The 57,671-nt window shown below is 34.4% G+C and carries 46 protein-coding genes (2 of these 46 running past the window's edge); 24 read left to right on the forward strand and 22 right to left on the reverse strand.

The genetic code is table 11. The features are described 5' to 3' along the window. Positions 1-3,395: the 3' portion of a molybdopterin-dependent oxidoreductase gene (locus WN975_RS11195; RefSeq protein WP_337966603.1), read on the forward strand. It extends 124 nt beyond the left edge of the window; 3,395 of the gene's 3,519 nt are visible here — the last part of the coding sequence; the start codon falls outside the window, past its left edge; its stop codon occupies positions 3,393-3,395. A gap of 268 nt (positions 3,396-3,663) precedes the next feature. Then, positions 3,664-5,094: a rubredoxin gene (locus tag WN975_RS11200; protein WP_337966604.1), complete on the forward strand. Its 1,431-nt coding sequence runs from the start codon at positions 3,664-3,666 to the stop codon at positions 5,092-5,094. Positions 5,095-5,142: 48 nt separating this feature from the next. Here the strand turns inward: WN975_RS11200 and WN975_RS11205 are convergent, their stop codons facing one another. Genes WN975_RS11205 through WN975_RS11215 form a run of 3 tightly spaced genes read right to left on the reverse strand, consistent with a single transcriptional unit; the run spans position 5,143 to position 6,478 of the window. Next, the gene (locus WN975_RS11205; protein ID WP_337966605.1) at positions 5,143-5,601 is read right to left on the reverse strand and encodes a MarR family transcriptional regulator; all 459 of its coding nucleotides are present in this window, start codon (positions 5,599-5,601) and stop codon (positions 5,143-5,145) included. A 14-nt stretch (positions 5,602-5,615) separates the two neighbouring features. Further along, positions 5,616-6,062: an EVE domain-containing protein gene (locus tag WN975_RS11210; protein ID WP_337966606.1), complete on the reverse strand. Its 447-nt coding sequence runs from the start codon at positions 6,060-6,062 to the stop codon at positions 5,616-5,618. Continuing rightward, positions 6,059-6,478 (reverse strand): SRPBCC family protein, encoded by a 420-nt coding sequence (locus WN975_RS11215; protein ID WP_337966607.1) that lies wholly within the window; start codon positions 6,476-6,478, stop codon positions 6,059-6,061. Before WN975_RS11215 ends, WN975_RS11210 begins: the two co-directional genes overlap by 4 nt. A gap of 361 nt (positions 6,479-6,839) precedes the next feature. On the opposite strand from WN975_RS11215, the gene WN975_RS11220 reads away from it, so the two are divergent. Then, complete coding sequence (locus WN975_RS11220) at positions 6,840-7,454, forward strand: hypothetical protein (RefSeq protein WP_337966608.1); 615 nt, start codon at positions 6,840-6,842, stop codon at positions 7,452-7,454. A gap of 171 nt (positions 7,455-7,625) precedes the next feature. Here the strand turns inward: WN975_RS11220 and moaA are convergent, their stop codons facing one another. The 16 genes from moaA to WN975_RS11300 all read right to left on the reverse strand — a co-directional run bounded on the left by moaA (position 7,626) and on the right by WN975_RS11300 (position 23,093). Beyond that, on the reverse strand, positions 7,626-8,633 hold the full coding sequence (gene moaA / locus WN975_RS11225; protein ID WP_337966609.1) for a GTP 3',8-cyclase MoaA: 1,008 nt from the start codon (positions 8,631-8,633) through the stop codon (positions 7,626-7,628). Further along, positions 8,620-9,534 carry a bifunctional molybdenum cofactor biosynthesis protein MoaC/MoaB gene (moaCB, locus tag WN975_RS11230; protein WP_337968985.1) on the reverse strand — a complete coding sequence of 305 codons (915 nt, stop codon included), beginning with the start codon at positions 9,532-9,534 and terminating at the stop codon, positions 8,620-8,622. Before moaCB ends, moaA begins: the two co-directional genes overlap by 14 nt. Beyond that, positions 9,527-9,964 carry a molybdenum cofactor biosynthesis protein MoaE gene (locus WN975_RS11235; RefSeq protein WP_099708760.1) on the reverse strand — a complete coding sequence of 146 codons (438 nt, stop codon included), beginning with the start codon at positions 9,962-9,964 and terminating at the stop codon, positions 9,527-9,529. Before WN975_RS11235 ends, moaCB begins: the two co-directional genes overlap by 8 nt. A gap of 152 nt (positions 9,965-10,116) precedes the next feature. Continuing rightward, positions 10,117-11,193 (reverse strand): HesA/MoeB/ThiF family protein, encoded by a 1,077-nt coding sequence (locus WN975_RS11240; protein ID WP_337966610.1) that lies wholly within the window; start codon positions 11,191-11,193, stop codon positions 10,117-10,119. A gap of 10 nt (positions 11,194-11,203) precedes the next feature. Continuing rightward, on the reverse strand, positions 11,204-11,440 hold the full coding sequence (locus WN975_RS11245) for a MoaD/ThiS family protein (protein WP_337966611.1): 237 nt from the start codon (positions 11,438-11,440) through the stop codon (positions 11,204-11,206). Continuing rightward, on the reverse strand, positions 11,440-12,231 hold the full coding sequence (cobA, locus tag WN975_RS11250) for a uroporphyrinogen-III C-methyltransferase (RefSeq protein WP_337966612.1): 792 nt from the start codon (positions 12,229-12,231) through the stop codon (positions 11,440-11,442). The genes WN975_RS11245 and cobA overlap by 1 nt, the downstream gene beginning before the upstream one ends. A 5-nt stretch (positions 12,232-12,236) precedes the next feature. After that, positions 12,237-12,809, reverse strand: coding sequence for a molybdenum cofactor guanylyltransferase (locus WN975_RS11255; RefSeq protein ID WP_337966613.1), 573 nt, complete (start codon positions 12,807-12,809; stop codon positions 12,237-12,239). Positions 12,810-13,002: 193 nt separating this feature from the next. Continuing rightward, the gene (locus tag WN975_RS11260; RefSeq protein WP_337966614.1) at positions 13,003-13,749 is read right to left on the reverse strand and encodes a sulfite exporter TauE/SafE family protein; all 747 of its coding nucleotides are present in this window, start codon (positions 13,747-13,749) and stop codon (positions 13,003-13,005) included. Positions 13,750-13,879: 130 nt separating this feature from the next. Beyond that, on the reverse strand, positions 13,880-15,052 hold the full coding sequence (gene glp / locus WN975_RS11265; RefSeq protein ID WP_337966615.1) for a molybdopterin molybdotransferase MoeA: 1,173 nt from the start codon (positions 15,050-15,052) through the stop codon (positions 13,880-13,882). A gap of 180 nt (positions 15,053-15,232) precedes the next feature. Continuing rightward, positions 15,233-15,481 carry a hypothetical protein gene (locus WN975_RS11270; protein ID WP_337966616.1) on the reverse strand — a complete coding sequence of 83 codons (249 nt, stop codon included), beginning with the start codon at positions 15,479-15,481 and terminating at the stop codon, positions 15,233-15,235. A gap of 22 nt (positions 15,482-15,503) precedes the next feature. After that, positions 15,504-16,016, reverse strand: coding sequence for a ubiquinol-cytochrome c reductase iron-sulfur subunit (locus tag WN975_RS11275; protein ID WP_337966617.1), 513 nt, complete (start codon positions 16,014-16,016; stop codon positions 15,504-15,506). A gap of 10 nt (positions 16,017-16,026) precedes the next feature. Further along, positions 16,027-16,596, reverse strand: a complete 570-nt coding sequence (locus tag WN975_RS11280; RefSeq protein ID WP_154784274.1) for a 4Fe-4S dicluster domain-containing protein — start codon at positions 16,594-16,596, stop codon at positions 16,027-16,029. 17 nt (positions 16,597-16,613) lie between these two features. Continuing rightward, entirely contained in the window at positions 16,614-18,830 is a 2,217-nt protein-coding gene (locus tag WN975_RS11285) for a molybdopterin oxidoreductase family protein (RefSeq protein WP_337966618.1), read from the reverse strand. 96 nt (positions 18,831-18,926) lie between these two features. Then, positions 18,927-19,979 carry an MFS transporter gene (locus tag WN975_RS11290; protein WP_337966619.1) on the reverse strand — a complete coding sequence of 351 codons (1,053 nt, stop codon included), beginning with the start codon at positions 19,977-19,979 and terminating at the stop codon, positions 18,927-18,929. A 27-nt stretch (positions 19,980-20,006) separates the two neighbouring features. Continuing rightward, positions 20,007-21,599: an MFS transporter gene (locus WN975_RS11295; protein WP_337966620.1), complete on the reverse strand. Its 1,593-nt coding sequence runs from the start codon at positions 21,597-21,599 to the stop codon at positions 20,007-20,009. Between the two features lie 18 nt (positions 21,600-21,617). Further along, the gene (locus tag WN975_RS11300; RefSeq protein WP_337966621.1) at positions 21,618-23,093 is read right to left on the reverse strand and encodes an MFS transporter; all 1,476 of its coding nucleotides are present in this window, start codon (positions 23,091-23,093) and stop codon (positions 21,618-21,620) included. A 331-nt stretch (positions 23,094-23,424) separates the two neighbouring features. On the opposite strand from WN975_RS11300, the gene WN975_RS11305 reads away from it, so the two are divergent. The 17 genes from WN975_RS11305 (at position 23,425) to WN975_RS11385 (ending at position 48,906) form a co-directional block, all read left to right on the forward strand. Then, on the forward strand, positions 23,425-23,613 hold the full coding sequence (locus tag WN975_RS11305) for a hypothetical protein (protein WP_337966622.1): 189 nt from the start codon (positions 23,425-23,427) through the stop codon (positions 23,611-23,613). 772 nt (positions 23,614-24,385) lie between these two features. After that, complete coding sequence (locus tag WN975_RS11310) at positions 24,386-27,517, forward strand: TonB-dependent receptor (protein ID WP_337966623.1); 3,132 nt, start codon at positions 24,386-24,388, stop codon at positions 27,515-27,517. 17 nt (positions 27,518-27,534) lie between these two features. Beyond that, positions 27,535-29,007, forward strand: a complete 1,473-nt coding sequence (locus tag WN975_RS11315) for a RagB/SusD family nutrient uptake outer membrane protein (RefSeq protein WP_337966624.1) — start codon at positions 27,535-27,537, stop codon at positions 29,005-29,007. A gap of 4 nt (positions 29,008-29,011) precedes the next feature. Further along, positions 29,012-30,580 carry an arylsulfatase gene (locus tag WN975_RS11320; protein ID WP_337966625.1) on the forward strand — a complete coding sequence of 523 codons (1,569 nt, stop codon included), beginning with the start codon at positions 29,012-29,014 and terminating at the stop codon, positions 30,578-30,580. 228 nt (positions 30,581-30,808) lie between these two features. Next, positions 30,809-32,704 carry an arylsulfatase gene (locus WN975_RS11325; RefSeq protein ID WP_337966626.1) on the forward strand — a complete coding sequence of 632 codons (1,896 nt, stop codon included), beginning with the start codon at positions 30,809-30,811 and terminating at the stop codon, positions 32,702-32,704. 60 nt (positions 32,705-32,764) lie between these two features. Continuing rightward, complete coding sequence (locus WN975_RS11330) at positions 32,765-34,708, forward strand: arylsulfatase (protein WP_337966627.1); 1,944 nt, start codon at positions 32,765-32,767, stop codon at positions 34,706-34,708. A 130-nt stretch (positions 34,709-34,838) separates the two neighbouring features. Then, positions 34,839-35,390 (forward strand): DUF1254 domain-containing protein, encoded by a 552-nt coding sequence (locus WN975_RS11335; RefSeq protein ID WP_337966628.1) that lies wholly within the window; start codon positions 34,839-34,841, stop codon positions 35,388-35,390. Positions 35,391-35,735: 345 nt separating this feature from the next. Beyond that, a complete protein-coding gene (locus WN975_RS11340) occupies positions 35,736-36,329 on the forward strand; it encodes a DUF1214 domain-containing protein (RefSeq protein WP_337966629.1) in 594 nt (197 codons plus the stop codon). A gap of 290 nt (positions 36,330-36,619) precedes the next feature. Continuing rightward, positions 36,620-37,675, forward strand: a complete 1,056-nt coding sequence (locus tag WN975_RS11345) for a sterol desaturase family protein (RefSeq protein ID WP_337966630.1) — start codon at positions 36,620-36,622, stop codon at positions 37,673-37,675. A 12-nt stretch (positions 37,676-37,687) separates the two neighbouring features. Then, positions 37,688-38,407, forward strand: a complete 720-nt coding sequence (locus WN975_RS11350) for a thioredoxin domain-containing protein (RefSeq protein ID WP_337966631.1) — start codon at positions 37,688-37,690, stop codon at positions 38,405-38,407. A gap of 167 nt (positions 38,408-38,574) precedes the next feature. Then, positions 38,575-40,191 (forward strand): sulfatase-like hydrolase/transferase, encoded by a 1,617-nt coding sequence (locus WN975_RS11355; RefSeq protein ID WP_337966632.1) that lies wholly within the window; start codon positions 38,575-38,577, stop codon positions 40,189-40,191. A 228-nt stretch (positions 40,192-40,419) separates the two neighbouring features. Beyond that, entirely contained in the window at positions 40,420-41,682 is a 1,263-nt protein-coding gene (locus WN975_RS11360; protein WP_337966633.1) for a putative sulfate exporter family transporter, read from the forward strand. A gap of 759 nt (positions 41,683-42,441) precedes the next feature. Continuing rightward, complete coding sequence (locus WN975_RS11365) at positions 42,442-44,088, forward strand: arylsulfatase (protein ID WP_337966634.1); 1,647 nt, start codon at positions 42,442-42,444, stop codon at positions 44,086-44,088. Between the two features lie 29 nt (positions 44,089-44,117). Beyond that, on the forward strand, positions 44,118-44,942 hold the full coding sequence (gene epsC, locus WN975_RS11370; protein WP_337966635.1) for a serine O-acetyltransferase EpsC: 825 nt from the start codon (positions 44,118-44,120) through the stop codon (positions 44,940-44,942). Positions 44,943-44,977: 35 nt separating this feature from the next. Further along, positions 44,978-45,898 carry a cysteine synthase A gene (gene cysK, locus WN975_RS11375; RefSeq protein WP_337966636.1) on the forward strand — a complete coding sequence of 307 codons (921 nt, stop codon included), beginning with the start codon at positions 44,978-44,980 and terminating at the stop codon, positions 45,896-45,898. A 166-nt stretch (positions 45,899-46,064) separates the two neighbouring features. After that, a complete protein-coding gene (locus WN975_RS11380; protein WP_337966637.1) occupies positions 46,065-46,985 on the forward strand; it encodes a family 2A encapsulin nanocompartment shell protein in 921 nt (306 codons plus the stop codon). Beyond that, positions 46,969-48,906, forward strand: coding sequence for a family 2A encapsulin nanocompartment cargo protein cysteine desulfurase (locus WN975_RS11385; RefSeq protein WP_337966638.1), 1,938 nt, complete (start codon positions 46,969-46,971; stop codon positions 48,904-48,906). The genes WN975_RS11380 and WN975_RS11385 overlap by 17 nt, the downstream gene beginning before the upstream one ends. 157 nt (positions 48,907-49,063) lie before the next feature. Here the strand turns inward: WN975_RS11385 and WN975_RS11390 are convergent, their stop codons facing one another. Both WN975_RS11390 and rocD read right to left on the reverse strand, forming a co-directional pair. After that, positions 49,064-50,170, reverse strand: a complete 1,107-nt coding sequence (locus WN975_RS11390; RefSeq protein WP_337966639.1) for a glycosyltransferase family 2 protein — start codon at positions 50,168-50,170, stop codon at positions 49,064-49,066. A gap of 205 nt (positions 50,171-50,375) precedes the next feature. After that, complete coding sequence (gene rocD / locus WN975_RS11395; protein ID WP_099708790.1) at positions 50,376-51,629, reverse strand: ornithine--oxo-acid transaminase; 1,254 nt, start codon at positions 51,627-51,629, stop codon at positions 50,376-50,378. 194 nt (positions 51,630-51,823) lie between these two features. On the opposite strand from rocD, the gene WN975_RS11400 reads away from it, so the two are divergent. Continuing rightward, positions 51,824-52,276 (forward strand): Lrp/AsnC family transcriptional regulator, encoded by a 453-nt coding sequence (locus WN975_RS11400; RefSeq protein ID WP_337966640.1) that lies wholly within the window; start codon positions 51,824-51,826, stop codon positions 52,274-52,276. 321 nt (positions 52,277-52,597) lie between these two features. Here WN975_RS11400 and WN975_RS11405 read toward each other — a convergent pair whose 3' ends face one another. Then, a complete protein-coding gene (locus WN975_RS11405; RefSeq protein WP_337966641.1) occupies positions 52,598-53,170 on the reverse strand; it encodes a S24 family peptidase in 573 nt (190 codons plus the stop codon). Positions 53,171-53,398: 228 nt separating this feature from the next. Here WN975_RS11405 and WN975_RS11410 point away from each other — a divergent pair, with 228 nt between their 5' ends. The 3 genes from WN975_RS11410 to WN975_RS11420 form a co-directional block, all read left to right on the forward strand. Further along, a complete protein-coding gene (locus WN975_RS11410) occupies positions 53,399-53,626 on the forward strand; it encodes a hypothetical protein (protein WP_337966642.1) in 228 nt (75 codons plus the stop codon). A 367-nt stretch (positions 53,627-53,993) separates the two neighbouring features. Then, entirely contained in the window at positions 53,994-57,152 is a 3,159-nt protein-coding gene (locus WN975_RS11415; RefSeq protein ID WP_337966643.1) for a hypothetical protein, read from the forward strand. 115 nt (positions 57,153-57,267) lie between these two features. Beyond that, a protein-coding gene (locus WN975_RS11420; RefSeq protein ID WP_337966644.1) for a redoxin domain-containing protein crosses the window boundary here: on the forward strand, positions 57,268-57,671 show its 5' portion. It continues 310 nt past the right edge of the window; only the first 404 of its 714 coding nucleotides appear in the window; it begins with the start codon at positions 57,268-57,270; its stop codon lies off the right edge, out of view.

Consider the following 57,671-nt stretch of genomic DNA (forward strand, 5'->3'; position numbering starts at 1 on the left):
GAATGTTATGTTCGAAAGGAATGAATTTGCATTATGTAGTCAATGATACTTCTGACCGAATTTTATATCCTGAAATGCGTGGTAGTAAATCCTATCCGCTGGAACGCGTAAGTTGGGATACGGCTCTTGATCGTGCCGCTGCGGTTTTTACTTCAATTATAAAAAAACATGGTCCCGATAGCGTTGGTTTTTATATTTCAGGGCAATGTTTAACCGAAGAATATTATTTGGTTAACAAACTAGTAAAAGGCTTTTTGAAAACCAATAATATCGATACCAATTCCAGACTTTGCATGAGTTCAGCCGTTGTGGGCTATAAAAAAACTTTTGGAGAAGATTCTGTTCCAATTGCTTATGATGATATCGAATTGGCCGATACTTTCCTGATTACAGGCGCAAATCCGGCTTGGTGTCATCCTATTTTATTTCGAAGAATTGAAAAACACAAAGAGAAAAATCCGAAAGTAAAAATCATTGTTGTAGATCCAAGACGAACAGATACAGCAGCTTTCGCCGATTTGCATTTGCAGATTCTTCCCGGATCTGATATTATTTTATATCACGCAATCGCCAAACGCATTATCGAAAAAGGATATGTAGATCACGATTTTGTAAAAAATAATGCCGAAAATTTCAAACAATATAAAGACCTTGTTTTAAATACTTCTTTCGAAAAAGCTTCTAAACTTTGTGGTATTTCGGTAAACGATATCAAACTTGCCGCAGACATTATCGGGAAAGCAAAAGGATTTATTTCGCTTTGGGCAATGGGATTAAATCAAAGTGCCGTTGGCGTTGATAAAAATACCGCTTTATTAAATTTATCTTTATTAACGGGACAAATTGGAAAACCGGGTTCTGGTCCGTTTTCATTAACGGGACAACCCAACGCAATGGGCGGACGAGAAGTTGGCGGAATGTCAACCTTACTCGCTGCACACAAAGACATTGCAAATCCGGAACATCGCAAAGAAGTTGCTGATTTTTGGGGCGTTAATGAAATCTCAGATAAACCGGGTTTAACGGCAACAGAAATGTTTGAAGCTTTAGAATCTGGAAAAATGAAAGCCGTTTGGATTATTTGTACCAATCCTATGGTGAGTTTACCGGATTCCCGCAGAATCGAAAAAGCTTTGCAAAATGCCAAATTTGTTGTTGTTCAGGATATTTCGCATAATGCGGATACTTCAAAATATGCCGATTTATTATTGCCCGCAGCAGGTTGGTTAGAAAAAGAAGGAACTATGACCAACTCTGAACGTCGAATTTCTTATTTGCCTAAAGGAATTAATGCGCCCGGAGAAGCTTTATCGGACATTGAAATTTTAATTCGCTTTGCTAAAAAAATGAATTTTCATGGTTTTAATTTCAATAGTGCCGAGGAAATTTACAAAGAACATTGTGCGTTAACCAAAAATACAAATATTGATATTTCATTTTTAAATTATCATCGACTAAAAACCGAAGGCACTTTTCAATGGCCAGTTCCGGATTATGGACATCCGGGAACTCCTCGCCTTTTTACTGATAAAAAATTCTATACGCCTTCGCAAAAAGCGATTTTCAATTTACCAACAGCAATTGAAAATACATCAGAACAACCAAGTCCGCAATTTCCGTTTATACTAACAACAGGAAGGGTTCGCGATCAATGGCATACAATGACCAAAACCGGAAAAGTATCCCGATTAATGACGCATACTCCAAGTCCGGTTTTAGAAATAAACCCAATTGATGCTTATAAAAATGATATCAAAAACGGTGATATAATTGTTGTTTCAAGCAAAAACGGAGAAGTTCGTGTTAAAGCAAAAGTGACTGATTCTATCAAAGAGAAAGTAGTTTTTCTGCCAATGCATTGGGGAAAACAACTGGAAAATGACTTGAACCGAACTAATAATTTAACCAATACAGTTGTTGATCCGGTTTCTAAAGAACCTGATTTTAAATACACTACAGTTGCGATTAGCAAATACGTAAAACCTTTTCAGAAAATTGCAATTATTGGTGCCGGAGCAGCTTCTTTTAGATTTATTCAGAACTATCGGGAATTTAATTGGACAGATGAAATTATTGTTTTTTCGAATGAAATAAATCCGTTTTACAATCGCGTATTGCTTCCGGAATATATGACGGGCGAATTTACGTGGGAACAATTATTAAAAGTTAAAGATGGTGAAGCTTTAAATAAGCTGAACATTACCATGAAAGCGGGCGTTGCAATTGATAAAATAAATGCCAAAGAAAAAACAATAATCGATAGTCTTGGCGAAATCCATACTTATGATTCTCTGATAATGGCAACCGGAAGTCGTCCTTTTATTCCTGAAAATGCACAACTTCATCTTCCGGGACGATTTACGGTAAGAAGAAAAGAAGATGCCGATCGTTTAAAAAAACATCTTGACAGCACCAATTTGCCTCCTGAAGAACAACATGTTGTAATTATTGGCGGAGGATTATTAGGTTTAGAATTAGCCGCAGCTTTAAAACATAAAAAAGTAAAAACAACCATTATTCAAAGAGCTTCACGTTTGATGGAACGCCAATTAGATTTAATTTCGAGTAAATTATTGGCCGAGGAAGTTCAGCTTCGTGATATTCAGATTTATTTTGATAATGAAGTAAGTACAGTTTTTGAAACCGAGAATCCAAATGAGATAGAAATCGCCCTTAAAAGCGGTAGAATCATAACCGCAAATGCGATTGTTTATACTATTGGAACAATTCCGAATATTGAAATTGCGCGCGAAACCGGACTTGCATGTGGTCGCGGCGTAAAAGTAAATCAGTATTTACAATCTTCAAATCCTGATATTTATGCTATTGGAGAAATAGCTGAATTTGATAATAAATTATTCGGAATCACTTCTGCCGCTGAAGAACAGGCAAATATTCTCGCTAATTTTATGGCGGGCGATATTAGTAGTTTCTACAAAGGCTCGATTTTGATGAATATTCTAAAATTAGAAGATATTAATTTATGTAGTATCGGAGATCTTACGATTCCAGAAAACGACGATTCTTACGAAGAAATTGTCTTTGCCGATCTAAAGAAACGTTATTACAAAAAATGCATCGTAAAAGACGATTTGCTTGTTGGAGCGATTTTAATGGGCGATAAAAATGAATTTGCCGAATTTAAAACGATGATCGAAAGTAAAATCGAATTATCGGATAAAAGGAATTCATTATTAAGAGGAAGTTCAAACGCAAAACCTGTTTTAGGAAAATTAGTTTGTTCCTGCAGTCAGGTTGGAGCAGGAAATATCGAAGACGCAATTAAAAGTGGTGTAAACGATTTCACTGATTTATGTAAAAATACCGGCGCCGGATTGGGTTGCGGAAGCTGTAAAACAGAGGTTAAAGAGATTCTAGCGAAATGTAAAGTTTAAAAATTTGTTTCAGGTTTCAGGTTTCTTGTTGACTTACTTTGAGCATAAATTTTACCGCAAAGTTCGCTAAGGTTTTTCGCAAAGTTTATAAAGTTTATATGCTGTATGTTAATTGTTTTCTATCGAAAAAGTTCACAAAGCTTTACTTTTAAATCTTTGCCCAAAGCTTTGCGAAACTTTGCGAAAAACCTTAGCGAACTTTGCGGTTAAATCAACACAATCCAAAAACCTAAAACCTGAAACAAAATAAACTTGAAACAAACAAAAAATGGAACTAACAAGATTAATAGTAAAAGGAGGCGTTATTTCGCCTGGAGAATTACGAGAAGTAGTTAATATCGCTATGGATCAAGGTTTAAATTCAATTTCCTTTGGTTCAAGACAAGATATTATTTTTCCGAAAGGATTAAAAACTATAGACAAAGAAAAAATTGGCAAGCATCATTTTGTGTTTCCAAATGAAAAAAGCGGCAATAATATTGTTTCTTCTTATGTTTCTACAGACATTTTCAGAAATACGAACTGGTTAACCGGAAACAAATTTTTGTACGTTTTAGAGCAGTTTAAAGAACAGCCGAAACTAAAAGTCAATATCAATGATCCAAAACAGCAACTTGTTCCGTTGTTTACCGGTCATCTCAACTTTATAGCTTCAGAACATGAGGATTATTGGTATTTATACATTCGTTTACCAAAATGGGAACGCATGGAAGTTTATCCCGTTTTAATTTATAGCTGGGATATTTCGAAGCTTTATTACGAAATTGAAAAAATCACAAACGAAGAATCTTATGATATTGATGTGCTTTTTAGTTTAGTCAGCGAAACTTTAGATACAAATAACAGAACGATTGACAAACCGCTAAATATTCCGTTTTATCCGTTTCCTTATTATGAAGGAATGAACAGAATGGGAATCGATCAATATTGGCTTGGTTTATATTGGAGAAATAATTTGTACGATTTAGATTTTCTTAGGGAAATGTGTGATTTGTGTTTCGATTGCAAAATTGGCAAAATATGTATCACGCCATGGAAATCATTTATTATAAAAGGAATTCCGAAAGACCGAAAACTGGAATGGGAAAAGTTTTTAGGAAAAAGAGGAATCAACGTCCGTCATTCTTTATTAGAATTGAACTGGCATTTGCCTGTTGCAATGGAATGGGCTTTGAATCTTAAAACTTTTCTGGTTCGAACGCTTGACCAATTTGACATTAGTACTTATGGATTAACTTTTGGAATATCTGAATACAATCGTGACGGACATTATTTTACTTCGATTGTAGTTGAAAAAAATGAGTTGCCAAAAGACCTTGAATCGATAAAAATCAGAGACACTTATAATGTTTTATTTGCGAAGAATTTCGATGCGAATACCCGAGAATATATTGTGCACTCGCAAGATATTGACAAACTTGAATTACCAACAATCCTGATCGAATTGAGTAGGAAGTATTTCGATGAACTCGGAAATTCTATTCCCGATGCAATAGAAAATTCGCAGAAAAAAGAAAAACCTCAGCTTGATATTTACCAATGTCAGGAATGCTTAACGCTTTACAATTCTGAATACGGAGATAAAACTCAGGGAATCTCAAAGGGAACTTTGTTTACTGATTTACCCGAAACCTTTTGTTGCTCTTTATGTGAATCTCCAAAGAGTAATTTTAAGATTCTTGAAGTTATAGCAAATTAATACTTCGCTTCTACTCAACCTGACATAATCATGTTGAGTAGAATTGATTTATTTCTGTTCTAATAATGCTATTAAATTTTGGTTTAAATCTTTCGTATTTACTCCCATCACAGAAAAGAATTTTCGATCAAAATCTTCGACCGTTACAATTGCTTTCTTAATGATCTCTTTTCCTAAATCATTAAGCACAACGACTTTTGCTCTTGTATCTGTAGCATGCTCTTGTCTTGTAATGAGACTTTTTTGTTGCAAAGTTCTCAAAACTGTCGAAGTCGTCATTGGGTCAATTTTTGTATGTGCCGAAAGAATAATTTGTGTAACTTCTTGTTTATGAAGCGTAAGCCAATGTATACTCGCCATCAATACAAACTGCGAATGCGTTATATTGTGTTCTTCTAAAGCTTTTTTGATCTCGCGTTGCCAAAGATTCGTTACTTGCCACAGCAAAAAACCAGAACTTTCTTCCGGTTTTTCAACACTAAAGGTATTATCTTCTGCTTTACTCATTTTTATTTTTTCTGTTACGAATTATCAGTAACGTTTGTTTTAGAAATCATTTTTGAAGTTATAAAGTTAAAATCATTTTCGTTGATTTCAAAGAATCCATAACGAAATGGATATCCCCAGGATTTTTTATTGGGTATAAACTCCAGATTTTCAATTAACGGAAGTATCGAAACTTCATTAGCTTTCACAAATTGAATATTTCGCCTAAAAGGCACAAAATTTTCACTCATTTGAAAAGCATATACTTCATCACCGACTACTTTTCCTAAAGCTGTAAAACATTGGCATTTTTCATTTCCTTCCATTGTTATTTTAGAAGAGTAAATTAAAATATAATCTTCCTTTTGCAATCTCTTCAATGGTCCTTCTTTTCCATGACAAACCTGAATAAATCCGCCATTTATAGCTCTTTGTGCGTGCTCTTTTGATATGGTTGCTATCCAATATTTCTTCGTTCTCATAATTTAGATGCTGCTTTAATTTGTTCCTGAACATCGATCGGCAAAGCATCGACGATCTTTTTTGCTACTAATTTCACCCAAAGAAAACCTAATAATCCTTTTACGGTTATAATATTCGTAATTTTTAATCCATCAGGAGTTTCTTCAAATATATGTTCATCATACATTTTGGCTAAAGGAAAATTAGTAACATCCAGAAATCTTTTGTTTTCTATAACTTCCAATAATTCAACTTTTACATTCGGACCGCCTTTTGGTCGTAGTAAAAAATGATTTCCTTTTTCAAAATTGTCCACTAATTTGGCATATTCAATTCCTGTGTCCCAAGTATGCCAATTATTTACATCTACAAATAAATTCCACATTTGCTCCTTCGTCACCGCTTTTGTTACTACTGAATGAGATTTTGACCACATTTTGTTTTAAATTAAAATTAATAAGTACAAATATAATAAGTGCACTTATAATAATTACTATGTTATCTCATTTTTTTTATTTCCAAGTTAAAATAATCGGAAAATAAGCGAGAATTATAAGTTTAGATCATTTTTTTGTCAGTGGAATTGTTAAGAGATTTTCATTTTAAAATTTCGAATAAAAAACAAAACACTAAAAATCAATACTTTAAACCTTTAATTTAAAGAAAAACTTAACATTGGAATAGTTTTTTATTACTTACATTTACATAACAACCAGTTAACAATTTCTTAATCTTCAATCGTAACTTCATGGAGATTAATTAAATGCAAAGTGTTTTATTAATAAAAATTGTAAGATATGACAAACCCAACAACAGAAAACGGTGCTGAACAAACCGATTTAACGCCACCTGTAGAGTCAACTACTCCAACAGAGCAGCCTGTAAAAAAACCTGCGCCGGTGAAAAGGACTCCTGCCGCAACGGTAAAGAAAACTCCAACGCCTGCAGTAAAAAAGACTCCAGCCGCTACAGTAAAAAGCGCTACCACTACTCCAATTAAAAAAACAAGAACTGCTCCAGTAAGAAAAGTTACTCCTGCTGCAGTTGAAAAACCTGAAGAAATAACGACTCCAAAAGTTATTATCGAAGAAAAGAAAGTAGAAGGAGCATCAGAAGACGCAACGGAAACAAAAGGAGAAAATACAAAAGATAAATCAACAGATAAATCAACAGATAAAAAGAAGAAAAAAGTGAAAGATAAAGAAAAAGACAAAGCGAAAAAGAAATTAGCAAAGGCAAAAGAAAAAGCTAAAAAAGACAAAAAGAAAGAGAAAGCTAAAAAAGCAAAACAAAAAGCTGCAGCAAAGAAAAAAGACAAAGCAAAAAAAGCGAAAGATAAAGCGAAAGCAAAAAAAATAGCAAAAAAGAAAGCTAAGTCTCAAAAAAAGTCAAAAGCTAAAAAGAAAAAATAATATCAGAAAGGTTTAACTTAATTGTTGAACCTTTTTTTTATGTAAAACTTTTTAGATATGGTTTGTCATTGCGAGGAACGAAGCAACCACTAAACGATACGCTATCTTTGTCAAAGTTTAAAACTTTGACAAAGATTCTCTAAGATTCTCAGAACGATAACCTCTTCAAACTTATCCTCCAATCGCAATCATGCTGCGATTATCAAAATGAAGTTTTGGATCATCCATTTCAGAAATACTAACCATTCCGGATCTGATTTTTTTCTTGTTTTTGATAGATTCCGAAATCAAATTTGTGATAGATTCACCGTTTCTAAAAGGCGTCAGTAAATCTGTTTCAGAATGAGAAAACAAGCAATTTTTAATTTTCCCGTTTGCCGTCAGGCGGATTCGGTTACAACCATCACAAAACGGGTTTGTAATCGAACTTATAATCCCGAAATCTCCCTGAAAGTCTTTTATTTTATAAGTTCTGGCCGTAAAGTTTTTTTCGTCTTTCAGTTTTTGAATTTTATCCAAAGTAAAAGATTCCTCTATTTTTGATAAGACTTCGTTTTGCGATACCATTTTACTTCTGTCCCACTGGTTTCCGGCAAAAGGCATAAACTCAATAAAACGAATTGAAATGGGTAAAAACTGAGTTAATTTAATAAAATCAATTATTTCATTATCATTAAATCCTTTTATTAAAACGACATTTACTTTTACATGAAAATCGTTATTGAGAAGTAAATGCATATTATCAATTACTTTCTCAAACTGATTTCTTAGCGTTATAGAATTAAACTTAGAAGCAATTAAAGTATCTAAACTTAAGTTGATTTTTTTAATATTGGCTTGCTTCAAAACATCAATATGACGATCGATTAAAATACCATTTGTAGTAATTGAAAGCGAAGTATTTAAAGTCGATAATTTAGATACTATCTCGGGAAAATCCTTTCTTAGCAAAGGTTCTCCGCCTGTTAATCTTATTTTATCTACACCATTTTCTACGAAAATTTGGGCCAAATCAAAAATCTCATCAGCCGTCATTAAACTGGCTTTTGGAGACAATGCGATTCCGTCAGCAGGCATGCAATACGTACAACGTAAATTGCATTTCTCTAACAACGAAATACGCAAATAATTGTGTTTTCGTCCAAAATCATCCGTTAAAATGGTTTTAGAGGGCATCATGATTTTTACCTTTTAAAATATGAAAAACATGCATTACATGGGGAAAAACGGCATCCATAGATTCTCTGGCTCCGTTTGTTGATCCCGGCAAAGCCAAAACCAAACTTTTTCCTAATGTTCCTGCAACTGTTCTGGATAACATCGCATACGGCATTCTTTGCTTTCCGTAATCCCTGATTGCTTCTTCGATTCCTGGAATTCTGCTTTCCAGCAATGGTGCTAAAGCTTCCGGTGTTACATCTCTTGGCGACAATCCGGTTCCTCCGGTAAAAATAATTAATTGATGTTCTTTCGCGAAAGCTTTTGTCTTTTCCTGAATAATATCAAATTCATCAGGAATAATTTCATAATGCGCCGCTTCAACTCCGTAAGAAGTTAATTTTTCAACTATAATTTTTCCGGAACGATCTTCTTTATCTCCTGCAAAAATTGAATCAGAGCAAACAAAAACTGCCGCTTTAATTACATTTGGAAATTTATTTTTGAAAGAAGATTTTCCGCCTTCTTTGCTTATTAATTTAATAGTCGAAATTTCGATTTCTTTATCAATTGGCTTCAACATATCATACATCGTCAACGCAACAATTGATGCGCCGTGCATTGCTTCAACCTCAACTCCGGTTTTGTAAACTGTCTTTACATTGAAAATAATCTCAATTGTCAAACCTTCAATTTTATATTCTACCGAAGTAAATTCAATTGGAATTGGATGACAATCCGGAATCGATAAATGGGTGTTTTTCACTGCAAATAATCCAGCGGTTTTCGCCATTTCAAGCACATTTCCTTTTGGCACAAGATTATTTACCACAGCATCAATTGTTTCCTCTTTACTAACTTTGACAATTGCTGTTGCCGTTGCAGCTCTTAAAGTGCTTATTTTATGCGTAATATCAACCATTATTGTTTTGTTTCCAGGTGAATGTATCGTTTTCAAACATTTCTTTTCCAAAAATCGGTACATCTGTTTTTATCCAGTTTACGATGGCTTCCGTAGCTTCATAAACTTGTTTTCGTCGCGTTGCCGAAACAAATACGAACAAACAAATTTCTCCCGCTTTTACTACTCCTAAACTATGATAAATGTGCATGCATGTTAAGTCGAATTTAGCAAAAGCTTTTTCACGAATTGTATGCAAAGCCTCGTTTGCCATATCCGTATATGCCGAATAATCAATCGCAACAACTGTATTGTCATGAATAACATCAGCGCGAACTTGTCCTAAAAAAATGTTATGCGCACCAATCGTGTGTTTTGATTGGTGTTTTGCAATCGATTCTGCTATAAATTCTGAAGAAATTGGTCCTTCTACAAATACATTTTTACTCATTATATTTTATTTTTTGCCACAGATTAATTCTGAAACAGATTGCGAATTAGCCCGCAGATCTACACTGATTTTAACGGATTTCCTTTTTTCAAATTAAATTTAACAATCCGTGCAGATCCGTTTAATCTGTTAAATCCGTGTGCCATATTTGGTCAAACTTTTATTTCTCTTTTTAATAACTGGTGCAACATCAAAGCACCGCCAGTAATACTTTTTATATTTCTAAACTTATATTTCTGAAGCAATTCAACTGCAATTTTACTTCTTATTCCGGATTGACAGAAAACATAAATTGTTTGGTTTTTATCCAGTTTTTCAATTTCATTTTCTAAGTTTAAAAGTGGAATCTGAGTTACGTTCCTGAAATTTATTTTTGGAACTTCATCTTCGTTTCTAACATCTAAAAAAAGAACTTCAACATTATCAATTTCATTCAGAATTTCATTCACAGAAATTTCTTCAACAGTATTTTTAACTTCTTTATATTTTTCTTCGAAAGCTTCTTTATTTATTTTAATATCAGTATTTTTTTCGAAATCATATTTTTGTTGTTCATTATTTAAAATATTATATACCAATATTTTACCACTTAAAACTTCTCCTATTTCCAGAATCATTTTGATAACTTCATTGGCTTGAAACATTCCTATAATTCCAACTGATATTCCAATTACTCCGGCGTCTTCACAATTGGCAGATTGCGTATTTTCATCCGGATACAAACATCTGTAAGTTGGTCCGTTTTGATAATTAAAAACCGAAACCTGACCTTGAAATCTAAAAATAGATCCGTAAACCATTGGTTTTTTCGTAATTATACAAGCGTCGTTAATCAAATATTTGATGGCAATATTATCTGTTGCATCAACAATAATATCATATTTTTCGAATAATGAAATCGCATTTTTTGCGGACAATCTTTCAGGAATTGCATTAACTTTCACTGAAGGATTCAATTCAGAAACCATCAATTTAGCTTCATCGACTTTGTATTTCCCAACCGCTGAACTCTTATAAATTACTTGTCGATGCAAATTTGAAATCTCAATAACATCATCATCTACAATCCCAATTTCGCCAACACCGGCAGCAGCCAAATAAGGCAATACAGCCGAACCTAAACCTCCGGCTCCGATAATTAAAACCTTGGCTTTTGTTAGTTTCTGCTGTCCAATTTCTCCAATTTCCGGAAGAATTATTTGTCGATTATAGCGTTCTTCTGTATTCATGAATTTTATATTATCCTCCGGCAAACGGAGGCAATAAAGCAACAACATCACTTGTTTGTAACTTGTAACCTGTTCCTTTTGGTACTATTTTTTGATTGATCGCCACACTAAATGAAAGGGAATCAAACTGGTATTTATTTTCTAAATCCTGCAATAATTCCTCTAATGATATATCTGAAAAAGAAACTTTCTCAAACTCACATTTGGTCTTTTCGGCGACAGCTCCAAAATATTTAATCTCAATCATTATTTTAAATTTAAATTCTGAAAGATAAATTCGTCATCAAAATGCTCTTGAAAATAAGACGTTAATCTTGATGTGTTTTTTACCACTTCGCCAATTACAATAATTGCCGGAGACGAAATCTTATTTTCAGACACTAATTTAGCAATTGAACTTATAGTTCCTACTACTTTTTGCTCTGTATTTTTTGTTCCGTTTTGGATAATCGCAATTGGCAAATCATCTTTACGGTTTTCTTGATAAATAGCTACAATCTCTTCTAATTTATGCATTCCCATCAAAATAACGACCGTTGCAGCGGATTTGGACGCTAAATGAACATCTTTTGATAATTCATGATTAGAAGTTGTTCCTGTAATTACCCAAAAACTTTCGGCAATCTGGCGTTGTGTCAAACTAATTCCAACTGAAGCCGGAACGCCCAAAGCTGATGAAATTCCCGGAACCATTGCGGTTTCTAAATTATATTGTTCTGCATATTCAATTTCTTCACTTCCACGTCCGAAAATAAAAGGATCTCCACCTTTTAAACGCACAACATGACCGTAACGATTTGCCATCGAAACTATCAATTCATTGATCTGATCTTGTGTATAAGCGTGACATCCCAAGCGTTTGCCCACAAAAACAATTTCTGCATTTGTTGCATATTGCAATAGTTCTTCATTAACTAATGCATCGTACAAAACTACATCTGCATCTTCAAGCGCTTTTATTGCTTTTAAAGTAATTAGTTCAACATCTCCAGGACCTGCGCCTACAATTGTTAATCTGGGAGTTTTTAAGCTTTTCATAATTATTAACTTAAATTGATATTCAGATCGTTTAATTCGTCAATCGAATTAATATTAGTCAAATGAAAGTTTTCACTTTCTTCTATTGTGATGATTTGATGCGGAATTTTCGCGATTAAATTCATCATTTTTAAATCATCGTTATCAATTGCGCTTTTGATAACGGATAATAATTTCTTCGAATAAATTCCAATTAATGGATGCATTCTGCTTTCGGAAGCAAAAACTGTGATTTCAGCTTCGTCATTATGTTTTGAAATTAGTTCTGATAATAATTCGGTTGAAATTAACGGAATATCACAACTCAGAATCAAATTAAACTCGGTTTCAGAATCTGTCAAAGCGGTATAAATACCTCCTAACGGACCTTTATCTGTAACCGTGTCCAGAATTTTATCATAAGGCAGATAATCGTATTCTTTATTTGCCGTTACTAATTTTATTTTATCTGTAATAGGCAAAATAGCCTTAATTATATGTTCTATAAATGGTTTATTCTGGAACAAAACAAGTCCTTTTTCTGACTGCATTCGGGAACTTTTTCCACCGCAAAGAATAAATACTGTTAGAGTTTCCATGACTTTTTTGTTTCAGGTTTTGTTTGTTTCAGGTTAAAATGGGTAAAAATTTTACCGCTAACAGCGCTAAGATTTTATCCATTATTAACTTTTAATTTTTAAAATAAAGTTCGCAAAGCTGAATCAATACAAAGCTTTGCTATTTTCAATAAATTATTTCAGCAAAAGAACATTGCGCCTTTCGGTTAACTTTTTATGGAAAAATCAATTTTATACTTGCCATTAAAATTACTGCTCCTAAAACCATTTTTAAAGTTTTGTTAGAGAAATAACCGCTTCCGTAAAATCCGCCTAAAACCCCTCCAATAACGGCAATCGGAACTAAATAAAAACTCTCTACCGGAATTGTTTTTCCTCCCAGAAAGAAACCCAACATTCCTGCAAATGAATTCACAAAAATGAATAAACTTGATATTGCAGCCGATTCTTTTATCGAAGCCCAACCTAAAAATAATAAAATAGGACTCAAGATAATTCCTCCGCCAATCCCCAACATTCCAGATAATAATCCTATGATAAAACCAATCGCTAATGCAAAAGGTAAGTTTATCTGAACTGCTTCTTTTTCTTTAAAATTAAATACTCCAAATAATCTTAAGGCTGCAAAAACCAATACAGCTCCTAAAATAATTTTATAAATCGCATTGTCTAAAGTCACAAATCCGCCAATAAATGCAGCCGGAACTGATGCAATTGCAAACGGATAAAACAACTTTGGTTTGAAATAATTCATTCGATAATAAAAGAAAAACGAAATACTCGAAACAAACAAATTAAGCAACAAAGCCGATGGTTTCATTATCGAAATTGGAAATGCAAAAATGGTCATCAACGCTAAATATCCTGATGCTCCGCCGTGCCCAACACTAGAATACAAAAAAGCAATAACAATTAAGGCAAAACTGAATAATAGGATATTTTCGGAACTAAGTAACTGCATTTGTTGTTTTTATTTTGTTTCAGGTTTTCTTTGTTTCTAGTTTCAAGTTTATGCTGTGTGTTTAATTTTACATACCGCATTTCATATTTCAATTATCTAATTTTCTAATTGCCGAATTTTCTAATTCTCTCTAATCAATTGGCAATAATGTTACAAGCTGTCCTTTTTTCAAGGTTTCTGTATCGTTTGGAACAATTAATAAACTGTTTGCAATCGCAAATGTATTGAGCATTGCTGAACTCTGTCCTTCTAAAATTGTCACGTTTGTTTGATCGTATAATGCTTTTAAAAACAGTGTTTTTCCGGTTGTATTGGTAAATCCTGAGTTTAATTTTCGAACGATTTTTGGTAAATGTGTATCAGAGAATCCCATTCTGTTTTTGATTGCAGGATAAACGTAAACGTAAAAATTAGTAAGTGACGAAGCTGGATTTCCAGGTAATGCAAATACTAAAGTTTCTTTTTTAGATCCAAAAAACATTGGTTTTCCAGGTCGCTGATTGATTTTATAAAAAAGCTCTTCTACTCCATTTTCTATTAATGCTTCTTTTACAAAATCATAATCTCCAACAGAAATTCCACCGGAAATTAAAACTATATCATATTTATCTAAAATGTCTTTAAGTGCTTTTTTAGTCGCTTTCAGACTGTCTTTTACTTTATAAACTTTTGTCTTTTTTATTCCAATTGTCTGAAGCGCTGCTTCTAACATAACTGAATTGCTTTCGTAAATTTTTCCTTTTGGTAATTTTTTTCCGGGCTTTACTAATTCATTTCCTGTTACTAAAATGGCAACTCTTGGCTTTTTATAAACTTCAATTTCTGTAATTCCCAGACAGGCCAAAAATCCAATTGATGCTGGTGTAATCAAAGTGTTGGCTTCAAAAACTACATCTTCTTTCTCAATTTGTTCTCCTTTATTTCGAACATTTGCAAATTGCTTAGGCATATTAGTAATCAAAATTGATTTTTCATTTGCCATTACATGTTCCTGCATCACTACAGTATCTGCATTATGAGGTACAAAAGCACCTGTAAAAATGCGAACTGTTTCGTTTGGATTCAGTTTTATATCAGAATGATCTCCGGCTTGCGAAACACTAACGATATCATACTGATGTCTTTCGCTGTGAATAAAAGCATATCCATCCATTGCCGATTGCCGAAATGGCGGCATGTTGATGGGAGAATAAATTGTTTCTGCCAAAATGTAGCCCAATGCTTTACGCACCGATATTTTCTGAATTGGCATGTTTGTGCTATTCTCTGCAATAATTGATAATGCTTGTTCAACTTGGATCATGGTTGCTATTTTATTTACTGCAATAAATACTTATTACAAATATAAGTATTTATACTTAGTTAAAATCATTGATTTTCTAAATTTTTAAAAGATTATAAATTTAAGCTTTATTCTTTAAATTATTTCAGAAAAACCAATCAAATAGCTTTTATAAGTCATTGAAATTATAGAAACCTCAAATTATTTCTTTCTGAAATTTCCGGTTGGCAAATAATAAAGCCATGCAAAACCTATAAAAAACAGAATTGCCGAAGCTATAAATGCAGGTAATAATATTTCTTTGTTATTATCTAATGCATTATTTAGGGAAGCATATAACAGCCAAATTTGAATACTTACATTCAATATCAAAATAAATATAAGTGTCGAAAGTATGTTATTCAGCTTATTGGGATTTGCGCGATTTTGACTTCTTCTAAAAGTACTCATATCGATTTATTTTAGGATTACTCTAACTATCTTTATTCTCAACATGTGCTTTTACATAGACTTTGTTCTCTTTAAAAAACACATCTAATTGCGGTAAAGCTCTTGGTGGCGGTCCTGCAATTACATCACCGGTCATTGCATCAAATGAACCTTCATGACAAGGACAATGTATAATTCCGGTTCCCGGTTTATAGAAAACGGAGCAAGATAAATGGGTACATTTTTGTTCGTAAGCTCTGAAATCTCCACTTTCGAGATGTATTAAAATATAAGGTATTGTGCTGCCTTCGATTACAAAACCACGCGTTCCTCCTACTGGTACATCTTCTCTATTGCAAATAAAATGTTCTCCTTGCACACCTTCACTTGGCAACAAATAAGCTTTTGCAGCAACAAATCCGCTTCCTACCATTAATCCTCCAGAAACAAAAGTCAGGAATTTGGCAAAATCACGTCGGCTTACTTGAGTGGATTCCTGTTTTTTTATTGGGAAATCTTTTTTCCAGTTTTCATTTAAATTATCTTCTTTTGACATGGATCTAGATTTAATATATTCTTAATTCATTACTGCCTTTTGGCATCATAATGTTTACTTTAGTATTGACTGTTTCTTTTCCAAAGATGAATGTATTGACTGGCGAACTATTAGGTCTCATTTCTTCAATTTCTGCTCTTGTTCCGTAAAACAAAGCGCCACTTGGACAAACTGTTGCGCACATTGGTTTTTTACCTACACTTGTTCTATCGTAACACATTGTGCACTTCATCATCAAATCATATTCTTCCATTTTTTTAGGAACTCCAAACGGACACGCCATAACACAGTTTGAACAACCTATACATCTTTCTGTATTTGCGGTGTGAACAACTCCAAATTCGTCTTGCGAAATTGCATCGGCAGGACATACGTTTGCACATACAGGATCTTCGCAATGCATACAAACTTGCACAGTGGTTTGAATTGTTGAAGAACGCTCGACATAGTTTACGCTAATCAAAGATTCCTGTCCATTGGTTTCACATTCTGCACATGCCATTTCGCAGGCTTTACAGCCAATACAGCGTTGCAGATCTACAAAAAACTCTTCGTTTCTATTAAAATTAGTCAAATTCATAATTTCGTTTTTATAGATTAAATACTTGCATATGCTTGCGATTCTTTTGACAATGGCGCTATTTTTCCCAACGGATCTAATAAACAGGCACAAACTTTAAATTCCGGAATTTTTGAAATTGGATCTAAAGTTCCCGGTGTCAATTGATTTGCTGATTTGGCTCCAGGCCAATGATACGGTATAAAAACTGTATCTTTTCTAATGGTTTCTACGATATTTGCCGGAAAAATTCCTTCTCCGCGTCGTGTTGCAACTCGTACTAATTCATGTTGTTTGATTCCGTATTTTAAAGCCATTTCAGGATGAATTTCTAAAAGTGGTTCCGGAAACTGATCAACCAATTTACCAATTCTTCGTGTCTGAGTTCCGCTTAAATATTGAGAAACCACACGACCTGTAGTCAAGATAATAGGATATTCAGCATCAGTAACTTCGCCCGGTAATTTATAAGGTGCCGGATTAAAGTGTGCTTTTTTATCTGGTGTTGCAAATTTTTTATCTTCCCATAATCGTGGTGTTCCGGGATGATCGTCTGTTGGACAAGGCCAAAAAACGCCCATATTATCTTCTATTTTTTTATAGGATATTCCAAAATAATCTGCTGTTCCGCCTTTTGAAGCGACACGCAATTCATTAAAAATAGCTTCACTATTATCATACGTAAATTTATCTTCTTCGCCCAATCGCTTGGCTATTTCCAACAAAATAGAAGTATCTGTTCTTGCTTCTCCCGGAGGTGTTACTGCCTGACGAATTCTGATTACGCGACCTTCTGCCGAAGTTGTTGTTCCTTCTTCTTCTTCCTGTAAAGAACCTGCTAAAACAATATCTGCATGACGAGCCGTTTCATTCAAAAAGAAATCAATACAAACGTAAAACTCTAATTTCTCCAAAGCTGATCTTACATAATTGTTATTTGGCAATGAAACCAATGGATTGAAACAAATCGAAATCAATCCTTTAATTTCGTCTCTATGAATGGCTTCTATGATTTCGTAAGCTGTAAGCCCTTTTCCGGGCATATCTTTTTCATCGATTCCCCAAACTTGCGATATATACTTTCTGTGTTCCGGATTCTCAATATCGCGGTTTCCTGGCAATTGATCACATTTATGTCCATGTTCTCTACCTCCTTGTCCATTTCCTTGTCCTGTAATTGTGCCGTATCCGCAATATGGTTTACCAATTCTTCCGGTTGCCAAAACAAGATTTATACAACCCAAAACATTATCAACTCCTTTTGAATGATGTTCGATTCCGCGAGCGTGAAGTAGGAAACTAGTTTTAGCTTTTCCCCACAATTCCGCGGCTTCTTTTATTTTATTTTTATCAATTCCTGTAACTTCTTCAGCCCATTCAAGAGTATAATCTTTTACGGCATCTATCGTTTCCTGAAAACCTGATGTATAATTGTCTATAAAATCATGATCCAACATATCGTGATCAACCAGATATTTAAGCATCGCACCATATAATGCAGAATCTGTTCCGGGTCTTACATCTAAATGTACATCGGCGGTTCTGGCTAATGGAATCATTCTTGGATCGATTACAATTAATTTTGCACCACGATCTCTTGCTTTCCAAATCCAATGCGTTAATGTTGGAAAAGTCTCGCTGATATTTGCTCCGGCTACAATAATTACTTCGGCATATTCTAAATCAGAATAATTGTTTGAAGCACGATCTAATCCAAAAGCTTTTTTATTTCCTGCTCCTGCACTTACCATACAAAGTCTTCCGTTGTAATCCAGATTTCTGGTTTTTAATGCCACGCGGGCAAATTTCCCAACTAAATAACTTTTTTCGTTAGTAAGTGATACTCCTGATAACATCGAAAAAGCATGTTTACCGTATTTTTCCTGAATTCTTTTTATTTCGGATACCGTTTTATCCATTGCATCATCCCAGGAAGTTTTTTCAAAGCCTTTTCCTTCTACTCTTTTTATGGGATGTAAAAGACGATCGGGATGATTATTTTGCAAATAACGCTGAACTCCTTTTGGACATAAACGTCCTTCATTAAAAGGAAATTCCATCCATGGTTCAAAACCTACTACTTTATTGTCTTTTACTGATAATTGAATACCACATTGCATTCCGCAGAAACAACAATGCGTTTTTACCAAACTATCTGGCTCATCTCGACCTGCGTAACCATCTTTGGGCGCATAATTTAAATGAGGACCAAAATCTTCAATAATTTTCTCGGTTGATACAGGTAATTTTGCCATCTTTTTTTTTGTTTTTTTTGTTTCAGGTTTCTTTTGTTTCAAGTTTCAATCCTAAACATGGAACTTGAAACCTGAAGCCTGAAACTTTCTTTTTTTTTATCCAAATAACTTTCCGCCGTTTTCTAATCTTGCTTTTAAATGCGCCTGAGCTAAACGGGATCTTTTTCCTTCGGGACTTAAATCTAAATGTGATGTTCCGTCTTCATGCGTGAAATCAAATCCCAGTTGTTTCGTCACAATTTTTAAATCATTTATATGAAGTTGAGTCGCAAATTCTTCGCCTGTATGAGGACAAACTGCCATTCCTTTTTTAATTCCTTCTTGTTTATAAATATGTGCTCCAATCTGTGCGGGACGCTGAATAATGTGGAAGAATTTTCCAAATGGAATCCATATCAAAAACATGATTACGGTTACGGCATGAATTACGGCAAGGAAATCATATGCAAATCCTTTCATGAATTGATAAGAATACGTAAGACATAAACCTGTTACTGATATTGCTATCAATAGAATAAGTGGCAATAAATCGCCTTCAAAAGATTGGGTTGCAATTAAACCGGGATTTGTTAATCGTCTTCTTAAATAATAAACGGATCCAAATATTACTAACCACGAAGACCAGTTTAGGGCGTGAAAGATTAGAAATGCCAAGAAAGATCCAATCTTAAAATCCATCATTTTAAATCCAAAGAAATGCGCTTCATAAATGGAAATAGAATCTTGTGCCAAGGTAAAATGTATCCAACCAAACGTTAACGGGATTGTTATGGCAAATGCCGACATACATCCTAATGCGATACAAAAATGGGCTATCCAACGGTATTTACTTCTTGGATAAATGAATTTCTGAACTACTACATTTTCTACCGTTTCTTTTCCTAAAAACCATAAGTGAGAGAATATTTTTCCGGTAAACAGAAATTTAATACTTCGTTTGAAATACATCCATGTTGGCGGACGCTGCAACCAAACTGTATATCGATATACAATTCCGAAGAAAGCAAATATTGTACCAAACAAATAAGTAACTAATGCTGCATCAAAATTTTGCAATTGTCTGGATCCGTAAAACACCAACACGATTGTCAATGCCGAAACTGATGTTGCAACGAGTAAAGCTTTGGTATTAAAAGTTTTATTTTTCATCTTTAATTGACTTTAATGATTACTTTTTTAACTTGGTTTTTCGCAACCTTTACGATTATAAAACCACCAATTTATCGCAGTCGCAATAAGAGTAAAAACAGAAACTCCTATAAAAAACTGATCTACGGTACCATTTGCCGAAAGGTTATTACCTATTAATTTTGAATATATAAAAGGTCCAAATGCTGCAATTGCTGCTGTCCAACCAATAACTCCGGCTGCCTGACGTTGATTTTCGGCAAAAATTATTGGGTATTGTCTAAATGTTCCTGCGTTTCCAATTCCTGTAAAGAAGAACATTGCTAAAATCACTGTTACAAATAGTGGAAATTGTTCCATGCTTGTTGGTGCAACTAATCCTTCTGTAACTAAAATTATTGATCCTGCCAAAATTCCTAAACCTGTAATTGTAGTAAGTATCGCTCCACCAACTCTATCTGCTACAAAACCAAAAGCAATTCTACTCGCTGATCCTATAAGTGGACCATAAAAAGCATATACTAAAGGATCTGGCGCATTTGGAAAATCTCCATATAAGAATTTAATCATTAATGGAAAAGCTGCTGACAATCCTGCAAAAGTTCCAAAAGTCATTACATAAGTTATGGTACAATACCAAGTATGTTTGTTTGAAAAAATATCCATTTGCTCTCTAACCGATGCTTTCATTGGTATACTTTTTAAGTAAAACCAACTTATAAAGGCTAATAATATTAAAAATGGAGCGTACCAAAATGCTGCGGATTGTAAATAGATTTCCTGATTGTTTACCGCCGTATTATTAGGACTGATATCGTTCAATATTTTTTCGGCCATTTTAGGATTTGCATTTGCAATAGCCTTTGCTTTTGCTTTTACAGGCAATGCTGTAAAAAGAGCTACTTTATCATCTGATTTGATTGAAGCACTTACAGAGTCTCGAATAGTTTCGCTTACGTTTGTTAATATTCGGGCTTGAACCTCGGGAATTAAGCCTGAAAAAACCTCTTTTTGTTTTTCAATACTCGCATTCTGAAAAACAACTATTGCTTCTTTATGATCGATACTTGTAAATACTGATGCTGCACCATAAATACTGACGCTAATAATAAGTGGCGTAACAAATTGTGCTACCGAAACTCCAAAATTTCCAATTCCGGCTTGAATTCCAAGTGCTGTTCCTTTAAGTCTTTTAGGAAAAAATAAACTTGTACTTGGCATATAAGAGGAGAAATCTCCTCCTCCAAAACCTGTTGTAAAAGCCAATACTGCAAATACCCAAAAAGGTGTACTGGTATCCATAACGGCAAAACCAATTCCGATTACGGGAATTAATTTAATTGCTGTTGCAAATGATACAATATGTCTGGTTCCAAATATGGGTAATATAAAAGTATGGATGATTCTCAAAACTCCTGCCGCTAATCCGGGAATCGCTGTTAACCAAAAAAGCTGATCTTTGGAAAAGTAAAATCCTAATCCGGGTAATTTAACAGCAATTACGCTCATCATAAACCATGAAGCAAAGGATAATATTAATGTTAATGTTGTTATTGTTAATGTTCTCCAGGCAATTTTACTTCCGGTAGCATTCCAAAACGCATCATCTTCCGGATCCCATTTGTCTAACCAAGTTTTCATATATGTATTGTTATTTAATTAATGATTGTGTTCTATATCTCTTGTAAAATCTGGCGCTTTTATTCTCATCGCATTTATAATTGTTCGGTGCATCCATAAAAGACAGAGAACAGAAACTACGAAAATAAATATCCATGAACTGGTCCAGAGTCCGGTATAATTAAGGAGATAACCAAAAATTATTGGCCCAATAAATCCGCCTAATCCGCCTATTAAACCAACCATTCCTCCTACTACTCCAACTTCATTTGGAAAATATTCAGGAATGTGTTTGTAAACGGCAGCCTTACCAATTCCCCATGAAATTCCTATAAGTATCACCAGGACTAGATATACCCAGAGATTAGCGCTAAACTTAATTTGTGTTACGCCTTTCGCTAATAATTCTTTCTTTTTGACTGTTTGGTTTTGTTCTACAACTATTTCCTGCCAAGAGTTCTTTACAGGAAAAATTGCGGTATCGTCGCTGTTTGATATTTCTTTTTTATGAATTTTATGTTCTTTATCATTTACAGTAATTGCTTCGGGAGAAACTTGGGTAACAACACCATTTGTCGTAGCAAGAACTCCTGGTCCGGCCGTGAAAATTTCCATTTTAGGAAACATTAATAAAAAGCTTATTACTATTGATGAACCTAAAACCCAATACATTACTTTTCTGGCTCCAAATTTATCTGAGAGATATCCGCCAAAAGCTCTGATTATTCCGGAAGGCAAACTGAACATTGTAGCAAACATTCCGCCCATAACGAGTGAAGTATGATAAACGTTCATAAAATTGGGTAATAACCATTGTGAATAGGCTACAAAAAAACCGAAGACTAAAAAGTAGTATGCTCCAAATCTCCAGACTCTAATGTTTTTAAGCGGAGACATTAATTCGCCCATTGTTTTTGAAACTCCGGGATTGGTTTTATTCTTTGCGAAAACAATAAATAGTATTCCAATGAATACTAATACAGCTCCGTAGATCACAGGTAATAATTTCCAACCGTTTTGAGGATCTGTTTCTGAGAAGTTATTTAATAATGTTGGAGCGGCAAAAGTTGTAATTGCGGCTCCGGCATTTCCCATTCCGAAGATTCCCAGAGCGCGTCCTTGCCAATCTTTAGGATACCAAATCGAAGTATATCCAATTCCTACCGCAAAACTTGTCCCAACTAATCCGAAGAAAAAACTTAATACAGCAAAAGTCAAAAAAGTACTGGCAAAAGGAAGCAGAAAAAGTGGAATTGAACAGAGTAATAACAAAATTGAAAACACAATTTTACCTCCATATTTATCTGTCAAAATACCTATTGGAAGTCTAAATATTGAACCTGATAAAATAGGAATTCCAAGTAACCATCCTGTTTCTACAACTGTCCAGTTAAAAATTCCTTTATCAACAAGATAAGTTACCAAAACGCCATTTAAAGTCCAACAGGCAAAACAAATCGTAAATGCTAATGTATTTAAAAACAGAATTCTATGGGATTGAGATAGATTACTCATATAATTTTTTTAAGATATTAAAGATCAATCAGTACTGATTTCCTCAACTAAAAAGCAAAATTATAACGTTAAATTCTTACATAATATGATATATATCATATTAAAAGACATTCTTATCCGGAATATAAAAAACGAATTAAACACCTGTTTATCAGATATTTTTAAATAAATAAAAAATAGTTTTGTTTTAAAAAGGCTTTTATTTTGAAACTTTCTTGTAAGAATAATTTCAATCTATAATACTTGGAGATATTTTGAATTCTTTTATGGCTTATAAAATTCTAATGAGGAATTCTTTTTCTTTTAATCTTATTAATTAAAAAAGTTAATTATGATAAATATAAGTAAAATTACTACACTAAGCAATTGGAAATTAATTATTTACAAAACAAAACAGACATTTCATTATTTTGGTAATAACAAACTTCAACATAAAGCCGCTTTATATTTTCCGGATGTTTCATTCTGGAATTTTATTATAAAAAGAGATATTGTTAACTGTATAAAAAATCATGGTTAATCTCACACAAGTCTTTTCTCGACGTTTTTAGCTCATTTTCAATATTTTGGAGAAGTATAAAATCATAAAAACCAAGTAAAAAATACTACATTTCAATACTTTTTAGCGATTATTTTTTAACATTTTTTTTAATTCGGATAAAAACACAAATAATTGATAATCAATATTTTAAATACTAAAAATCCAACTTCGAAAGTGCCTTTAATCTTCCTTTTAAAAAAAAACTTATGAAATTTTTGGATTTTATTATATTAAAATTAACTTTGTCTATAGGATTAGTAGAGTTTAAAATCGTATTTAAAACCATAAAACACTATATTTTGAAAACAACCGCAAGCATATCGTATAACATTCTTCCTAAAAATGATACTTATAACAATTGTTGTTATATGTGCTTCTGTTGCTAAACCTCACAGCAATTTATTCGTTTTTCTAATTTTCCATTATAACAAATTAGATAAAAACGAATTTCTAAATAAATACACCAAAATACCCTTTTACTGAAAAATACAAAAGTCTGTTTTATGCACTAATTGCATCTAAACGATTCTTGAAACGATACCTATATATTAAAAAAAAATGACTAATAACTAAAACAAAACTAAAATGAAAAAAATGCAAACCTGTTGCTGTAAATAAAAAAAGCCATTTCTGCGGCAACAGAAATGGCGAGGCCTAAAGAATATTTATCACTAAACCAAGAATACCTATAGAGAGTTGAAAATTCAACTTTCAAGGCGCCTTGTTAATTACTTAAAACCAATACAAAGAAATGAAAAAAAAATTAAACATATACTCATTGCTTTTTCTCCTGCTATTTTCGGCAGGAATTAATGCCCAGAATACCACGCCGCTTATTCAATCTAAACTTGACGGAACTGTTGTTGATGATGTTACAAATCAGCCTATTATTGGAGCTTCGGTAGTTATTAAAGGTACAACACACGGAGTTCAGACAGATGCTGAAGGAAAATTTTATTTTCAAACAGGACAAAAATTCCCTTACACTTTAATAATAACTTATATAGGATATAAAAAAGCAGAAGTTGTTGTAGACAAAAATCCTGTTACTATTAACTTAAAAGAAGAGCGTCAGGAACTTGATGAATTAGTAGTTGTAGGTTACGGTTCTCAAAAGAGGAAAGACATTACGGGCTCTGTTGCATCGGTTCCAAAAGCCAATTTATCGCAAGTAACTTCCTCTGCAGATAATTTATTGCGTGGTGCAATTCCCGGTGTGGTAGTTACACAAAGTTCTGGTCGTCCCGGAGCTTCTTCAAGTGTTCGTATTAGAGGAGGAAACTCAATTACTGCGGGGAATGAACCTCTTTATGTGGTTGATGGAATCCTGATTTATAATGACAATAATAACAGTACAGCGGGTGTTACGAATGCCGGTGCAACTGTAAACGTATTATCAACTATTAATCCCGGAGATATAGAATCTATTGAGGTTTTGAAAGATGCTTCTGCAACGGCAATTTACGGTTCTCGTGGTGCAAATGGAGTTGTAATCATCACAACCAAAAAAGGAGTTAAAGGACAAGACAATATTTCGTATCAAGGTTATATTGGATTTCAAAATGTTTCGAAAAGATTACATTTAATGAATGCCAGCCAATGGGCAAGTTTACGTAATGACGTTCAGGCAAGTATTGGTCAGGCACCATCTTTTACACCGGCTCAAATAGAAGCTTTTAAAACTTCAGGAAGTTACAACTGGCAAGATGCTGTTTTTAGATCTGACGCGCCAATTCAAAATCATCAGTTATCATTTTCAGGTGGAGACGATCGTTCTCGTTATGCAATCTCGGCAGGTTATTTTCAACAAGACGGAATTGTTATTGCATCTGATTTTAAAAGAATTTCGCTTCGTGCTAACTACGAAAGAAACTATTCTCAGAATTTTAAATTTGGTGTAAACGCTAATTATAGTAATTCAGTTTCAAATGGTATTGGTACAAATGGCGGTGCCGCTGCAGGAAGACAGCCAAATCCATTGGTTGTAGCTTTATATCAGCCGCCAGTAGTTCCTATCAAAAATCCTGACGGAAGTTATAATCTAACCAATAATCCATACGCAACTGCAACAAATGGTATAATTCCTAACCCAATTAATGATTTGGTGAATACTACCAATGAAACAAAAATCAACAGAATTCTAACCAGTTTATTTGGTGAATATAAAATCACAAAAAAATTGACTGCAAAAGTTGCTGTTAGTGGAGATGTTATCAATACAAAACAAAACTATTATGCGCCGTCAACTACAACTTCAGGAGCCGGAACTAAAGGTTTAGCTTCTGTTGGAGACAGAGTTGTAAGTTCTGTATTGAACGAAAACACCTTAAATTATAATACTAATTTCGGTGAAAACCATAAATTCTCAGCTTTAGGAGGATATACACTTCAATACACTCAAGGTGAAGTTGTTAATGCAGGAGCGCAAACATTTGTAAACGACTCAAATACTTATAACGCTTTGCAAGATGGAGTTCCGGTAAAACCTTACAGCGATGCATTTGAAAGTGTTTTGAAATCATGGTTAACGAGAGTAAATTATTCTTATAAAGGAAAATACAACTTCACATTATCTGCGCGTGCAGACGGTTCTTCAAGATTTGGATCAGAATCTCTTTGGGGTTACTTTCCTTCTGCAGGATTCTCATGGAATATTACCGATGAAAGTTTTGCAAGCAACATCAAAGGTCTAACAGAAGCTAAACTTAGAATTACAGCAGGAACAACAGGAAATCAAGAGATTGGAAACTATCTTTCTCTAGCTCAAATGGGATCTGTAAATTATTCTTTTGGAGGAACTTTATACACAGGTTTAGCTCCTACTCGTCTGGCAAATCCGGATTTGAAATGGGAAAAAACAAATCAATACAATGTAGGTTTGGATTTGTCTTTATTAGATCGAAAAATCAACTTTGTATTTGATGTTTACTACAAGAAAACAAACGATTTATTGATCAATGTACCAATTCCACTTACTTCTGGTTATGCAACAGTACTTCAAAATATTGGAGGTGTTGAGAATAAAGGTATCGAGATTGGTTTGATTACAGAAAACATCAAAACTGAAAATTTCTCTTGGAATTCGAACTTCGTTTTCTCTGCTAATAAAAACAAAGTGGTTTCTATAGGAAATGGTGTTAATCAATTTTTTCCTGTAGTTCCAAACGGATCATTATTGCAACAACAACCTGTAACTGTAAAAGTTGGATTGCCATTAGGAACTTTCTGGGGATACAGAACTGCTGGAATTTTCCAGACTCAGGAAGAAATCAATACACAACCTAAAATCAACAGTTTAGCCAATACTAAAATTGGAGACAGAAAATACGTTGATACAAACGGAGACGGTGTAATTACTGCGCTTGACAAAGGAAATCTTGGAAGTTCTCAGCCAAAATTTGTGGGAAGTTTTAGTAACACAATTTCTTATCATGATTTTGATCTTAATTTCTCTTTCCAAGGCGCTTATGGCGGAAAAGTGTTTAACGCTTTGAATCAACAATTAGAAATTTCTACACTTGGAACAAATGCAAATGTTACTTTGGATAATCGTTGGACACCAACAAATACAAATACTGATGTTCCAAGAGCTACAAGTTCTCCGCTTGGGATAGTTTCTGAGCGTTATGTAGAAGATGCTTCTTTCTTAAGATTGAAATTAATCACTTTTGGATATACGTTACCAAAAAGCCTTTCCTCTAGATTGGGAACAAAAAGCATCAAATTTTATGTTTCTGCCGAAAACTTAATTACATGGACAAAATACACAGGTTTTGATCCTGAGGTAAGTTCTTATGAGCAAAATAACTTATATCCGGGAATTGATTTTGGTGCATATCCAAACTCCAAAACATTTATTTCAGGTCTAAACGTAACTTTCTAAGTAAAAAAATATACACAATGAAAAAGATTATAATAACAATACTATTAAGCGCCGGTTTATTTTCGTCGTGCGCAGATTTAGAGGTAACACCGACCTCTTTTGTAACCGAAGACAATTACTTTAAAACTCAAGATGATGCAATTGCAAGTGTAACCGCAGTTTATGCTTCTTTGAGTCTTGATCCGGGAGAACAAAGTTTATTTGGCAGAAACCTCTATTTCCTTACAGACATGGGATCTGATTATGCCGCGGCAGGAGTTTCTGCAACAAATCCTCAGGTTAGAGCGATGAGTTCATTAACACATGATGCAACAAATGACCGTGTTCAGGTGGCTTGGCGCCAAATTTACGCTGGAATAAACAGAGCAAACGTAGCGATAGATAATGTGCCTAAAGTAGTTGGTAACGAAGTTGTAAAAACCAGATTAATCAATGAAGCAAAATTCATAAGAGGATTATTGTACTTTCAGGCTGTTCGTATTTGGGGCGGAGTTCCAATCGTTTTGCACGAACCAACTTCTATACAATTAGAAAGTCTTAAATCAAGAAGAGAAACTGTTGATGCCGTTTACACACAAATCATTTCAGACTTAAATGCTGCCGAAAATTTGCCTGCAACATATCCTGCAACTGATGCCGGACGCGCAACTTCCGGAGCTGCAAAAGCAATTTTGACAAAAGTATATTTGACCAGAAAAGATTATCCAAATGCAATCTTAAAAGCCAGAGAAGTTATTAATGGAGGTTACGGATATGCATTATTCGAAAACTTTCAGGATATCTTTACTAAAACAAAAAAGAACGGAAAAGAACATATTTTCTCTGTTCAGTTTGAAGCTAATCAAGCAGGAAACGGATCAAGCGGAAGTACTTTTCAATCTACTTCTTTTACAGGATTTACGGCTACAGAACCTGCAGATATTATCTCAGACGTAGCATTATTCTATGATATTTATGCTGCCGGAGATGTTCGAAGAGATGTAAGTTATGCAAAGACATTACCAATTCCGGGAACTGCAAATATTTATACTTTTCCGAAACCAATTTTCAAAAAATATCTGGATTTAACCAATTTGGCAACACCAGGAAATGTAGCTATAAATTTCCCGCTTATTCGTTATGCAGATATTTTATTATCTCTTGCAGAATCGATTAATGAGCAAGGAGGTCCAACTCCAGAAGCTTATGAATTAATTAATCAGGTAAGAAGAAGAGCTTTTGCAAAACCAATTAATACGCCAGATCCAACGGTAGATTTAGTTGGATTAGATCAGGTTACTTTTAGAGCAGCACTTCAGGAAGAGCGCAAAAAAGAATTTGTTCAGGAAGGACAAAGATGGTTTGACCTTGTACGTTGGGGAACTCTTGTAACTGAAGTGAAAAAAGTAACGGCAAAAAACTCAGTTTCAGCACGTAATAATCTATATCCAATTCCGCAAAGCGAAAGAAATATTGATCCGGTTGGATTGCCACAAAATCCAGGTTATTAATAAAATGAGAAAAAAACTGTTCATTCTCGCCCTATTGGTTGTTACACAATTTCAGCTGTTTGCACAGAAAAAGCAACCTAATATCATCGTCATTTTGGCCGATGATTTAGGTTTCTCAGATATTGGCGCTTTTGGCTCAGAAATCAAAACTCCCAATTTGGATAAACTCGCCAAAAACGGGCTTATTATAAAACAGTTTTACAATGCCGGACGTTGCTGTCCTTCCCGCGCTTCATTGCTCACAGGTTTATATCCGCATCAGGCAGGCGTTGGCGATATGGTTCAGGATAAAGGATTTCCGGCTTATCAGGGATATTTAAACGAGCATTGCATCACGATTGGGCAAGCATTAAAAGAAGCAGGATACAGTACAATAGTTTCAGGAAAATGGCATGTTGGTTTAGTACCTTCAGCTTGGGCGGTTAATAGAGGATTTGATGATTCTTTTACGTTACAAAACAACGGAAGCAGTTATTTTAACTCGCAGCCTTTATATAATGACGGAAGAAAAATTACTTTTTTGAAAGGAGATAAAGAAGTTATTCGCACAGATACTTCAACTTATCTCACTCAGGAAATTACCAATTTCGCCATTAAATCTTTAGAAAAACAGCGAAACGAGCAAAAACCTTTTTTTCTATATGTTGCTTATAATGCGCCACATTGGCCCATTCAGGCATTACCGGAAGATATTGCAAAATACAAAGGCAAATACCTGCAAGGTTGGGATAAATTGAGAGCAAGTCGTTTTAAAAAATTAAAAGAACTTGGAATTATTGATAAAAACTGGGACTTATCAAATCGTTTTGAAAAAGTACCGGATTGGGAAAAACTAAGCACCGAAGAAAAAGATAAATGGGATACCCGAATGGCAATTTACGCCGCTATGATCGACAGAATGGATGCCGGAATTGGAGAAATTCTGCAGAAAGTAAAGTCGTTGGGAGAAGAAGATAATACAATTGTTCTCTTTCTTTCGGATAATGGAGGAAGTGCAGACGATGTGAAAAACTGGAATTATGTTACACAAAAAAATGGAACACCAGGTTCAGTTGCATCAATTGACAGTTATGAAACTCCGTGGGGAAATGTGAGCAACACGCCTTTTCAATTATTTAAAAAGAACACGCACGAAGGCGGAATTGCTTCTCCTTTTATAGCTTATTATCCAAAGCATATTAAAGCAGGAACAATAAGTAACCGAGTGAGTCATGTGATTGATATTTTCCCGACTTTTCTGGAATATGCAGGTTTTCAATATCCGGAGAATTTTCAAGGAAAAAGTCTCACACCATTAGAAGGAATTAGCTTAAAAAAAGAATTTGAAGGACAACAATCTGATGCACATGAAGCCTTGTTTTGGGAACATGAAGGCAGCAAAGCAGTTAGAAAAGGAAATTGGAAGGCTGTCGCCGAAAACAATCAGCCTTGGGAATTATACAATCTTGCTACAGATCGAACAGAAACAAAAAACGTAGCAAAATCAGAACCCAAACTGCTCGAATCCCTGATTGAATTACACCAACAATGGTCGAAAAAAGTAGGCATCGAAGATTGGAATAAAATAAAATAACTCGCTGGATAATATTTAAACACATAGAAACATAGGTTTTTCCTTTATTTAAAGATGATTAAAATAAATGATACATCATTTACACATAGCTATGTGTATTTAAATAAGTGAAACGCCTCTTTTGGGTATACAAAATTTATGTTTCTATGTGTTAAAAATTGCACACAACGAGTTAAAATAGCAGAGTTAAACAGTGATTACGCATTAAATAAGTAAAAATTTAATCTAATGAAAAAGTTTAAAAATAACATTGCAATCAAAAGTCCGCAAAAAGGGCTTTTGATTACTGCATTGCTTCTTGCACAAGTGAGTTTTGCACAAACAAAACCAGAAGAATTTAAAGGAGTTATTGGCAAAACCTTAGCCGAATCTAAAGAATATTGGCCAGAACCGGTTACGCCTCCTAAAGGTGCTCCAAATGTGGTTTGGATTATTCTGGATGATGTTGGTTACGGAGCTTCAAGTGCTTTTGGAGGGCAAATAGAAACTCCGGTTTTAGAGAGTTTAGCCAACAATGGATTACGATATACCAATTTTCATACAACAGCAATTTGTGCTCCTACCCGCTCCGCTTTATTGACCGGAAGTAACTCGCATAAAGTGCACGTTGGAGGATTTTCTCATACGATAATGTCGGCAGGATTTCCAGGTTGGGACGGAAGATTACCTTCTAAAAACGGGACCGTTGCCGAGATTTTACGTGATAAAGGATACAATACTTTTGGCGTAGGGAAATATGGAATTACGCCTGACGAAGAAGCAACAGATGCAGGACCTTTTGATCATTGGCCAACCGGAAAAGGATTTGAACATTTCTACGGCTTTTTGGGTTCAGCAACAGATCAATACAAACCAGATTTAATTGAAGATCAAGTTCATATTACGCCTGACGGAAGACATCTTAGCGAACAAATCACTGATAAAGCAATTAGTTACATTCAGAAACAACAAAAAGCAGCGCCGGGAAAACCGTTCTTTTTGTACTATTCTCCTGCAGCCGTTCATGCACCTCATCAGGTAGCTCAAAAATGGAGCGATCCTTACAAAGGAAAATTTGACGATGGTTGGGACGCTTACCGCGAAAAAACATTGGCTAATCAAAAGAAACTTGGCGTTATTCCTGCCGATGCTGTTTTACCGGAACGCAATTCACTTATTGCAGACTGGAAAAAACTAACACCAGATCAAAAGAAAGTATATTCAAAATTCATGGAAGTTTATGCCGGATATTTAACTTATACAGATTATGAAATTGGACGATTGGTTAATTATTTAAAAGAAAGCAATCAGCTGGAAAATACAGTTGTTTTTGTTTTAATTGGCGATAACGGAGCCAGTAAAGAAGGAACTTTACAAGGAGCTGTAGACAGACAAACCTACGTAAATGGTGATACTGAAGAAAAAGTTTTCCAAAATAACTTAAATAGAATTGGCGAAATTGGAACAGCTCAAACATACACCAACTATCCTTTGGGTTGGGCGCAGGCTACAAATACACCTTTCAAATATTGGAAACAAGATGCAAATTCAGAAGGAGGAACACACAATCCGTTGATTGTTTATTATCCAAAGGGAATCAAAACTCCGGGAATCAGAACGCAATACAGCCACGTAATTGATATTTTGCCAACAACTCTTGATATTTTGGGCGTAAAAGCTCCGGAATCTATTAGAGAAGTTAAACAAGACACAATTCAGGGATATTCATTTTACAATTCTTTGAATGATGCAAAAGCTGTTTCCTCGCATAAAATTCAACATTATTACATCTTTGGATCAAGAGCCATTTATAATGATGGTTGGAAAGCTGCCGCGGCACATCATCCAAATTCAATTGAAGTAAAAGAAGCTTTGAATAATAAAGTAAATCTTCCGCCAAGTGATTTTGACAAAGATGTTTGGGAATTATACAACATCAACGAAGATTTCAACGAAAGAAAAGATTTGGCTAAAAAATATCCTGAAAAAGTAGCCGAACTAAAAAAACTCTTCGATCAGCAAGCCAAGAAAAATAATCTATATCCTTTAATAGACTGGCAGGATGTTTACTTAAGAAAAATACATAAAACGCCGTCTACCGAAGGAAAATCTGCTCAGGAATTATTGACCAAAGCAAACAAGTAAAAAAATTTACTTAAAAACTCTACTAAATCCATAGACAAACAAATATTAAAAAAAGAAATAATGAAAAAAATTGAAATTAACTCAAAAATCAAAAGTCCTAAAAATGGACTTTTGATTACTGCATTGCTAGTGGCACAAATGGGCTTTGCACAAGAAAAACAAGAAGAATTTAAAGGTGTAATTGGTAAAACCCTAGCCGATTCTAAAGAATATTGGCCAGAGCCAGTAAAAGCTCCTCAAGGCGCGCCAAACGTAATCTGGATTTTACTTGATGATGTAGGATTTGGAGCTTCAAGTGCTTTTGGAGGTTTGATTCAAACACCAACATTTGATCAATTGGCAAATAACGGTTTGCGTTATACCAACTTTCATACAACAGCAATTTGTGCTCCTACGCGCGCGGCTTTATTAACCGGAAGAAATTCTGGAAGAGTACACGAAAGCGGATTTTCACACACTATTTTATCGGCAGGTTTTCCGGGTTGGGATGGTAGAATTCCATCTGATAAAGGAACAATTGCAGAGATTTTACGTGAAAACGGATACAACACTTTTGCAGTTGGTAAATATGGCGTAACTCCGGACGAAGATGCTACAGATGCAGGACCGTTTGACAGATGGCCAACCGGAAAAGGTTTCGATCATTTCTACGGATTCTTAGGTTCCCAAACGGATCAATACAATCCTGATTTAGTAGAAGATCAAGTTCATGTTACGCCAGACGGACGTCACTTAAGCGAATTGATTACGGATAAAGCAATTAGTTATATCCAAAAGCAACAAAAAGCGGCACCTGGAAAACCATTTTTCTTGTATTATGCACCGGGAGCAGCACACGCACCTCATCAGGTTGCTACAAAATGGAGCGATCCGTACAGAGGGAAATTTGACAAAGGCTGGGATGCTTATCGCGAAGAAGTAATTGCAAACCAAAAGAAATTGGGTGTAATTCCTGCCAATGCAGTTTTACCGGAACGTAATCCGTTGATTACAGACTGGAAAAAACTAAGTCCGGATCAGAAAAAAGTTTATGCTCGTTTTATGGAAGTTTACGCAGGATTCCTGACGTATACAGATTATGAAGTTGGAAGAGTTGTGAATTATCTAAAAGAAACTAATCAGCTAGAAAACACTGTAATTTTCGTTGCAATTGGAGACAATGGAGCAAGTAAAGAAGGAACTACTGAAGGAACAATTAACCAAAGTTTGTTTTCTCAAGGAACATCTGACGATGAAAACTTAAAGAAAAACTTAGCTAATATCGACGAAATTGGTACAGCAAAAGGTCTAAATACCAATTATCCTTTGGGATGGGCACAAGCTACAAATGTACCTTTCAAAAACTGGAAACAAGATGCACAATCTGAAGGAGGAACACACAATCCGTTGATTGTTTTTTATCCGAAAGGTATCAAAGAAAAAGGTGGAATCAGAAACCAATACAGCCACGTTACGGATTTATTGCCAACAACTTTGGATATTGCAGGAATTAAAGCTCCGGAATATATCAAAAATATCAAACAAGATATTATTCAGGGATCGTCTTTATATGCTTCTTTAAATGATGCTAAAGCAGAATCTTTACACAAAGTGCAATACTATTACATTTTTGGAAACAGAGCAATTTACAAAGATGGCTGGAAAGCCGGAGCAGCACATTTACCGGATTCATTTGCTTTAAAAAATACTTTGGGTAAAAATGAAAAACCTGCGCCAAGTAATTTTGATGCTGATGTTTGGGAATTATACAACTTAAACGAAGACTTTAACGAGCGTAATAATCTTGCTAAAAAATACCCTGAAAAATTAGCTGAGCTTAAAAAAGTATTTGACGAGCAAGCCAAAGAAAATAACGTTTATCCGTTGATCGACTGGCAAGATGTGTACAACAGAAGAATTCATAATTCTGGTGCAGATAAAGGAAAAACACTTCAAGATTTAGTGAAACAAGTAACTAAAGGCGGAAATACTGAAAACAGTGCAAAAAGCGGAAGTTCTAACTAAATATAAATTATAAAACCTGCAAGGTTTCCAAATCCTTGCAGGTTTAATTTATCCTACCAGCAAACGTTGCAAATCATACCTAAAGGTTTTGGAAACCTTGCAGGATAGCACATTAACAAATAAATCAATTATGGCAGCAGTAAAACCACTTATCAAAAAAGGCTTTTTTGCCTTGGTACTTGTAGTAATTGCAGTAAGCTTTTATTACTTAACAATTTGGGTAACTCCTTATTATGTTCAGAAGAAATTTGCAGAGAAAAGTTTGGGTGTTATCAATACGCCTCAATTTGGAAATCAGCCAAATGCTGAAAATAGCAGAGTGATTCCGTTACCGAATCCTGACTTTTTGTATTCGACAATTAATTATGATTTGAAAGATCAGGTTTTGAAAATTTCAGGTACAGTTCCGGATTCTACTTATTGGTCGATCTCGGCTTATCAGGAAAACACGACCAATTATTTTGTTCAGAATGAAGAACAGGTAAAAGCAAAATTCGAATATTATTTGGCGCCGGAAGGAAGTACTTCTGAAGTATTGAAAAATATTCCGAAAGAGAAAATCATCTATAGTCCAACGACAAAAGGATTGATTCTGTTTCGTTATTTAGTTTCGAAAGCATATCCTGTGAAGACTCTTGCTGAATTGCAACATGGAGTTACGGTAGAGAAATTAGTGAAGTAAAATGCGCGAATAACTTTGTCATAGTACGCGGATGACACGGATTTGCTTTGCAAAGACGCGGATTCAAACGGATTTTTTATTTTAATTCGAAAAAACGTCATTAGTAAAAACGAGGGATTTCCGTAAGTAACTCGACAAAGAATGTCCTAGCCCCGATAGAAGTGGAAATCCTTTTGTGGCGCTTCTTTAGCGACACAAAAGATTGAAACGAATAGCGGGATTAGCTCCTAAAAAAAATAATTTCTATTATAGAAAATGGGAAAATGCGAATATCAGCTTTGTCAAAGTTTTAAACTTTGACAAAGCGAAGAAAAAATTAAATATTCAACTTAAAATCAAATAAAAATGGCTTTAAATCAAAAAATAAAAAAGATAGGACTTGCGGTAGCATTGATTATTCTGTCTATTGTATTGGGAAGTGCCGTTGGTGTTTACAACATTAAATCCGGCAAAAGCGACTCGCAACGCATTATTGGCAATTGGCAAACTGTCGATAAAGACAAAGATCTTAATACTGCCGATTTGCTAACAATTGCACAAGTTGCGGTTTATGGACCTTATGCGTTGACTAAAAAAGAAGTGATTTATGTAAGTACAAGCACGGATAGCGAAGGAAATGAATTAGATCCTAAAGCTGATTATATCATTAGCGGAAAAAACCTGGAAGCTAAATACTGGAGCATTACGGCTTATGATGAAAATGGTTTTTTAATTAAAAATCCAATCAGTAAATACAGTTATAATCTTGAAAATGTAAAGTACGACACTGATAATATATCTTATAAAATCAACCTTTCGGGAACTGAGAAAAAAGAAAACTGGCTTCCAACGAACGATGCTAAAAAAATAACTTTAATCATTCGTTTGTATTTGCCATCTGAGGAGCTTAGAAACAATTTAACTGTTCAAACGCTTCCAACAATTCAGAAGGTAAAATAAAGGATTATAACAAATTTTATTCAAAACAATTAAATAAAACTCTACTATATCTATAGAATTAGAAGTTTTATTTTTTATTTTTACATTTTATTAGCTTAAATAAATCAACTAGAATAAGTTATAAAAGTTTAAAAAAAAGAACAACACACCAAAATTTACCAATTATGAAACGAGTAGACTATGAAATTATAGGAAAAAAAATCATCGTGGGAGCGATTGTTTTTTTAGTTCCGCTAGTAATATTGGCGGGAGGTTTAGCATTAATTAATCAATTTTTAAAATAAGAAATCATGGCAATAGTACAACGAGAAAAACTAACAAAAGATTTATTGATCAGTCTTTTAATATACAGTTTGCCTGTAGTGGCAATTTTCCTTTATTTTAAATTAACAAATGGTATTGTGGCAGAATCGCACATTGCATTACCATCATTTTTGGAATTTTCTAAACCCGCATTCGAACATATCAGAACTTGGGGATTAACCGTTTTCATGCTTGTTTTAGGAGTTATTGAATTTGGTGCAGGTTTATACGACGATCAATGGACTGGTCAGGAACGCAAAATAGATATCATTTGTTTTCTTGCTCCAAAATTGCTTTTACCGCCTGTGATTGCATTTTTTAGCTTAACAGCCTTGCCTTATTTAATTCCGAATTTAGCCAATACACTTTCATGGGTTCCATTTTGGGGAGGATTTTTCCTTATTGCAATTGCCGATGATTTAACGCAATATTGGTACCACCGTTTGCATCATCAAGTTCCGTTTTTATGGAGATTCCACAGAACGCACCATTCGGCTCCATATATGGGAATGGCGATGGCTTCAAGACAAAACTTTATTTATACGGTTTTCTTTTCTCAAATTTATTTGACTGCAACTTTAACTTATTTAGGTTTAGGATTACCGGCTTTATTTGTTTTGGTTATCAAAAGTGTCATCACTTTAGGAGCGCATTCTAGCCTTGCGTGGGACAAACCATTTTATAAATACAAAGTTTTACATCCGATTGCCTGGGTTTTAGAACGCTTGATTTCTACTCCTGCAACGCACCACGCACATCACGCAGATACTAGCGGCGACGGAGTTGGACACTTTAAAGGAAACTTTGGAAACATGTTTTTTATCTGGGATGTTATTTTCGGAACTGGATTAATCACGCGTAAATTCCCGGAATCATACGGAACAAAATCATACAAACAAGAAGAATGGTACGCACAATTTTTATGGCCAATATTCAAATCTAAAAAAGAAGGAAGTCCGCTTGCCGAAGGTGTAATCGCATTTCCATTGAAAACAAAACCAGTAGAAATTGCTGAACAAACTCCCGTTTTAGAGCAGGCATAACCTTAAGAAACTATGAAAAAAAATAAAATAATAAGAAACAGTATTACAACCCTAATACTGTTTCTATCAATCGTTGGTTTTTCGCAAGAAAAAAGCCCAACTACGGTTTCTCTAGAAGTGTATTATACTAAAATCCAAAACGAAAAGAAACCTCAAATAATTGATGCTCGTGGTCCCGAAGAATTTGCTTTAAACCATATAAATGGCGCTGTAAATTTTAATTTGGAATCTAAAGATTATGCGGCTCAAGTAGCCAAATTAGATAAAACGAAACCTGTATTCACCTATTCTATTGGCGCAGGAAGAAGTGTTTGGTTGGCCGAAGCTTTATTAAAAAACGGTTTCAAAGAAGCGTATAGTCTTGAAGGTGGAATAGCCAACTGGATTGGAAACGGAAAGCCTTTTTATGCTAATTCTAAAAGCAAATTAACTCTTGCCGAATACAAAAAAATCATTGCCGAAAACAAAGATGTTTTGGTAGATATTGGATCTATATATTGTGGCGCTTGCAAAAAAGTAAAACCAGTTTTAGAAACCATCAAAGCACAATACGGTTCTAATCTAAAAGTCGTAGAAATTGATCTTGAAGACAGTCCGCAAGTAATCGCCGATTTAAAAACAGTAAAAGTTTTCCCTACTTTGATTTTATACAAAGACGGAAAAATTGTCTTTAAAAAAGAAGGTTTAGGCGATTTAAAAAATGATGTTGATGTAGCTTTGGCGTCTAAATAATCTCACTCATTGTCACACAGAATGTAAGTTTTGTCAAAGTTTTGAACTTTGACAAAGCTCTCGCAATATAAACACAAACAACTAAGCATCAATTATTTGCAAAAGTTTTTAATTTTAACAAAGATTGTTATTAACTACATCATTTCCAAAAAACCAAAAACCAAACCATGGCATTATCCAAAGCAAAAAAGATTATTCTTCCAATAGTTGCTATTGTTTTTCTATTGGCTGTATTTTTATTCTGGCCTATCAATACAGATGGAACATTAATAAAACCGGATCAAAAATTACTTGAAGGGAAAAAGGAATTTCTTTCTGAAAAAGTTCCCACAGACAGTTCCTTCAAAAAACCTAACATTATTATTATTCTCGCCGACGATTTAGGGAAATATGATATTTCGTTATACGGAGGAAAATCAACACCAACGCCTCAAATCGATTCTTTGGCGGCTTCAGGAGTGACTTTTCAGGACGGATATGTTTCGGCTTCGATTTGTTCGCCTTCGCGTGCGGGTATTTTAACCGGACGTTATCAGGAACGTTTCGGGCATGAATTTCAACCTGGAGATCGTTATCCAAAAAACAACTTAGAATATTACGGATTCAAATATTTAATCAACACTAATAATTGGCGATTAAACCCCAAAATAAATTACCCAAACGAAGCGTCTATAGCCACGCAAGGTTTGCCACAATCTGAAATTACGTTTGCTGATCTTGCCAAAAGAGAAGGTTACAGCACGGCAATTATCGGGAAATGGCATCTTGGGCATAACAAAGGTTTTTTTCCTTTAGACAGAGGTTTCGATTACCATTATGGTTTTTATCAGGCATTTTCGCTTTATACTCCCGAAGATGATAATCCGGATATTATAAACCATCATCACAAAGATTTTACTGATAAAATGATTTGGGGAAATGGTCGAGTTGGAATCGGGCAAATTCGTCGTGATACTACAATCATTCACAACAAAGCGTATCTAACCGAAACTTTTGCTGATGAAGCTGAAGCTTTTATCGATAAAAATAAGAAGAAACCGTTCTTGCTTTACGTTCCGTTTAATGCGCCACACACGCCATTTCAGGTTCGTAAGAAATATTACGATCGTTTTCCTAATGTAAAAGATGAAAACAAACGTGTTTATTTTGCAATGATAAGCGCACTTGATGATGCCGTGGGAAGAATCAGAGCGAAAGTTAAAAAAGAAGATCTTGAAGATAATACTTTGATCTTTTTTGCCAGCGACAATGGTGGCGCCGATTATACTTTTGCAACTACAAACGCTCCTTTAAAAGCAGGAAAGTTTTCTCATTTTGAAGGTGGCGTAAATGTTCCGTTTGCACTTTCGTGGAAAGGAAAAATCAAACCTCATACTATTTATAAAACTCCGGTAAGTACATTGGATATTTTCAGTACGATTGCGGCAGCTATACATTCGGATTTACCAAAAGATCGTGTTTATGATGGTGTAGATCTTGTAAGTACCGTAAACGAAAATAAAGAAGCTCATAAAACTTTGTACTGGCGTTCCGGCGATGCAAAAGCAATTAGAAGCGGCGATTGGAAATTAATCATCAGCGGAAAAACGCACGAAGAATGGCTTTATAACCTAGCTTCAGATAAATCTGAAAAAACAGATCTTGCTCAAAAAAATCCTGAAAAAGTAAAGGAATTACATGTTGCTTTACAAAATTGGGAAAAAGGTTTAGTAAAACCTTTATGGCCAAATCTAACGCATTATGAATTTGATTTCGGCAAACAAAAATATTTTGTCGATTTGTAATCAACATCATATAAACCCGACAGGTTTTAAAAACCTGTCGGGTTTAACTCAGAATACCTTATAAATCGTTTTTTTGGATAGGCTCCAGCTTTAGCTGGAGTTTAAAAATGAAGATATTCAAAGGCTTTAGCCAAACTTTTTATTCGGCTAAAGCCTTTTTTTTCAAACCTGTTACCTGCAGCTAAAGCTGGAGTCTATTCAAAAAATCAAAAACCAATAAACATTCAAATGTCAACCCCAACCAAATCATTTAACATTCACGAAGATTGGACCGTTGTAATTCTCGGTTTTATAATCATCGGAATTTCTCTTTTTGTTTTTCTTCCCGAAATTCCCGTTTTCAAATGGTCAAACGGAACCGATTTATTTCAGGATGTATTCGATTTTGAAAACCTGAAAATCCTTGGATTCCAGTTTTTATATTTCATTTCTATCGGAACATTAGGTGCTTTTTTGATCGGAAAATCTGTAAAATACTTTTTATTAGGTTTTCCAATCGTTTATATCTTAACTGTTATTGCGCTTATTATTGCAGGAAATACTGGCGTAAAAGGACTGAATCTTGAAGCTGTAATTTTCAGTTTAGTAATTGGTCTTGCAATTGGTAATTTTTTCAAACTTCCGGATTGGTTTAAATCGGCACTTTCTACCGAAGTATTTGTCAAAATTGGACTGGTTTTATTAGGAACTAGCGTTATTTTCTCAGACATTCTAAAAGCAGGTTCTTTAGGATTAATCCAGGCTTTGATTGTCGTTTTATCCGTTTGGTATTTTGCTTTTTGGTTATGTAAAAAACTAAAAGTCGATGACGAATTAACGATGATGATTTCGAGCGCCGTTTCCATTTGCGGAGTTTCGGCAGCAATTGCAACTTCGGGCGCGATTAAAGGTGATTCAAAAAAACTGTCTTATGTTATTTCGATTGTTTTGGTAACCGCAATTCCCATGATGATTTTCATGCCTATAATTGCCAAATATTTCAATTTCCCCGAAGAAGTTACCGGAGCATGGCTTGGCGGAAGTATCGACACATCCGGAGCCGTTGTTGCGTCTGGTTCTTTGGTTGGCGAAACCGCTTTGAAAATCAGTACAATTGTAAAATTCTCTCAAAATGTTTTATTAGGAATAGCTGCTTTTGCAATCTCCGTTTATTGGACTTATACTCATAATAAATCGGAAGAAGTTGTGGCTTCAAAACCTACTTTGGGCGTAATCTGGGAACGCTTTCCTAAGTTCGTTATTGGTTTTATTTTGGCTTCTTTAATCTTTTCTTTTCTGATTACTCCTGAAGTTCGCGATGAAGTCAAAGATAGCTTGAAAAATCTTCAGGGAATTTGGTTTGCATTGGCTTTTACAAGTATTGGTTTAGAAACTAATTTTAAAGATTTGTTGAGTAATAATAGTCGAAAACCTTTGTATGCTTTTTTAATAGCGCAATTATTCAATGTTATTGTTACTTTGATTATTGCCTTTTTGTTATTTAGTAAATAAATTTTTCTCACCATATAAGTTATATAAGTTCATTTTAGAATAACGTGACGTTGATTTAACCGCAAAGGACGCTAAGTTTTAAAACGCAGAGTTCGCAAAGCTTTGTTAATTTTCCTTGCGAACTTTGCGTAAACCTTAGCGTTCTTTGCGGTTAATTTTTTTTAAAACCAAAGATTAAAAAGATTCTATATAAAGTTCCGAAGGAACGATTCATATTGTAGCAACGGATTTTAATCCGTTGAAACGCATAGAATTGACATTTTCATCAAAATTAATATTTAAAGCAAGTAAGAAATGTATTTAAAATCACATTTTTTACTTGCTTTTTTATTTTCTAAAAACCAACAACAAAACACTATAAACCAATACATTAAAACAACAAAAAGTTGTAACTCTCCTACTCTTCAAAAAAATAATTACAGATTTATTTGGATTTCTTTATTTTAAATTTAACTTTGTCTATAGAATTAGTAGAGTTTTAAATATCATTTAAATCAAAAAGACTAAATTTTGAAAACAACAGAAAGCATATCGTATTCCATTCTTCCTAAAAAGCACATCTATAACACCTTTTGTTATATGTGTTTCTGTTGCTAATTCTGCTATTACAATTTCGTTTAGTGCTGATTTTTATTTCTAATATAAAAGCGAAAAACGAATCTTTTTCAAGATACCCTAGATTTCTTATTGCCAATTATAAAACACTGTTTGTTACAAATTTTGTATCAAAAGAGTTGTTGAATTATATCTAAAAACAAAATGAAAAAAGCATTTATTACCCTTAATTTCTTAATCGCATTTGGCTCTTTTAGCCACGCCCAAACCAACTCATCAAAACCAAATATTATTTTGATTCTGGTTGATGATATGGGGTATTCTGATTTAGGGAATTATGGTTCAGAAATTAAAACTCCAAATCTGGATAAACTCGCTAATGAAGGTTTACGTCTACGCGAATTTTACAATAATTCGATTTGCGCACCAACAAGAGGATCTTTATTAACGGGACAATATCAGCATAAAGCGGGAATGGGATTTTTTGATGTCAATTTAGGATTACCTGCTTATCAGGGATATTTAAACAAAGAATCATTGACTTTGGGCGAAGTTTTCCGTTCTGGTGGTTACAGCACTTTATTATCGGGAAAATGGCACGTAGGTTCTGAAGATCAGGCGCAATGGCCAAATCAAAGAGGTTTTGATAAGTTCTACGGAATCTTAAAAGGTGCTTCAAATTATTTTGATACGAAACCTTTGCCTTTCGGGAAAACGCCTTATCCTGTAAAATTAATTCGCAATAATGAAGAGTTGCATCCAAAAGATGATTCGTATTATTTTACAGATGAAATTGGTAATAACGCGGAGACTTTCTTAGATGAACAAAATAAGGAAAACAAGCCTTTCTTTTTATATCTGGCTTTTACCGCACCACATTGGCCTTTGCAGGCAAAACCTGTGGATATTGCAAAATACAGAGGGAAATTTGACGAAGGCTGGGATATTCTTAGAGAAAAAAGAATTGAAAAACTAAAAGCAAACGGCATTTTACCGGCTGACCAAACTGTTGCGCCAAGAGATCCTGAAGTTCCGGAATGGAATAAATTATCGTACGACGAAAAACAATTCTGGAAAGCCAAAATGGAAGTTTATGCCGCAATGGTCGATAATATGGATCAGAATGTGGGGAAAGTTTTGGATAAACTAAAAGCTTTAAAAAAGGATAAAAACACGTTGATTATTTTCATTTCTGACAATGGCGCTCAAGGCGGATTTAATACTTACAATCCGTTAGGAAGAGGTTTGGTTAGAAACGACGGACCTGTTGGAACTTCGGGATCATTTGATTATCAGGAACAAAACTGGGCTTATTTATCGAATACGCCATTACAACAATATAAAAATAATATGCACGAAGGCGGATTCAGTTCTCCGTTTATTGCGTGGTTTCCATCAAAAATTAAAGCGGGAAGAATCGATAAAGGAACCGGACATATTATTGACCTCGCTCCTACTTTCTACGAATTGGCAGGAATCGAATATCCCAAGGAATATAATGGTGTGACGACAAACCCTTTGGTTGGAAGCAGTTTGTTGCCTGTTTTATTTAATAATGTTTCGCAGGTCGATAGAGGCACACCATTGTTCTGGGAAAGAGCCGGAAACAGAGCTGTCAGGGATGGAAAATGGAAACTGGTTTCGACTTATCCATCTTATGAATGGGAACTTTATAATATCGAAACGGACAGAGGTGAAACTACAAATGTGGCGCAGCAAAACCCGGGAATCGTAAACAAACTTTCGGCTTCGTATTTTGACTGGGCAGATAAAACAGGTGTTGTAGAATACAGTAAATTCAAATTAAAACCAGAAGTAATGCCTGGCGGAGCGCTTTTAAAAAGACAATAAGCAATTTTCTAATCCTAAAATAATCGATTATGAATTCATTTTATCAAGAAATAGCAAAACAACATCAACAATTATTAATTCTTCCGGAGAAGAAATTAATTCATAAATTTATTGATGAGTTATTCGCCATATTATTTTCAAACACTTCAAAATCATTTGGATGTTTGACGACTATTGAAAATAAAATTGATGAATTGGAAAAGCAATTCGATGAACTGGTTTTAGATTTTGCGCCAAAAAATGAAAATAGCAAACAACAAACCAAAACATTTTTTGAAGCTATTCCGTATTTACATAAAAAAGCACTAAACGACGCTCAGACAATTTTTGCCAAAGATCCAGCAGCAAAGACTTTAGAAGAAGTTTTATACTCTTATCCCGGATTTTTCGCTATTTCTGTTTATCGTTTTTCGCATCAGTTATGGGAGCAAGATTTGAAACTTCTTGCCAGGACGATTTCAGAATATGCACATATAAAAACAAGTATAGAAATTCATCCGGGAGCACAAATAGGAGAAGATTTTGCCATTGATCACGGAACTGGAATTGTTATTGGCGAAACAGCTATTATCGGAAATAATGTTCAAATATACCAAGGTGTGACGCTTGGTGCTTTGAGTGTAAAAAAGGAAGAAGCTTTCATAAAAAGGCATCCAACTATTGAGGATAACGTGATTATTTATGCGAATAGCACGATTCTTGGCGGACAAACAACTGTTGGACACGATTCTATTATCGGGGGAAATGTTTGGCTTACGTACACGATTCCGTCAAATTCAGTGGTTTATCATAAAAATGAAATGAAGATTAAGGACAACAACCCTTTTCCCGAACCGATTTTTTATTCCATATAGAAAATACCAAAACCAAAATATCAAAAATATCAAACATGAAATACCAAAACATTTTAGAAACCATTGGCAACACGCCTCACATTAAACTGAATAAACTTTTTACGGATCACGAAGTTTGGATTAAACTCGAAAAATCTAATCCGGGTTCGAGCATCAAAGACAGAATTGCATTGGCAATGATTGAAGATGCCGAGAAAAGGGGACTTTTAAATCCTGATTCGATTATTATAGAACCAACTTCGGGCAATACAGGAATTGGACTTTCGCTGGTCGCAGCTGTAAAAGGTTATAAAGTAATTATTGTAATGCCGGAATCGATGAGCGTTGAACGTAGGAAAATCATCGAAGCTTATGGCGCCGAATATGTTTTGACTCCAAGAGAAAAAGGAACTTCGGGTGCGGTTGAAAAAGCAAAGGAATTAGCGGCAACTATTAACAATGCTTTTTTGCCCTCTCAATTTACAAATCCTGCAAATGTTGAAGTTCACGAAAGAACAACGGCTCAGGAAATCCTTGCCGATTTTCCGGACGGAATTGATTATCTGATTACTGGCGTTGGAACGGGCGGACATATTACGGGTGTTTCTAAAATATTAAAACAACATTTTCCGAATCTAAAAACCATTGCTGTAGAACCTGCTTTATCTCCGGTTTTAAGCGGAGGAATTCCGGCTCCGCATCCTTTACAGGGAATTGGCGCTGGATTTATTCCGGAAGTTTTTAATAGAGAATATGTAGATGAAATTATTACGGTTGAAAAAAATGACGCTTTTAATTTTGCTAAAAAACTAACGCAGAAGGAAGGAATTTTTGGAGGAGTTTCAACAGGAGCAGCACTTGCAGGAGTTTCAAAAAAGCTAAAAGACATTCCAACCGGTTCTGTAATCCTGACTTTTAATTATGATACGGGCGAAAGATATCTTTCCGTTGAAGAATTATTCGGGTTCTTTTCTTAGTTATGAAATTCAACAACTTAAGAGTTTTTTAAAACAAATTAAACATTATTTACTTTTAGAAATCTTTATCTTTAATAAAAATTCACTTTTAAGAAATAGGCTATGCAATTGAAGACCTATTATATCTTTTAAACAAAAAATAAATTAACCTTTAAACCATTAAATCATGGCTGAATCTAAACAACAACAAACCGCATTAGGCGATGTAGCAGCAAGACAATTAGCAATTGCGACACGTTCGGTTCCGCAAATCGGGACAATATCTCCACGTTGGCTCACACATCTTTTACATTGGGTTCCGGTAGAATCAGGAGTTTTCCGTTTGAATAAAGTAAAAGACGGAAGCCACATCGAAGTAGATTGTTCTGCAAGAGACGAAAGAATTTTACCTAATACTTTTGTCGATTATATTGAGAATCCAAGAGAATATAATCTTGCTGCTGTTCAAACTATTGTAGAAGTACATACGCGTGTTTCTGACTTATACAGCAAACCGTACAATCAAATTTCTGAGCAGCTTCGTTTGGCTATCGAAACCATCAAAGAGCGTCAGGAAAGCGAATTAATCAACAATAAAGATTATGGTTTATTGAGCAACGTTGCTCCTTCTCAAATTATAAAAACAAGAACTGGCGCACCAACTCCAGACGATTTAGACGAATTATTAACTAAAGTCTGGAAAGAACCAGGTTTCTTCTTGTTACATCCTTTAGCAATCGCAGCTTTTGGCCGTGAATGTACTCGTCGTGGAGTTCCACCTCCAACAACTTCTTTATTTGGATCACAATTTTTAACCTGGAGAGGAATTCCGCTTATTCCATCAGATAAATTGCCTATTAAAGATGGTAAATCAAAAATTATCCTTTTAAGAACCGGAGAAAGCCGTCAAGGTGTTATCGGACTTATTCAGCCAGGTTTACAAGGCGAACAATCTCCTGGATTATCAGTTCGTTTTATGGGAATAAATGAAAAAGCAATCGCTTCTTATCTTGTATCTCTATATTGCTCTTTAGCAGTTTTAGTAGATGACGCCATCGCAGTTCTTGAAGATGTAGAAATAGGAAAGTATCATGAGTATAAATACTAACAACAACGGTTTACCTAACATTGACGATTTGCAAAATTTAGCAAACGAATTGTTCAAGGCTTTACCCAACGAATTTCCGAAAGAGATTTCGTTGAGTCCGGATAAAAGCGAACATCCTCGTGCGACTAAAATTGCCGAAACGTTATTGCAATCGGGAGGCGCTAATATATTAGCTCCAAGTCCGACGCAAAATCCGGTAAATATAGCGCCAACTCCCAATTCCTTCACTGGTTTTGGAGCAACGCCAACTATTCCTAATTATGGCAGTAATACTGGTGCTTCGGCTTTATATCCAAATGCCGGAGCGGGATTTGATCCTCAAAGTGGTATAACAACATCTGGAATTCAGGAAGATTATAATCTGAATATGAATGATCCGCAGACTGGTTTTTATGATCATAATTTAAAAAATGGAGGTTCGCCACAATTGACGGAAGACAAGTTTTTCTCAGAGTTGCTTTTAAACAATCAATATTTACCTTTTCAAACTGAAAATTCTTCTTTTGAAATTGAATTACAAGCAGCTTTAGCAACGGTTGATACGCAATTTAAAAGACGTGATATTTCTCCATCAAGTGGAGATGGACCTGGAAATAACTATTATTTCTTAGATCAGAATCCGTTTGCTTTTGATAAAAAAAGTCCAAATGCAATTGTAGGAAGCACACTTGGATCAACAGAACTGAACGGAATTATTGGCACTAATTTTAATGCCGAATTAATCAAGAAAGATTTCCCGATTCTACGTGAAACTGTGAATGGAAAACCGCTAATTTGGTTTGATAATGCGGCAACGACTCAAAAACCACAATCGGTAATTGATCGTATTGCGTATTTCTATGAGCATGAAAATTCTAATATTCACCGTGCAGCACATGAACTTGCCGCTCGAGCATCTGATGCTTATGAAGCTGCTCGCGAAAAAGTAAAAACCTTTTTGAATGCCACTTCTGTAAACGAAATTGTATTTGTTCGCGGCGCAACCGAAGGTATAAATCTTGTTGCACAAAGTTGGGGCGATCATAATCTAGTTGCCGGAGACGAAATCATAGTGAGTAATCTGGAACATCACGCTAATATTGTTCCGTGGAAAAGATTGGCTGATAAAAAAGGATTGAAACTACGTGTGATTCCGGTAGATGATGATGGACAAATTTTGCTTGATGAATATGCTAAATTGCTAAATCCAAAAACACGTTTGGTTGCTTTTACACAAGTTTCAAATGCATTGGGAACTGTAACTCCTGCTAAAAAAATTGTCGAAATGGCACATTCCGCTGGAGCGAAAGTTTTAATAGATGGCGCACAATCGGTTTCGCACATGAAAGTTGATGTTCAGGATTTGAATCCGGATTGGCTGGTTTTTTCAGGACACAAATTATTTGGTCCAACAGGAATCGGCGCTTTATACGGTAAAGAAGATTTATTGAACGAAATGGAACCGTATCAAGCGGGCGGAAACATGATTCAGGATGTTACTTTTGAGGAAATAAAATACCATAAAGCACCAAATCGTTTTGAAGCCGGAACCGGAAATATTGCCGATGCAATTGGTCTTGGAGCTGCAATTGATTACGTAACTAAGCTAGGAATTGACGCAATCGGGCAATACGAACATTATTTGTTAGAATATGCTACAAAACTGCTGAAAGAAATTCCGGGCGTACGATTGATAGGAACCGCTAAAGATAAAGCAAGTGTACTTTCTTTTAATCTGCAAGGATATTCAAACGATCAGGTTGGACAAGCGCTTAACAAAGAAGGTGTTGCTGTAAGAACCGGACATCATTGCGCTCAGCCAATTTTGAGAAGAATGGGCGTTGAAACAACCGTTCGTCCTTCATTAGCTTTTTATAACACTACACAAGACGTTGATACTTTTATCAAAACTTTGTGGGAACTTAAAAAATTTAAGTTTTAAAAATAAAAAAAGCCAATGCTTTATAAAACATTGGCTTTAAGAAATAGTTACTTTTTTTGATATTTTAAGTAATTATAACCAGAAGGTGTTCGCTCAGGCGAACGCCTTTTTTTAAGTAAATTTGATCTTTACTTATTGTATCTCAAATTTATACAATTTAGTGTTTATAATCTGTATATAAAAAATCTTTATTTTCTCTAAGTACATTATTAAAATACGCGCGGTTGTGTACCACAGATTCATGATCTGCTTTATACTTTGCCGCTAATTCATTATAAGCAATAGCTTTTTCGACATCATTAATATTATAATAACATACTGCAAGTTCAATCGCAGGAACAAAATTCCAGCAATCAGTTGTCATTATACTAGTATCATTTTTAGAAATATTCAATTTTAAAATCAATTCATACCAATAAATAGCTTTGGTATAATCAGCATTGATTTTATAAATGGCAGCAATCTCACAACATGCCTCTGCTTTAGGAATATCAAAACTGAAAGTCTGAAAAAGATACTTTAAAGCATTATCTGTATCATTTAATTTTCTATAAATTTTACCAATTTCTAAGCACGCATTAATACTATCACCAACAGATCCTTTTTTTGTAGCAAGAAATTTTTTAAAATATAAAACTGCATCTTCATATCTTGAATGATCGCGTAATTCTCTCGCATAATAATATAACGATCTTGGCGAAAATGGAATATTTTTTTCTAATTCAGATTCATAAATTTTTAAGTTTCGGTCTGAAAAAGAATCTACTTTTTTATGCGTTATTGCAATTTCAGACATTAAATAATTCCCGCCATATTCAATATATTCATGAACCGGATCATTCCAACGGTAATTATTGGCTCTTTTTACTAATCGTTCGCGATGAAAAGAATAAGTTGGATTGTTATTTTCATCAACAACATAATTGTATTTCATCAAAACCATATCAACTTCAGGAGAAAGCGTTTTTTTAAGTTCTAAAAAAGCAATTTGATCTTTTTCGATTATAATATCATCCGCATCCAGCCATAATTGATAATCTTTGGTCGCTTTAGAAAAAGCAAAATTTCTTGCTGCGGCAAAATCATTTATCCATGCAAAGTCATATACTTTATCTGTATATCTATAAGCGATTTCTTTGGTTTTATCTGTAGATCCTGTATCGACAATTACAATTTCATCTACTATATTCTTTATGGATTCAAGACATTTTCCTAATGTTTCTCCCTCATTTTTAACAATCATACAAAGACTTACCGTTACCATAATTTTGCTATTAGAAAATTAATATTCTGATTCGATTTCAGCTATTGAATTCTATCTGAAAATCTTATGCAAAATTACTTCACTCTCAAAACCTAAAATGGACAGAAAAGTTCAAATTATATTAAAATAGTACTTTTTTATAGTGCAAAAAAAACATATCCAGAAACTGAATATGTTTTTAAAAAAGTATTTATGTGATAATTATTTAATCTCTAAAATCATTTAATGACTTCTCAATTATTTCAAGACATTCCTGAATTTGAGCTTCCGTCATTACCAAAGGCGGCGCTAATCTGATCTTGTTACCGTGAGTTGGTTTTGCTAATAATCCGTTATCTCTGAATCTTAGGCAAATTTCCCAAGCAAGATCTGAATCTTCACCACAATTAATTACGATTGCATTTAGTAAACCTTTTCCACGAACAAGTGTAATTAAGTTGTTACGCTCAGCGATTTCGTTTAATCCTTTTCTTAAAATGATTCCTAAACGTTCTGCATTTTCGGCTAAGTTTTCTTCTTTAACTACTTCAAGAGCAGCGATTGCAACAGCTGCAGCAACAGGATTTCCACCAAAAGTAGATCCGTGTTGACCCGGTTTAATCACATTCATGATTTCGTTATTGGCTAAAACTGCCGAAACTGGATAAACTCCACCAGAAATTGCTTTTCCTAAAATCAAAATATCCGGTTGTACATTTTCGTGATGAACCGCTAATAATTTTCCTGTACGCGCAATTCCAGTTTGAACCTCATCGGCAATAAACAATACATTATGTTTCTCACACAATGCTTTTGCTTTCGCCAAATATCCTTCTGACGGAACATAAACTCCAGCTTCACCTTGAATTGGTTCAACCAAAAATCCTGCTATATTTTTTGATGATTCTAAAACTTTTTCAAGAGCTTCAAGATTATCATATTCAATTTTTATAAATCCTTCTGTAAACGGACCAAAACTTTTACGCGCTGTTTCATCATTTGAAAATGAAATAATAGTCGTTGTTCTTCCGTGAAAATTATTCTCACAAACGATAATTTGCGCCAAATTTTCATGAATTCCTTTTACTTCATAAGCCCATTTTCTACAAAGTTTCAAAGCCGTTTCAACCGCTTCTGCACCAGTATTCATTGGTAATACTTTATCAAAACCAAAATAATTGGTAACATATTCTTCGTAGTTTCCTAATTTATCATTGTAAAAAGCACGTGAAGTCAAAGCCAATTTTTGAGCCTGATCAACCATTGCTTTTACAATTTTAGGATGACAATGTCCTTGGTTAACAGCAGAATAAGCCGATAAAAAATCATAATACTTTTTCCCGTCAACATCCCAAACGTATACTCCTTCTCCTCTTTCCAGAACAACCGGAAGTGGATGATAATTGTGAGCTCCGTATTTGTTTTCTTTTTCAATCAAAACTTCAGACTTTGATGAAAGTATTTCTTGCTTATGTGCCATGATAATTTTTTTATATTAAGACAAAAATATAAAATTTATTTATTTACAAGCCACTTTTAAGATGTTTTAACTCAATAAAAGCTATTTTTAAATTAAAATCACTTATTTTAGCAGGAATATAAGTCATTTTAAATTTCGGTAGCAAACATTAAATCAGACTTATTTTTATCTTTACAGAAATTAAAAATCAACGCATGGATATTTTAGATGAGTTTGACGTAAAAATTATAAAGGAACTGGAAAAAGACGGAAGAATTGCATTTTCGACAATCGCTACGAATCTAAAAATTTCAAATACAATGGTTCATCAACGCATCAATCGTTTGTTTGAACAAGGAATTATTACAGGAATTAAACCTATTTTGAACGAAAAACAAATTGGTTATGATTGGGCTTCGTTTACCGGAATTACACTCAATAAAGATTCTGATTCTGAAAGAGTTATTCAAGCTTTAAAAGAAATTCCCGAAATTACAGAATGCTATTTTGTAACCGGATCTTTTACACTTTACCTCAAAATTACGGCAAAAAACCACGAGCATATGCGTAAGATATTATACGAACAAATTGATAATATTCCGGGAATTGCAAAAACAGATTCAATGGTCGAATTAGGATGTGCTTTTAAGCGAAATATTACTTTATAAAGAATTTGATCCTAACGATAGAATTGTTAAAAAAACAGAACTGTAAATTTTAACGACGATTTCGATCAATAAAATTACTCCATATAAAAGTAGAAGAATTATAAAGCAGAAATTAAAATTCTTAAAAAGGTATTATTTCTACTCTGACATTTTGATATTCTTATAACTCCAAAAAATAAAAATTATCTTATAAATTTATTTTCATTTTAATGCATTTTTTTTTCCAAAAAGGTAAAAAAAAGCAATATTAACAAGTGAAAACCGTAAAAATAAATTATAACAAAGTTTATAATTACATTTCCAAAAATCTTCATTAAATACTTATTCTAACCGAATAACGCCCGTTACAATCGCTATAGAAAGTATTTCTGATTTAGGCAACTCAAACGTATCATATTCCTTGTTATCACTCACGATTGTGACAAAATCTTCGTTATTTGATTTACATATACGCTTTACCAATACACCTTGTTCTGTATTGATAACATAAACCTTATTCCATTGAAAAAACGTATTTAAAGACAGATGTTTACAAGCCACAATGTCTCCATTATTATATCTAGGATACATCGAACTACCAATTACCGTAATTAAATAATCTGCGCCTTTAAAGGTTGGAACTAAAAACTGCGTTGCAGAAGCTTCAGCAACTTCTTTATTATCAACACTATACTCAATCATAGTTTCTGCCGATATAAGAGGAAGACTATTACTTCTAAAATAACCAGAACTTAGGCTTTCGTTTGTATTATTGTAAGTATTATCTTTATTATAACTTTGATTAGTATTGTAGTCGTTTTCTAAAACATTTCCGTTTCCGGTTCTAATCCAATCTTTGCTTATTGTAGAATTTAAGCTGCATAATCTGTCAACAAAATCAACAGGAAGGTTCACTATTCCGTTTATTACTTGGGAAAATGACGATTTATTCGAATATCTCAATAACTTTCCAACCTCCCCTGATTCCTTGCGACACCTAAACTTATCAATGCCTTTAAACAATAATTAAAACACTATTAATAAGGGTTTTAATATATTAATTGTAAGAAATGTTATATTTTTTTTTGTTTTGTAGTAAACTTGCTTATATCTTTGCCTCCATTATTTAAAATAACCCATGCAATGGATAAAAATAAGACAAAAATATACAAATCCTATAATTCGTATATTTTAGAAGCCCTGTTTTTAAAATATGGCCTGTCCAAATACTATATACGTCAAAGTATAAAGGGATCTGTAAAAGGAGTTACACCAGATAACATAAAAAAAGATTATTGCATAATGGAAAAAGCAAACAAAGACGTTATTATTTATCTAATTCAAAAAACACTTAAAGAAATAATAAAATGAAGAAATGATGATGTAGAAAATAAATAATACCAAAAATAATTCTTATACTAAATCTATAACGATTTTCAAAGAGTTACATGCAAGCCATAGACGTAATTTACAAATAACCAATAAGTTATTTATCTCAAAAAAAGGTTACACCCCAAAATAACCAAACCAATCTAATATAAAAACTGTCATACAGTTTCATCTCCATAAGCCTTATTGATAAAACTCAATAAGCCGCAATTTTACCACAATACCACCAACCATATATGCAGGTGAATATCCGCAAGGATATTCGTTTAGCTATCCTTTTGGCTATTATTTTCTGAATAATAGCCACGAGAAAACCTATTTAAAAACAAAAATTTAAACAAATTAGAAAATGAAAAAAAAATTATTTCGTAAATGGCTTGCATTGTTTGCCATATTACTATCTGTAAACATGCAGGCACAAATGACAGTGGGAGGAAAAAAAGCCCCGGAACCTTTCTCTGTATTAGAATTACTTAACAAAGGCGGGCTTAGATTACCGCAAATGACTACCGCAGAACGTAATGCTTTTGCAGTAAAAAATAATGATAAAGGTAACGGACTTACCATTTATAACAAAACCACTGGTTGTGTGGAGTATTGGAATGCTAACCGATGGGTAAGTTTATGCGATGGTACTTCTCAAACTACTATTAGCCCTGCACCTTGTACTACTATAGCTGCAAACGGAACAGGCTGTGATCAGGTGTTCTCAATTACAGATCCTGATTGTCCAAACGGACCATTTGCTATCACTATTATTGCAGGAGCAGATTATGCTTCTTTGACAGATGTTGATACCAGAAACGGTTCATTTAAAGTTGCTTTTAGAGAAAACAACTCAGTAGATACACATACTATATTGGTGCGTGTAACGAGTACTTGTACAAGTATGTACAAAGAATTCTTATTTTCTCAAAATGGGGTTAGCTGTACTTCTCTTACTTATGCAGCTCCGGCTATTAGCCCATCAAGTGCAGCTTTATCAGTATGTACAGGAGGAGCGGTATATTTATCAGTTCCTGCTACTACAGCAAATCTTGATAAATTAATCTGGACCCGTAACGGTATCGAGATAGCCCGTGGAGTTTCTTTTATCATCGCTACTCAAAAAGGAAAATATGATATTTCTATGGGAGCAGTAGGTTGTAATATAAAATCAGGTAACGAGCGTGTTGTTACAGAATCAGGTTCTGCAGCAGCAAGTACTACCACTATAATAGCTTCAAACAATGGAGTGCTTTGCGGTACAAACTCTGTTACACTTACAGCATCTGGCACAGGTACTATTGCCTGGTTCCAGAATGGTGTAGAAGTAAAATCAGGCGCTTCAACTACTATAAGTGGTGATAGCAGTTTAGGACAATGGTTTGCTGTTGTAAAAAACGGAACCTGTTATTCTAATCCTTCTAATGTTATTGATATCATTAAAGGTGCTGCAGGACAAGTAACTCTTGCTGATAGCAATGCGCTTGTAAATGGTGTAGCTTTAAGCAGTTTTACTGGCTTTTGTGCGGGTGGTTCTTTAGATTTAAGTATTGCAAGTCCAACACAAGGTGTTAGCTATATGTGGTACAATGGTGCTGAGCCAATTTATACGAACCCATTTGTAATACCAAGCGCTCAAACAAGTATTAATTTGAGAGTGGTAGCTACAGATAATTCTGGATTATTATGTTCTAGAGAAGTAACTGTTGGGGAAAAAACGGTATCTGCAAACACTGCACCGGGACAGCCTAATATTTCAGGTAATGTTGTGCTTTGTGATGGTACTACAGATTTAACATTAGTACCTGCAATTGCTGGAACGTATACGTATACCTGGTATAAGAATAATGTAAAAATGAGCGAAACTACAGCAACGATCAAAGTAAATACACCAGGTGTAACTTACAGTGGTTCTGTTACTAATGCTTCTGGTTGCACCAGTACAATAGTTTCAAGAACAATTGCTGAGAATGTTTCGAGTTTACCGGTACTTTCATGGGTATCTAAACCTACAACAGCTACTTATGGGGCTAAAGTTACTTTGCAGACTGCTATCGAGTTTGGTCCTGCAACAAATTATACTTGGTCTGCTGACAAAGAAGCATCGATAACAGGTTCAGGAGCAAGTGTTACAATCCAGCTTCCTGCTAGTGGTGTAGATAATACAGATCTAACTATTAAAGTAACTGCTGAAAGTGCTTGCGGAAAATCAAGTGAATTACAGTTGGTTATAAAAATGAATAATGTATGTCCTGCGCCAGGTGTTGTTGAACAAGTTGCTCTTTCTCAAACGGCTACTGTAGGAGCAGGTGTGAATTTATCTGTATCCGTAACTTCAGGTGTTAACCCTACTTATCAATGGTATACTAATGCTATTCCTAATAATGGTAGTGGTACTATTATAAATGGTGCTACTAGTTCTACATATTCTTATGTTCCTGGTTCAGGTGGTACGTTTTATTTATTTTGTAGAGTAACTAATGGTTGTGTAGGAAACTTAGCGACTAATTCAGCGGTGTTTATTGTTAATGTTTCGTCTAAGCCTGATGATTTACCAGCAGGTTCCGGTAGCTTAAGTGGTAGAGCTTGTTTTGATATTGCAGAGAGTAATGATAATAGTTCTTGTGGGCTTTTATCAACTCGTGCAACAGGTAAAGCTAATTTTGACCTTACCGCTATTAATACGCAAACTTATACCTTTACCCCTAGTGGTTCTGTAAGTAAGGTTCGTTTTAGTTTTGTTGAGTCACTTACTGGTGCTATTGTAAAATCGTTAACCAGTAACGGAGATTCTACTGCTCTTAACGTATCTTCAGCTGTTACAGCAACAGTAGTTTATAAAAATACCTTAAGTACTAATGGCGGTGTGCAAGGTGCAGCCTACGGAAAATCTGATGCAAATGCACTTATTGTAGATTTATATGTAGTATATAACGATAAAGCAGATGGAACAGGAAAAGATTTAGTAGTAAAATTAAAAGCACAAATAAAAGATTGTTCTTGTTGCGGTGGATATATAAAGCCAGGAGTATGGAAAAACTTTATGTGTCATAACTTGGGAGTAGATCAAAGTCTTGATCCTTTAGTTCCAAGTGCAAACTTGTATGGAAATTATTATTCACATGGTGTTAATACGCCAGGTACCACTGAAGATACCGGTGAAGTAAATGGTTATTGGAGAAATAGTCCATGTCCTACTGGATATCGTTTGCCTACTAGTGCGGAAATATCGGGGCTAATGTTGAATAATACTATCAAGAGTGGTTGGAGTTCAGGTGGTGGAACTTTTGTAGGATCCGGACTGTTTTTTCCTTTTTCGGGTTTATATACTGGAGATGAAGTGGGTCCTGCTACTAGGCTTAGCAATGTAAGTAGTAGAGGATTTTATTGGACGTCTGAACCTGGATCTGTATTCAGAGGAATTTTTGAAATTGTAGGAGGTAATGGAGGTCCTACATTAGGTAGTGTTGGCATTATGGATGCAGCTATAAAATTGAGTATCCGTTGTATCTCAAATGACTAAAAAAATATTTCACAAATTGAATTCTAAGTAAGTTATCTTAGATAATGTAGTACGCTTTTCATTTTTTGTCGCTTGGCAAAAATGAGAAGCGTAAGGCATTTACAACAAAGCATATTTGGCTGATCACTCAAATAAACTTGATTTTGAGAATCTGTACACAAGTGGTTTATGGAGTCCGGTAATTGAAACCTGGGCACAAATGCAGCAATATGCCATAAAAGACGACGCCGTTTTCTTTGAAGACACTAAAACAATCTTATCACGCATTAAAAACAAAGGCACTTATACAGCCTTTGCTGATAAAATGGTAGGTGTATTTGCAAAAGCAGGTAAAGATGTTATGGTAAGCGATCTGGGAAGATATCTAGCACAATCCGGTCAGATAGAAAAAGCACCTAATCGCTTGATAAGTGCCATGAACGATCTTGTTGCAGGATCAACAGCTCCTTTTTTGCAAACGCCGGCGGGTAAAAAAGCAATAACTAAAAAGACCTTATTGTTCTTCTATGAATCAGGCTG

The sequence above is a fragment of the uncultured Flavobacterium sp. genome (genome assembly GCF_951805225.1).
GTDB lineage: Bacteria > Bacteroidota > Bacteroidia > Flavobacteriales > Flavobacteriaceae > Flavobacterium.

Excerpts from the sequence above, each read along its gene's own strand:
- WN975_RS11200 (WP_337966604.1), top strand. The coding sequence starts at position 3,664 with ATGGAACTAACAAGATTAATAGTAAAAGGAGGCGTTATTTCGCCTGGA.
- WN975_RS11205 (WP_337966605.1), bottom strand. The coding sequence starts at position 5,601 with ATGAGTAAAGCAGAAGATAATACCTTTAGTGTTGAAAAACCGGAAGAA.
- WN975_RS11210 (WP_337966606.1), bottom strand. The coding sequence starts at position 6,062 with ATGAGAACGAAGAAATATTGGATAGCAACCATATCAAAAGAGCACGCA.
- WN975_RS11215 (WP_337966607.1), bottom strand. The coding sequence starts at position 6,478 with ATGTGGTCAAAATCTCATTCAGTAGTAACAAAAGCGGTGACGAAGGAG.
- WN975_RS11220 (WP_337966608.1), top strand. The coding sequence starts at position 6,840 with ATGACAAACCCAACAACAGAAAACGGTGCTGAACAAACCGATTTAACG.
- moaA (WP_337966609.1), bottom strand. The coding sequence starts at position 8,633 with ATGATGCCCTCTAAAACCATTTTAACGGATGATTTTGGACGAAAACAC.
- moaCB (WP_337968985.1), bottom strand. The coding sequence starts at position 9,534 with ATGGTTGATATTACGCATAAAATAAGCACTTTAAGAGCTGCAACGGCA.
- WN975_RS11235 (WP_099708760.1), bottom strand. The coding sequence starts at position 9,964 with ATGAGTAAAAATGTATTTGTAGAAGGACCAATTTCTTCAGAATTTATA.
- WN975_RS11240 (WP_337966610.1), bottom strand. The coding sequence starts at position 11,193 with ATGAATACAGAAGAACGCTATAATCGACAAATAATTCTTCCGGAAATT.
- WN975_RS11245 (WP_337966611.1), bottom strand. The coding sequence starts at position 11,440 with ATGATTGAGATTAAATATTTTGGAGCTGTCGCCGAAAAGACCAAATGT.
- cobA (WP_337966612.1), bottom strand. The coding sequence starts at position 12,231 with ATGAAAAGCTTAAAAACTCCCAGATTAACAATTGTAGGCGCAGGTCCT.
- WN975_RS11255 (WP_337966613.1), bottom strand. The coding sequence starts at position 12,809 with ATGGAAACTCTAACAGTATTTATTCTTTGCGGTGGAAAAAGTTCCCGA.
- WN975_RS11260 (WP_337966614.1), bottom strand. The coding sequence starts at position 13,749 with ATGCAGTTACTTAGTTCCGAAAATATCCTATTATTCAGTTTTGCCTTA.
- glp (WP_337966615.1), bottom strand. The coding sequence starts at position 15,052 with ATGATCCAAGTTGAACAAGCATTATCAATTATTGCAGAGAATAGCACA.
- WN975_RS11270 (WP_337966616.1), bottom strand. The coding sequence starts at position 15,481 with ATGAGTACTTTTAGAAGAAGTCAAAATCGCGCAAATCCCAATAAGCTG.
- WN975_RS11275 (WP_337966617.1), bottom strand. The coding sequence starts at position 16,016 with ATGTCAAAAGAAGATAATTTAAATGAAAACTGGAAAAAAGATTTCCCA.
- WN975_RS11280 (WP_154784274.1), bottom strand. The coding sequence starts at position 16,596 with ATGAATTTGACTAATTTTAATAGAAACGAAGAGTTTTTTGTAGATCTG.
- WN975_RS11285 (WP_337966618.1), bottom strand. The coding sequence starts at position 18,830 with ATGGCAAAATTACCTGTATCAACCGAGAAAATTATTGAAGATTTTGGT.
- WN975_RS11290 (WP_337966619.1), bottom strand. The coding sequence starts at position 19,979 with ATGAAAAATAAAACTTTTAATACCAAAGCTTTACTCGTTGCAACATCA.
- WN975_RS11295 (WP_337966620.1), bottom strand. The coding sequence starts at position 21,599 with ATGAAAACTTGGTTAGACAAATGGGATCCGGAAGATGATGCGTTTTGG.
- WN975_RS11300 (WP_337966621.1), bottom strand. The coding sequence starts at position 23,093 with ATGAGTAATCTATCTCAATCCCATAGAATTCTGTTTTTAAATACATTA.
- WN975_RS11305 (WP_337966622.1), top strand. The coding sequence starts at position 23,425 with ATGATAAATATAAGTAAAATTACTACACTAAGCAATTGGAAATTAATT.
- WN975_RS11310 (WP_337966623.1), top strand. The coding sequence starts at position 24,386 with ATGAAAAAAAAATTAAACATATACTCATTGCTTTTTCTCCTGCTATTT.
- WN975_RS11315 (WP_337966624.1), top strand. The coding sequence starts at position 27,535 with ATGAAAAAGATTATAATAACAATACTATTAAGCGCCGGTTTATTTTCG.
- WN975_RS11320 (WP_337966625.1), top strand. The coding sequence starts at position 29,012 with ATGAGAAAAAAACTGTTCATTCTCGCCCTATTGGTTGTTACACAATTT.
- WN975_RS11325 (WP_337966626.1), top strand. The coding sequence starts at position 30,809 with ATGAAAAAGTTTAAAAATAACATTGCAATCAAAAGTCCGCAAAAAGGG.
- WN975_RS11330 (WP_337966627.1), top strand. The coding sequence starts at position 32,765 with ATGAAAAAAATTGAAATTAACTCAAAAATCAAAAGTCCTAAAAATGGA.
- WN975_RS11335 (WP_337966628.1), top strand. The coding sequence starts at position 34,839 with ATGGCAGCAGTAAAACCACTTATCAAAAAAGGCTTTTTTGCCTTGGTA.
- WN975_RS11340 (WP_337966629.1), top strand. The coding sequence starts at position 35,736 with ATGGCTTTAAATCAAAAAATAAAAAAGATAGGACTTGCGGTAGCATTG.
- WN975_RS11345 (WP_337966630.1), top strand. The coding sequence starts at position 36,620 with ATGGCAATAGTACAACGAGAAAAACTAACAAAAGATTTATTGATCAGT.
- WN975_RS11350 (WP_337966631.1), top strand. The coding sequence starts at position 37,688 with ATGAAAAAAAATAAAATAATAAGAAACAGTATTACAACCCTAATACTG.
- WN975_RS11355 (WP_337966632.1), top strand. The coding sequence starts at position 38,575 with ATGGCATTATCCAAAGCAAAAAAGATTATTCTTCCAATAGTTGCTATT.
- WN975_RS11360 (WP_337966633.1), top strand. The coding sequence starts at position 40,420 with ATGTCAACCCCAACCAAATCATTTAACATTCACGAAGATTGGACCGTT.
- WN975_RS11365 (WP_337966634.1), top strand. The coding sequence starts at position 42,442 with ATGAAAAAAGCATTTATTACCCTTAATTTCTTAATCGCATTTGGCTCT.
- epsC (WP_337966635.1), top strand. The coding sequence starts at position 44,118 with ATGAATTCATTTTATCAAGAAATAGCAAAACAACATCAACAATTATTA.
- cysK (WP_337966636.1), top strand. The coding sequence starts at position 44,978 with ATGAAATACCAAAACATTTTAGAAACCATTGGCAACACGCCTCACATT.
- WN975_RS11380 (WP_337966637.1), top strand. The coding sequence starts at position 46,065 with ATGGCTGAATCTAAACAACAACAAACCGCATTAGGCGATGTAGCAGCA.
- WN975_RS11385 (WP_337966638.1), top strand. The coding sequence starts at position 46,969 with ATGAGTATAAATACTAACAACAACGGTTTACCTAACATTGACGATTTG.
- WN975_RS11390 (WP_337966639.1), bottom strand. The coding sequence starts at position 50,170 with ATGGTAACGGTAAGTCTTTGTATGATTGTTAAAAATGAGGGAGAAACA.
- rocD (WP_099708790.1), bottom strand. The coding sequence starts at position 51,629 with ATGGCACATAAGCAAGAAATACTTTCATCAAAGTCTGAAGTTTTGATT.
- WN975_RS11400 (WP_337966640.1), top strand. The coding sequence starts at position 51,824 with ATGGATATTTTAGATGAGTTTGACGTAAAAATTATAAAGGAACTGGAA.
- WN975_RS11410 (WP_337966642.1), top strand. The coding sequence starts at position 53,399 with ATGGATAAAAATAAGACAAAAATATACAAATCCTATAATTCGTATATT.
- WN975_RS11415 (WP_337966643.1), top strand. The coding sequence starts at position 53,994 with ATGAAAAAAAAATTATTTCGTAAATGGCTTGCATTGTTTGCCATATTA.